This window comes from Nocardia sp. NPDC058480 (genome assembly GCF_042720495.1).
GTDB lineage: Bacteria > Actinomycetota > Actinomycetes > Mycobacteriales > Mycobacteriaceae > Nocardia.
In genome coordinates, this window is sequence record NZ_JBHXMN010000020.1 from 1 (window position 1) to 55,603 (window position 55,603).

Here is a 55,603-nt window from a genome sequence, read left to right on the forward strand (position 1 = left end):
CGCATCAGCGAAGTAGCCACCGCCCAAAACGCCGCCGTCACCGCAGACGTCGCGGACTGGACCGGCCAAACCGCCACCGCCTACAAATCCGCGGCCTCCAACACCACGAACCTGCTCACCGCGGCCAACACCGCAGCCACGGCCGCAGCCTCGGCAATCCGCATGGCAGGCGGGATCGTGGCCGCGGTCCGCGAAACCGTCCGAGACCTGGTAGCCCAAACCGTCGGCCGCCTCGCGGTCTGGGCCGCGGAACTGGTCTTCTCGGTCGGTCTGGCCACCCCGCTCGTCGCGGTCCAAGCCACCGCCTACATCGCCAAAACCGTCGCGACAATCTCGAAGTTGTTCTCGAAGCTGGCCAAGACGATGTCGAAGCTGAAACCGCTACTCAAGCAGCTGAAGTCAGCGTTCGGCGATATCGCGAAGGCATTCAAGAAGACCCCGTCCAAGTCGAAGAATGCCGACGACACCAGCACGAGCCCCACGAGTACGAAGCCCGCCGATACCTCGACAACGCCCTCGAGCACGAAACAGCCTGATACACCGACGAATCCGGCAACCACGCCCGACACGCCTGCGAAGACGGCCGACAATCCGGACACCCCGGGCACGAAACCGGCGAGCACTCCGAGCGATACGGGCAAGCTTCCCGACCAGTCTGGCTCCGATAAACCGAACCTCAACAAGACCACGACGCAAACCACTGAATGTGGTGACCCGGTCGACGTCGCGACCGGCGAGTTCCTGCTCCCCGAAACCGATGTCGAGCTCCCCGGTGTGCTGGCTTTGGTGTTGACTCGTCGGCACCGTTCTTCCTACCGGTTCGGTCGTTGGTTCGGGCCTTCCTGGGCCGCGTCGCTGGATATGCGGGTCGAAGTAGATCAAGTCGGGGTCCGGTTCGTCGGACCCGACGGTGAGCTGTGGCAGTTCCCTCACGCCGCCCCCGATGTTCCAGTCCGCCCGGTACACAAGGGCATCCGCGCGACCATGACCCGCACCGAAACGGGCGGATACTCAGTCCACGACCCAGACCGCGAACTCACTTGGAGCTTCCGGCCCAAACCTGTTACGTCCGGGCTGGAAACCCCACTCGGCAACTATCCGATCACCGAGATCACCGACCGCCACCACAACCGAATCACCTTCCACTACAGCGACACCGGCCATCCGGTAGAAGTCACCCACTCCGGCGGATACTGCGTCCGGATCGACACCACCGACGACCGTGTCACCGGCCTGACAGTGCTCGGCACCACCCCCGCCGGCGAACCGATTGAAACCACTGTTCGCGAATTCGGTTATACGGCAGATGATCTCACCTCGGTCACCAACGGTGTCGCTGCGACCACGACCTACAGCTACGACGATGCGCACCGCATGCTGTCATGGCGCGATTCCCGCGGCACAGCAATGCACAACACCTACGACCGGTCCGGAAGGGTCATCAAACAGGTCGGCACCGACGGCATCCTGTCGGCGACTTTCGCGTACGAACCGCTTCCCGAATTCGGGCGGTCGCGCACTCATCACACGAACTCTCTCGGCGCGACCACCGTCTTCGAGTTCGACGAAGACCTCTGCCTGCGCAACCTGATCGATCCACGCGGCGCGACGTCGATCACCGACTACAACGAGTACCGCCAACCGGTCCGCCACGTCGACGCCTATGCCAATACCACCGTCTATCTCTACAACCCCGACGGTGACCTGGTTCTGCTCCGACGCCCCGACCAGGCAATCATCACCATCAGCTACGCCGCGCCCCACTGCCCGGCCACGATCACCGATGTCGATGGCACGACTATCACACGCACCTACGACCGCCACGGCAACCTCACCAGCATCACCGATGCCGACGGTGTCACCACGGCCTACACCCATCATCGAGGTGGTGCGACGGCCTCGATCAGGCTATCGACAGGCGCCACCACCGGCATAGACGTCGACGCCGCCGGGCTACCGATCCGGATCGTCGAACCCAACAACGCGGTCACCCTCGTCGAGCGAGATACGTTCGGCCGACCCACGACCATCACCGACCCGCTCGGCAATATCAGCACCAACCAATACTCGGCCGAGGGAAAGCTGCTCTCCCACACCGACACCGACGGCACCACCCAGTCGTGGACATACGACGGCGAAGCCAACCTGCTCACCCATACCAACCAGATCGGTGCCATCACGCGCTACACCCACGGCGCCTTCGACTTGATCAGCACCCGCGAAGCCGCCGACGGCACCATCACCGCCTACACCCACAACACCGAGCGTCGTCTCACCTCGGTAACCAACCCGCTCGGGGACACCTGGACCTACGAATACGACCCGACCGGCAACGTCTGCACCGAAACCGACTACAACGGATCGGTCACCCACACCGAGCACGACCTGCTCAACCGGCCCGCTACCACCATGACGCCGACAGGTGTCCAACGCCGCCACACCTACGACATCCTCGGCCGATTCACCGGTGTCAGCACCGATACCGGTGAATGGATCACGAACACCTACATCCCGACTGGGCATCTCGCGACGGCTCGAAACGGCCTACACGACAAAACCATCCATTCGGTCACCTTCGCCCACACGCCTGCCGGCCGGGTCCTGACCCAGCACGTCGACGGACACGCAGTCACCTACGACTACGACGAGCACGGCCGCCGCACCGGGTACACGACCCCGAGCGGGGTGCAGACCAGCTACGAACACACCCTGACCGGCCAGGTAGCCGCTCTCACCACCAACGGGCACCGCTTCGACTTCACCCACGATCCGATCGCTCGCCAAAATAGCTGGCACAGCGCCGGAATCGGGCAACACAACACCCACAGCCCAACGGGCTACACTCTCAGCCGCGAACTCGTCCAGCTCGACCCGCACAGCAGCATGCCCACCCGGCTGCTCGAACGCGACGAATACACTTGGCGCCCAGATGGCTACATCACGAGCCACACCACTGCGACACCGACGACAAACCGCCGTCGTGATTACACCCTGGATGTGATCGGGCGCATCACCGACATCGCGACCCCCAACGTTGGTGTCACCGAGCAGTACACCTACGACGCTCTCTCGAACCTAACGACCGCCGATTTCGCGATATCAACGGCGCCATCCGATCCCATTGGGCCCGAGCATATCCCGCCCGAACCCGCAAGCGATCCTCGCTTCGAGTACCGCAACAACCTCCTTGTTCGCGCCGGCCGTACTCGCTACCACTACGACCCCGCCGGCCGCCTGATCCGCAAAGAGAAGACCCGGATCTCCCGCAAACCCGCCATCTGGCACTACCGCTACAACGCCTTCGACCAACTCATCGAAGTCACCATCCCCGACAACACCACCTGGTCCTACACCTACGACTCCTTCGGCCGTCGAACCAGCAAACACCACCAAGCCAGCAACACTTACACCGAATTCGCTTGGGACGGCGTTCATCTCACAGAACAGGCCACCACCGACCACGCAGGCACCGAAACCTACACCTGGACCAACCACCCAACTACCCACGTCCCCCTCGCCCAGTCCATCGACGACCAATTCTGGGCAATCGTCACCAACCTCGAAGGCAGCCCCACCCACCTCGCCGACCCCACCACCGGCGAAATAGCCTCGACCGCTACCGCGACGCTTTGGGGTGAAACTGTCTGGACCGGGCAGGACACGCCCCATCGATTTCAGGGTCAGCAATACGACTGTGAATCCGGCCTCCATTACAACAGGCATCGCTACTATGACCCCGAAACCGGCCGATACCTCACGCAAGATCCGTTGGGCCTTGACCCCGCGCCCAACCCGATGACATACCCTCACAACCCCGTCGTGTGGGCAGACCCGCTGGGCCTTGCGCCGAGTGCATGTCGCCAGGTCAGCTACACCGGCTCCCAGGGAACAGGAAAGGACCTAAAACGTAATGGTCAAGTAGGTACCGACCAGTGGCAATTCAACACGGGCCATGGATATGATCGGGCACACACGGGGCCGGGTGGCGTGCAGAATGATCTGCGCACAACAGGGATGACTGCCGATGAAATCGAACAGGGTATCGTTTCGGACGTCTACGATCATATAGACCGTGGCGGCGCGATACCTCAGGGTGGAACACCCGGATTCAGCGGCCCATTGCAACGAAACGCGGTTATTAATGGGCACAACGTCGGATACCGAATAATGCAGTCACCGGATGGCGTGTTTCGAATTGGAACGTATTGGCTCAATTGATTGGATAACAATATGACCAACCTTGGTAGGGCGGCTCGGGAACTGATCTCCAGCCTCGATGATTCATCTCGGGAGCAAGTTTCCGATGCGGCACGAGCATTTATTGAGTTGATAACATTCGCCGATGTCGATGACATCACTTCGATGTTGAGCGAAGAGCTGCAAAAAGACTGGATGGGCATGCCGGTGTGGGCGCGAAACCTCAGTTTTCGCCTAGCGTGCCTACAGGATCCAAATAACGCAGAACTTCTACACGAAGCGTCTGTCGACTTGTACAGTTTCGGACCAGATTGGGATGATCATGCCGAATCACTCGCCGAACGTTCGCGAACACTGAAGGAAAACGGGTGAATCCCTGTCGCCGTCGAACTCCGTTCAAGACATGACCCGGAAGACCACCCGCTATGCCGAGGCCGGAATCCCCTGGTAATGAGACGTCGATGCCGACGAGCAAGCCCTGCGCCAAGATAATTCTTACAACGAGGACACATCAAAACAAATGACGTCACCGGGCTGGACAACACGCGATATTCCCTCCGAAAATACGAGGGAATAGACACCCGGCACCGATCTTTTCAAGTGCATCGACTCGAGCATGCCGTTAACCTCGGTTCCATCACCCCGGTGCAGCGTCACCTGCTGTCCGATCTCAAAGTTTCCTGTGGCCCTGCCCACGACATACGGGTTGTCCATGAAGCTAACCGGGTAGATAGCCGTGACATGAAACTCACTCATTGAATTCCACCTCTATACGAAACAGGCTGCCGTAGCTACTGATCCGGTGTGGCCGGTCCGTCACCCCGTACGTATATCGCGTTGGCGCAGCTCGAGTAGCACGCGGGCGACAGTCGCGAAGTCGTCGTCAGTGTGCAGGACAGTCAGGTCGTGGTGGACAGCAGTAGCGCAGACGACCAGGTCGCCCACGCCTGCCGAGCGGTGCTGTCCCCGCTGAGTCAGCTTGTACTGAGCAGTGTCGACCCATCTCCAGGCGTTCTTGGGGACGCCCGCGGGTAGGCATACCGCATCGATATCGGCAGCAAGATCATCGCGGTCGGCTGAACTTGTCGCCGAGAACAAGAACTCTGCCCGCGTGACTTCACAGATCCGGAGCGCGCCGGCATCAATTTCGGGGCGCCATCTCGCGAACGTATCTTTCTCACGGAACAGGCGCCACAGCGCCGACGTATCCAGCAGGTACCCGATCACCGCGAGAAGGCTTGCCTGCGTGCCGCTTTCGCCGCCTCACTCGCCGCAGCGGCTTCATCGAAATCACCGCGCTGCCCGCGCTCGAACAACCGCTGTGCGGCCTCCACCCGTCGCACCCGCGCCACATAGTCCCGCAGGGCAGCGTTGACAGTGTCCTTCTTGGTGGTCGAGCCCATCAACCTCATTGCTTCTGCGAGAGCTTCGTCGTCCAGATCGATCTGAGTTACCGACATGACACACCACCTTGTATCCAATGTATGTACATTGAGTATGCCACCAACATTCGGCCTCTTCAAGGCCGAGAATCACCGCGGTCTGCCGACCTGGCGAGTCTCAGCTACTCGAGTGCGAACACTGCAACACCACCCACAGTCGATGCCCCGTCATGCACTCCGACGATCGAGCCGCGTGGCGACCACCGGGATGACGATCGCGGTGGCGACGAGGTGTGTGAGCATCAGGGTGAGGTTGGTGTCGGCCGACGCGGTCACGCTCGAGAGCCGGTAGGGCCATGTTTCCTGGAGACCTGGCGGGTCCCGCACGCTAGCCTTGCAGGGTGACCGCAGACCTCGGCAGCGCCGGTTCGCTCCCAGAAACCCTCACCTGGGAGGAATTCCTAGCACTGCCCGATGCCATCGCGCAGTGCGTGGAAGGACTCGACCATGGTCGCGTCATCTGGGCACGCACCGGGCCCCGCCGAAATCAGCGGGCCGCGGTACGCCTGCGCAACGCACTGGAGTCTGCCTGGTCGGCCGTACGTACAGAACACGACGAGTGCTTCGAAGCCGATGTCGAGCAGCCGATATTCTTCACCGCCAAGAACGACTTCCTCAAACCTGACTTCATCCTGTACCGGTGCCTGCCAGACCAGGAGCAGGACGTGCCCGCGTCCGCCGTTGTCATCGCGGGTGAAGTCCTGTCGCCGTCGAACTCCGTTCAAGACATGACCCGGAAGACCACCCGCTATGCCGAGGCCGGAATCCCCTGGTACTGGGAAGTCGATGCTGGTGAGCAAGCAGTAACCATTCGAATCAACGCGCTGTTACCCGCTCCGGAACACCGCCCAGCCGGTGTCACTCCCCTGCGGGCGTTCCACTACGAACCGGTCGCACAGTGGGTCGGCGTCGGCGATTTCACCTACCACCTGCCCTTCCCTTTCACGATCCCGTCAAAAAGCCTGGCCTACTAGCGACCTGAGTAGGTCAGATAGCTCCTAACGGAAGGTTTCGCAGATGCGTTCGACCATCGGGCTCACCGCTATCGTCGCGATTTCGCTACTCGGCACCGGAACAGCGTCGGCGGAGGTGCGCGAGGCGAAGATCCAGTGCCTCGGTTCGAACGCCAACTTCCACCTGTACCCGTTCTATCTGTCCCTCGTGGCGACCTCGTCGGACGACCGCCCCGGCACCATCTCGGTCCAGCCGCGCGGAGATTCGGCCTTCGGCCCCTTCAGCTACCACGCGACCGTCAACTGGACCAACCTCGACACCGGCGAATCCGGCGTCACCGCCCAGCACGGCACCGTCAGCGGCAACATGCCCAGCTTCGATATCCACCCCGGCTGGGGCACAGTGCGTCTGACCGGCTCGGTAGGCACCTCCGGCGTGTCCGCGGGCCAGACCATGCAGTGCTCCGGCACAGACCTATTCGTGCCGTAGCGCCGAGCGGCTCGCGATCGACGCGATGTTCTTGCCGATCAGTTCGCGGCTCCGAGCGATCTCATCGACAGCCGATTCCACCTCGACAGCGTCGACCGCTTCCTGAAGGGAATAGGCCAGCGATGTCACCAGTTCGACTACCCGATCCTCGACCAAGCCCGAAATCCGGGCGAGTTTGCGCCAGTGCGGCAGCCTTACTTCCGCTGCACGCCGCGCCCGCCGCTACCCATTGCCAGCTTCTGATCGAACTGCGCTGTCGCTGCCACGCGATAGCGCGATCGGCGTGGTGGGCGCGTTCTCGCTGTAGTCGAAACGAACGTGTCCGGATGGCCCGCGCGTGAACGTTCCCGCGTGGTGCCCCTCCAACCACGCATGGAGAACCTCTGTCATCGCAGGTCCATCGCGGGCAGGGCCGTGGGTTCGACACCTAACGCCCGCAACACTTTTCGCAGACCGATAAGATCACGTACCGATTCGGCCCGCTCGATGGCCACCACCAAGGCGCGATCCACCCCGGCGCGCTCGGCAAGGTCACTCCGCGCCAGCCCCTGGATTGCCCGTTCGTCGCGAACCACCCGTGCCAGTGTCGACGGATATCGCAAATACTCCTGACGAGGCCGGTGAAGCACCTCCCAGACCCGCGTCTTGTTCCCCGCGATCGCGTGCACAACCAGATTGGACCCGCCGTCCAACTGTGTCGGCGGGCGCCCGGCCCACCAATCGACCAATAGTTCGGCCGGATCATCCACCGTGCGCAACAGCCTCAGCCGCTCGGCCGTGCGGGCACGCACCTGGCCGGTCAATTCGCCCAATGATCTGGCGTGCAGTGCGCGCACAAGCGCGCGCTGCGATGCTTCCGACAACGGCCGCCGCGCCGCCCGCCGAACCGGATGAGGCGCATCCACCACCCAACGGCCACCCACTTTGCGAGCCGGCACCGCACCTGCCCGGGCCAGCGCGCGAACACGCCGAGGTGACACCCCAGCAAGCTCCGCATACTCGGCCACATTCATGACACAAGTATACCGATTCGGTCCTCACATAGACCGAACAGAAGACCGGGCAGTTCTACACCAGATGCTCGCGCCTCCTGGTCAGGTACGCGCGCTCCGCCGGGTTCTGCGTGGCGGCGTTGATCGCCGCCACGAGCTCGGCCGCACTCACGAAGACCACGCCGGGAGTAAGTCCGCCGGACCATACGCTGCGTCGAGTCCGGCACAGTCGATCCCGCTGCGCGAGACTGCGATCACCGGCACCGGATCTGGCGTGAGCGCGGCCCGGTGCCGAAGCAGGGCAGCGAGATCGTGCCGGTCGAATGGGGAGTTCTCCAGCCATTTGACCGAGCCGACGAACAACAACTCCTTGGCGATCGGCGCACGGTCAGCGCCGACGATATCGATCTCTACATCGTTGGTACGGGTCCAGTAGCCACCGATGGCAGGTGCAGCGGGGAGGTTTGCGTCGGGCAGCAGACGTGCCAGCGCCTCACGCACCAAAGGTTCAACCGCCCTGCCGCGCCAACTTGTCCAGCTCTCGCGGATGCGATTCAACGTCAGGTCACCCCGGCCGCGCTCGATCTCCGCCATCGCCGGACCCAGGAATTTCAACCAGAAACGGAGATAGGGATCCGCCACCCGATAGCGACGATCCTTCGACGGGCGCATGGACAGCGGCAGTTCTGCGGCGATAATACGTTTGTCGGCAAGGATCCCCAGCGACCGTTGCAACGGGCTCGCTCCCATCCCGCCCGCGGCGCGGGCAATGTTGGAGAACGTCCGCTCACCGCTACCGATCGCGGAAAGAACGGTGCGAGCCTGGACCTGTTGTGGAAACTCCGCGGCAAGCGAGCGCTCCGCCGACACCAGCAAAGCCGAGACCGGATCGCTGAGCGCAGCCTCCAAGAAATCCCATATTCCGGCACCGCGCATCCATTCCGCACAGATCAAAGGCAATCCACCGGTGATCAAGGCCGCATCGAAAGCCTCAGCAGGACCGAGGTCCAGCATCTGCCCCACCTCTGCGGGGTTGAGCGGCCCCAGCACCATCTCTCGCCCACGCTGGTGAAACGGGCGTCCATAACTGTTGAGCGCCTCCATCATCGACAGGTCAGAGCCGATGAGAACCAGCAGCACCGGCTTCGTCTCCAGCATTCGGTCCCAAGCCCGCTGCAACATCCCCTCGAAGGCGCCATCTGCATCCATCAAATAGGGCACCTCGTCCATGACAACCACGCTCGCCCGGTCCTGTGGCAACGCCGCCGCCAACACATCGAATGCGGCATCCCAACTCGCCGGACGGGCGGCAGACAGCAGATTTGCCAGCGGAAGGCTGGACGACTGCGCATCCCGGCTGAGCCGCTCGAGGTCCGCCCCGGGCGAAGCGCCCGTGGCTGCGTAGAAGAGGAACGGCGCACCAGACTTCTCAGCGAACCGCTCCACCAATCGTGACTTACCCACCCGGCGGCGTCCTCGAAGCATGATGCACCGCCCGGGCCGCTCCCCACCGACGCCAGCCGTCACCTTGCCCAGTTCACGATCTAACGTCTCGAGCTCATGTCGCCTACCCACGAATTCAGCCATACCGCCGCCCTCCAGAGGATACCGCATCTTACTAACATCAATGTTAGTAAGATGCATGTTAGCAACAGGCGAACCTCCCACTGGACCATGCAGTGCTCCGCACAGACCTCTACGTGCCGTAAGCGCTGCTCAATTGCCCGGATCGACCAGATGCTCGCGTCTTCTGGTCAGGTACGCGCGCTCCGCCGGGTTCTGCGTGGCGGCGATCGCGGCGTCGTAGGCGGACCTCGCCTCGGCGCCGCGTCCCAACCTGCGAAGCAGATCGGCGCGGGCGGCGTGCCAGGCATGGTAACCGTCGAGCGGCAGGGAATCTATTTGCGCCAGAGCTACATTGGGGCCGTCGAGTTCGGCGATGGCGACGGCTCGGTTGAGGGCGACTATCGCGGTGGGGGTTACGGCGTAGAGCTGGTCGTAGAGGGCGACGATCTGGTTCCAGTCGGTATCGCGGGAGTCCGCCGCGTCGGTGTGCACCGCGTTGATCGCCGCCATGAGCTGGTAGCGACCAGGTCGAGGCCCACCTGCCGCGACTCGACCTAGGCATTCGCGCACCAGCGCGTGCCCCTCGACGATGAGGGCGCGGTCCCAGCCGCCACGGTCCTGTTCGTCGAGCGTCAGCAGCTCCCCGCCCGCGAAACGGGCCGCACTGCGCGCATCGATGAGCAACATGAGCGCGAGCAACCCGGCGACCTCACCGTCATCGGGCAGCAGATCTCGCACGATGCGACCGAGCCGAATCGCCTCCGCCATCAGGTCGACCCGAATAGCTTGCGCGCCTGCCAGATACCCCTCGTTGAAGATGAGGTAGACGACGGCCAGCACTCCGCCGAGCCGATCGGTGACGTCATCGCGATCGGGCACGCGGAACGGGATGTGCGCGGCTTTGATCTTGGCTTTGGCGCGGGTGATACGTTGCGCCATAGTCGTTTCGGCTACCAGGAACGCACTTGCGATCTCGCCGACTGTGAGCCCGCCGAGCAGGCGTAAGGTCAGCGCGACTCGCGCCTCCGGCGCCAATGCCGGATGACAACTTGTGAATACGAGCCGGAGACGGTCGTCGTTGATCGGTCCGGTCGGTTCGTGCGGTTCGTGATCTTCGATGATCATGGCTGCCTGGTGCTTCGAGTCGCGCAGTGATTCCCGGCGGATCCGGTCGATCGCGCGGTTGCCCGCGGTCTTGGTCAGCCAGCCGCCCGGGTTGGGCGGAATGCCGTCGACCGGCCACCGTTCGATGGCCGTGAGCAGGGCCTCACCCGCCGCGTCCTCGGCGATGTCGAGATCGCCGAAGCGCCGGGCGAGCGAGGCGACCACCCGGCCGTACTCCTCGCGGTAGATCCGATCGATCCGCGCGCGAGTGTCGTCGCTCATGCGCCGTCGAACGTCCTGATCTCGATCTTCTGCTCGCAGACCTTCGACGCCCTTGCGGCGATCTTCAGAGCGGCATCGAGGTCAGGTGCCTGCACGACCCAGAATCCACCGAGGCATTCCTTGGTCTCGGCGTACGGCCCGTCGGTGACGACCACATCCGCGCCGGTGTTGTCGACCGTGGTCGCCTCATCGATCCGCCCGAGCCCACCCGCGAACACCCACACCCCTTCGGCCTTGAGCTCGTCGTTGAACTTCCCCGTCGCGTCGTACTGCGGCTGCGCCTCCTCCTGCGGAATGTCGTAGGCACTCGGGTCGACAACTACGGAAAGCAAGTACTGAGCCATCTCGAACTCCTTCGTCGGCGGCCGCCACCTCAGCAGCCTCTACCCTCTCCACGAACGACCGAACACGAATACGACAACTCTGACCATGATGCTCTCGAACCTCTGCTCCTGGAGCTGACCGGTCTCGAGAGGTGCTGCGATCGCCGCGGAATTCCGCAGGAAAACGTTCACAGTTCAAAGGTAGCTGTGAACGTTTTCCTACGGATGACGCGAAGGAACGCGCTATGACAGGCCCGCAAGACGTTGCATCAGATTTTGATGCAAATGGGGAAGGGGACGTCCGCATGGAAAAGTGTGATGTTCATGTTCAGCAGGCCGGTGCCGCCACAAGCGTGCACTGGTGTTGCCCAAGGCCTGGCTGACGTGACGCTTTCTACCGAACCAACGTTGACGCCAGAGCTCGCAGACTCTGCTGAAGCGACCCCGCTCGCGAAGGCGACCATCGGCGTGATCGCAGCTGCGGCGATCGCCGCGCGCATTGCAAACTTCTTCATGTCTTTCACCTTCCACTGGATCGGCGTTCGGAGCCGATACACCACATAGACCGAATTCGGTCCACTGGCCCAGTGTGCGGCTGGCCGCTGATCCACCACATCCGTGCCAGCACGGAACCCGCAGCTCACGGCTGTTTGCAGACGTGAGCGCGGCCCGGTGCCGAAGCACGGCAGCGAGATGCTGCTGGCGAATGGGGACTTCTCGAAGCGCGCGTGACCCCAGGTCCAGACGTCACGCGCGTCCCGCGTGAGAACTACGCGGCGTACTCCGCCATGCACTGACCCGAGGTAACGCTCTGGCCGGCCTCGTTGGACGTGCCGAAGACGAAGGCGATCCGGCCGGGCTCGGTCCACACTTCGGGAATCGACAGCAGCGTGCGGTGGCCCGCTACCCAGGTCTTCGCATCGCCGCTGCCGCTTCGGCCGGTGTCGATGTTCGCCCAGGTCGCGGTGAACGACTGGTCGTAACCGCCCTTGGAGTTGGCGTCGGTGATCAGAGTCAGCTCGAGCGAACCGTTGGAGTTGCGGTCGACCTTGACCTCACTGGAACCGTTGACTTCGGGGTTGTCAGGGGTCAGGTAAGTCATCGAGCACAGCGACTTGGCGGGCTGCGCCGCAGCCATGGGGGCGACGGCGACAACAGCGCCTGCCAGACAGGCCACTGCGACCGCGCCGATCGAACCGATACGCATACGTGAGATGTTCAAGTCTTCCTACCACCGATCATGTGCGAACTGGACAGGATGCCCGAGCGAAAGACTCGCCTGCAGAACAGTATTCGTCGCTCGGGTGATCTCGGAGGTGCAATCACCCCACGCTGAGGTGATCTTCGCAAAACTAACTTTCGTTACCGTTCAGGCAAATTGACTGGGCAAAGCATCAAAGATGCCTGCGTGCACGCAGAAGAACATGGTGTTCGCACCTCACCAGCTTCCGAATGACCCACTCCCCGAACCGATTCGGTCAGGAACTGATCGGGGCCTCCCGGTCGAGCACCGACCTTTCGCTTGAAAAGACAAGCGCTCTACACCCAGAGTGCCCGTTCAGGGCTCCACTCCTCGCCGGTTTCAACCTCGGGAAGCGAACCAAGGATTCGGTTGTAGCAACGACCTGCGACCGCGATGGCCGTTTCGAGGTCATGGTGGTCCGAAGCCAGCGGGCTCTTCTTCGCCTCGGACGTCCAGCCGCGATTCCAATCCGGGCCAGGACTAGTGAGCGTGACCGGCAGTGTGCCGATGCCGCGCGCGGCCCGCTCACGTTCGACCGCCGCGACCGCCAGTCGGAGGCTGATCGGCAGGAACATGCTGACGAGCAACAGGTCGACAAGATCGCGGTACCGGCCGGACGATTGAAGCGCACGCGTGCCGTAGATCTCGTACATCGCGCAGATTTTGTCTGCGATCTGGTCGACGAGCGGGTAGAGCTGGACGTCGGTTTCCGGCGGAAAGTCGTCGGTATCGATCAAGCGTGGGATCGACTTCCGCTCGACTGGTCCAACTAGTTCTCGCCGTGCGCCGACGATATCGATACTGAACGTATCGAACGTTGTGCCACCGAGTAGCGCGCCGACGGTGACCCGTGCACCTTTCCCGTTGCTCAGCGCCACTGGTTGGCCAACCTCGAAACGGAAGTGATCAATGCGGTGGTCGCGAACCACGCGACGTAGCTCAGCAACCGGGTCCGCAGCGTCTGACGCGACCATCAGGTCAATGTCACGGCTGTATCTGGCGTGCGGAAGACGCACCATCATCCCGACCCCGCCCTTGAGGATCCACCCCTGCGGGTCGGCGTCGAATACACGCGCGAGGAAGCGGGACATCACGAAACTCCGCTTCACTGTGTTGAATTGCTGGCCGTTCTCCTTAGCATGAGTCTTCAGCCGATGGGTGATGCTAGTTCTGACGGACTGCGGGGACCGCTCCACTTTGCTCACCTCTCTGAAGTAGGTCTCGCAGCGGCGCGCGCTGCGATCTCGGCCAGTGCCACGGTGTTTGCCGATACACCGGCCTGTTCGATCAGTGCTTCGAGGAATCCGTCACCGTCGAACGGGCGGTAGCCGTAGCGGAATGCGTGCGCCGCCAGCACTGTGACGACGTCCTCGGTAGCAACCAGGCTGCGGGTAAGCGCTTCGCGAACAACTGTTGCCAGATGACCGGCGTCCACGAAGGCAGCCGCCAGGTCATCAATCGTGCGGACCGGAGTTGTCACAGGTAGTCCGTCGACAACCTGCCAGTCGTCACGGACGAGCTCCCCGCGGTGTACTTCGATATCGGGTAGCGCGAGCCGGATCCGGCGGGCTGCGGTCAGCTCCACTACGTCGGCGTCGAGGTCACCCAGCTGGTGCATCTCTGCCGCGGTGCGATGGGATAGGACACCGGTCGGTACATCCTGGTCGAGGCGCTCCCAGACGACTCGCGCCGGATCGATCGCGATCCAAGCAACCCGTTTCTCCTGATGCTCGTCATAAGGAAATCGCGCGACCCGGTACAGGCCGTGGTGCAGTCGTTCCAGTACGCCGGAATCAGCCATCTGCTTGAGCTGCTGGGGTGTCACACCAGCTATCGAGCGTGCCTGCCTGCTGGTGATCAACCCCCGCTGCTCATTGGCGAGTCCCACCACCTCTGCGGCACGACTGGTTGTAGACATGGCACGATAATAGCTAATTCTGACCACTTTTGTGCCAGATATGGCTATTATCGTGCCATATCCAGTCCACAGGGAACGGGACATGGGCAGCACGCCGGGCGAACCCCGAGCGCTGGCTTCGTCAGTCGGCTGCGGTCTCCTGTTGCAATCCCAAGTAGCTCCAGTGCACGTCTTGCCGACCATGCGGGTCTGCACGCTCGCTGAGGTGCACAACGCTCAGACCATAGCCTCGGGCGAGCTCGATCGTCTCGTGTGCCGAAACGTGGAACATCCGCCGTCCGGCCGGGACGGGGCCGTGGCGCAGGGAGAAGATCACCCGCCCCTCGAAGGCAAGCAATTCGGCGATCCTCTTCATCGCTGACGACCGCTGTGGTTCATCCAGATGCATCCACACCGCCGTCAGAAGGATCACGTTGAAGCGTGCGCCGCGACTGCGAAGAATCCGCATTTCGGGCAGCGAGTCGTCGACCCATTCGATGGCCCGGCCGACATGGATCTGTTGACCAAGGGCTCGAAGTTCCGCGGTGGGCTCAGCGGCGACGACCACATGCCCCTGGCCTGCCAGTGCGGCGGCATCGCGGCCGCTGCCTGCGCCGATGTCGAGGATCGCGCTGGGCCGAGAGGGGAACAGGTGCAGTACGTCGCAGTGAACATCGGCGAAGGAGACGCTCTCGTACTGCTCGGCGAGCGCGTCGGCGGCTTCACCATAGCCAGCGGTACTGGACAGGGCCTTCGGATCGATCATTCGTCAACGCTAGCGATCCCAAATGCCCTCGGCATCGGCGAACTCGACCCATGCACCCCGCAATTCTGCCCGTCGTCGAGCACCGTGGCGGTCGAGCCATGCTACACGCGGGGGTACCCGCGGCACCGCAACTCAACGACGCAACAGGTCTACGACACCAGTGTTGGACTCGTGCCCGCCGCCCTCGGCGACCCGCCGCTCCATCAGTGCCATGAAAGGCGTGAGCAGCTCCGGACTGACGCCTTGTTCGGCGGCAGTGCGCAGCAACGTGCCGTTCGTCGTGACCATCATCGCCAGATTCGATTCGACACCCTCGGCGTAGTCGCCACTGGCCAGCTGGGCGGCGGTGCCGTACGCGTAGCCGGCCATCGCCTGCTGGTAGCCGACCATGAAGGGCGCGAAATCGACCGGTGAGATGTCCTCCGCACGGATCAAGGCGAAGCCGTGCGCGGCGCCGGCGAACATGCCCCACATCGCGCTGAGCAGGGCGATGTCGTACAGAGCCGCGAAACCGGCGTCCGTGCCTACGTATTCGACCCTGGCCAGCACGGCCAGCGCATCTGCGTTGGTCTCGTGCAGGTGCGCCGAACCGCTGTAGAAGACGTACGCGCCGGACTCGACCACACCGATCATCGACGGCACAGCCATGATCCCGCCGTCCAGAAAACGCCCGCCGCGCGAGGCAATCCAGTCGGATAGTTCGCGGGCCTCGGCGGGGGTGCTGGTGGTCAGGTTGACGATGTCGTGCCCGGTCAGGTCGATGCCGTCCAGGGTCGCGCGCACCGACGCGTCGTCGAGGAGACAAACGACGATCAGCGAGTTCGCGGAGATGGCTTCAGCCGCGGTCGCGGCGACGGTCGCCCCGTCTGGAGCCGGTCGGGCACTGCGATTCCAGACCGTGACGGCGTACCCGTCGGCGAGCCAGGAGCGCACCAGGGCCGAGCCCATATCGCCGAGGCCGAGGACGGTCAGTGACTTCTTCGAGTGATCGGACATGAGCAATACTCTTGGCGAGCCACCCGGGCCGAACAAGTACGCACAGCGAAGTGGGTACGTACTTCCGGGTAAGAGAACAGCAGGTGAAAGGGGCATTCGTGCCGATCACACGCAGGCCGGGCGCGTACACATGCGGACTCGACGCCACCCTGTCGGTCCTGAACGGCAAGTGGAAGATGATGATCCTGTGGCCGCTCAGCGAACGCCCCCACCGCTTCGGTGAATTGCGCCGCCAGGTACAGGGTGTGTCAGAGAAGGTCCTCACCACGCAACTGCGGGAGCTGGAAGCCGACGGAATCGTGCACCGCGAGGTGTTCGACGAGGTCGTCCCGCGCGTCGAGTACTCGCTGACACCACTGGGCGTGTTGCTCAACAACGCGCTGCTTCCGCTGGAAGCCTGGGGCCGTGAACATCTCATGGAGACACCGCGCGCCGAAGGTGCGGTCAGCGGGAACTGAATCAAGGCAGGGTGCAGGCGTAGGCGTGATCGAACGAGCCGGCGCTTCCGGTGCCGGTGGGGAGGTTGCGGATGGCGTCTGCGTGCGCCTCCCCTGGGGTCGCCCCTTTACCGAAGCCCAAGATCGGGAATCCTGCGACGATCGCGAGCGGACTCGTCGCGACCGCACCGCAGCCGTTCGCGAACGTCACCACCATCCGGCAGTCGATGATGCCTTGACCCTTGCACGCCCGGTCGGCGGCTCGAATGGCGTCGGCTTCCGTCGGGTGGTTGACCGAAAACGCGTAGACGTTGCCCCACACGCTGAGGGAAGCGGCGCCCCAGTTGACCGGGTCGGCGGCGGCGGGCGGGGCCGCGAGGACGGCAGCGGCGCTCACCGAGAGCGCGGCGACCGCAAAGGACTTGTTGAACATGTGGTGTGTGCTTCCTCTGCGCGCCGACTAGGGTGCGGCGATCGCATGGAAGATACCGCAGCGCATGAACGCGAGGTGGCCCCAAAGTTTTGGGGCAGCCGCCCTAGCAAAGTTGGGGGCGTTGCTCCCAGCGCTGACCTCGCCGAAAACAAAAGCGCCCGACCTGTTTGGCCTTTCCTAGGTCGGGCGCTTCTCGAGCCCCCTGTCAGGATTGAACTCACGGGTCAGTCCTGGCAGGGGGCCTTTTCATGTCCCGACCAGCGGAAACAATGTCAGTGGTGATCACCGGTAATCACCCGTGATCAGTAGAGATTGCGTCCAAAGTGAGGCCACCGGATACCCGTACTGACCTGCGCTGTACAGCACCTCACGAAGGCACGACGCCGACCCGTTGCGCCAGCTTCCCGAGATCACCCGTCGTCAGGTCGCGCCGCACCGTCCGCATCATGTGCCCGACCAGCTCGCGCACCGGTGACATGCTCCGGACATGCTGGGGGGCGGCGTGCTCTGCGCGCAACAGGGCATACAGCGAATCGCGGTAGTTCTTCTGCATGGCGTACGCGCGGCCCGTCTCCACGAAGTACTGAGCACGGCGGCCATCGTTGGGCAGATCGACCGGCGAGAGCGTCGGTGCCAGGGCGAGCACCTCACCGGGCTCACGCCGTTCCATCGCCGCCGACATCCGCCACAAGGCCACGTTCGCCGGGCCGAACGACTCATTGCGCGCCACCGACGTGCTCGGCATGGCATCAGCCAATCGCGCCGCCTGGTCGGCCGCTTCGGCTAGGTAGGGCTCGGGGTCACCGCCCATCGTGGCCGTGACGATCGAACTCTGTAGGTGGAGCATCCCCAGCGTCTCCACATCGCCCACGGTGCGCACATCGGCGGCGACCCGCTCGGCGGTCTCGGTCGTGGTCGCCAGGGCGGCAGGCAGCGCACCAGGGCGAGACAAAAGGATCTGGCCCTGAGCAAATGCGGCGGCGGCGATCGGCGCGGCCCCGTCCACATGGGCGGCAGCGCGCTCGGATTCCTGCGCGGCGTTCCAGGCAAGGGCGTGGTACCCGCGTGCTCGCAGCGCCGACGCGACGCCGTAGGTCACCGTGCTCAGAACATCCCACGCGCGCTCGGCGCTACCGGCGTCGGCGTCATGAACATGACGGTAGGCATCGGTCAGCATCGGGGCCAGCATCGGCCCGAGCGTCGCGTAGTCGCAATCGTGGCGCAGCTTGGTAGCCGTGCGGGTGAGCGCGGCCAGTTCGTCCAGAGAGCGCGGCAGCGCGGTGTCGGTGGTGTTGCCGCGCGACCACAACACTGTCTCCAGATCAGGAACAGCGGCATGGAATCCAGCCGTGGACGGGTCGAGCTTGTCTTGCTCGTGGTTGGTCAGATCACCGATGGTGACCCCGAGCGCCGCCGCCAGGGCGAGCAGCGTCCGGCGTGAATCGATCGGCCGTTCGCCGTTCTCATACTTCGCGATTGCCCCACGGCTCACCCCCGTGCGATCGGCCAGCACCTGTTGCGAGATACCGCGCCGCGCTCGGATGGCGCGCACCTGTTGCCCGATGAACCGGTCGGCGTCCATATCCGCTCCCGTCGAAGACACCCGGAAAACACACATGCTACGTGCGAAGTGTGTCCCGTACCGGGACAGTGCGCGACCTCCGCACTGGCACAGTCGATTCAGCCCCGCCGCCGGGTACCGAACCGGCCCGGTACCGGTTTCCCGGCTGCGGGCGCATTCGACACCCGACCCACCAGGGGGACCGATGAGCAAGGCGACGACGGACCGACTCACCCAGTTGAGAGAGCGCGCCGCGCGCCGCTCGCTGTCTATCCGCTACGCACCCGAGCCGCCGTGGGAATGGGAGCTGTCGAACCCCTGGCGCGTGGTTGTGTCCGGGTCGCTGGACGACATAGAGGCATGGCTCACCGCAGCCGAGAGTAACGGCCGATGATCACCATCGGGTTCGTCGTCGCGATCGGCCTTCCGTTGGCCGTCCTCGTCGGCGTAGTGCTCTGGCCCGAGCGGTGAGGTAGCACCGTGTCCTGGCTCGATGGATCTGGTCCACTACACGTCCCCGGACGTGCGGTGGACCAGGCTCAGCTCTTCCAGGTCGCGGTGCCCGACCCGGTCGTTCTTCAGGCATCGGGAGCAGCAGCGGCGCGCAATCCAGCGTATTGCGGGAATCTGACCTGCAGTGCGTCATCGAACGCGGTGATCCGTTGCGCGGAATCACGGTTGGGATAATTGCCCGCAGCGATATACCAATTCATCAGCGCCGCAGCCCGATCCGTTCGTCCGTTGAGTAGGCAGGCCACCACCGTTGGGCGCAACGCCCATGTGTTCCGCAACGGCGGTGATCGAACCACAGCGATCAGGCTGCCGAGAGTCTCGTCGACGGTGGTGAACCATGCCGCGACCTCCCGTTCGGCGAACGAGACGAACTCCTGTACGGATCGCTCGACCTCGGCCGGACTACCCAACCGGCTGGGCTCGCGATCACGGCCCAACACCGTCAGGTGGGTGCTGCGAAGCCACGTCGCCGACTCCCTGTCCAGCCACGCCTGAGCGGGCAACTCGCACAGCAGGTCATTGACCTGTTGCGCCATGACCCAGACACTGCCATCGATCACAGCGCCACCGTGTTGGTGGCGGGCGATGCTGACATGCAGATCTGGCGTCATCCCCGCCACAGCGATTCCGCGATTGACGAACCGGGCACTCACATAACACTGCTCGCGGACTTCCTCGACTGCGACCAAATCGAAGCCCGCCGCATCAAGGGCCTCAGTAAGGCGCGTGAACGCCAGATCCGGCAGATCCCGGTACTCCGGATGATCCAAGATCTCGAAGGCGCCCTCGGTCAACGAGCTACCGTATTCGTAGCCGACCAGGCTCGCGGTCAGGCCGATCACGGGGTCGAACTCCCACTCGTCCGGGTCGTCGGACTCGGTGATCGCGGCAAGGACGGCCTCAGCTTCCGGCGGCAGCTGGCCGATGATCTCCAGCTCTTCGTAGGCATCGATCAGCCACTGCCGCCGGCCGTCGTGCCATCCGGTTGCGCTGTTGCCGCCACCGTTATTCACGGCATGGGTGACAATCTCGCAACCGGCCGACAAAGACACCAGATCGACACCCTCGGCCCATTCCGCGTCGGCGCAGGCCTCGACCAGGAACCATCCACCAGGCAAGGTGGCCGCCGAATATGGCGCCGACGACGTCGACCGGGTTTTACCGGTACCGACTAGCCCCAACGCGGCACAGACGGCCTCCGACGACTTTCCGCGCACGGCAATCCATGACGTGTTGTATCCCACGATCCCTCCCCGGTCCCACTTCGATCAGCCGTTCGTGACGTTACAGCGCGCACCGGCACCCACGCAGCGCTGCCAGGAAGTACCTCAGTGCCGCCCCGTCCGCGCCGACATCGTGGGAGCTGAATCCAATCGCGTACGCGAGTTCCGACGCCGCGCTGAACGCTTCGGCTCGAACATGAGCATCGGAGAACCGCGACCGGAGCAGGATCTCCTCACGCGCTTCATGGCGTTGAGCCGGTCAACGGCGATCGGCCGAGGAAAGGCCCTCGACGGCGGCGCGTTCACGCGGTCGTCGAGGGCCTTTCACGTCGGAGCGATGCTCCGCTACCTGGCTGCGACCATCGACCAGCTGTAGTAATTGGCAATGCTGCGAGGCGCCACCGTCGCCACCGGCGCCCCGGTGCAGTCCGGGGTAGAGAACACCAGAAGTGTTCGGTCGCTTCGGTTCTCGTAGGTCACCTCGCGCGGGAAACCGCTGGCCCAGCATCGGTCCAGGTTCTCGATCATCAGCTTACCGTCGAGGATCGCCCATTGACCCTCCGACGACCCGGTCGGCAGCGGCATCGACGACCCGGTCGGCAGCGGAATAGGAAAGGCAGCGGCGGAGGGGGCACCAACCACCGCTGCGGCGAGGGCCAGCGCCCCGACGAAAGACATGCTTGCGCGCTTCATGAGCCGAATGCTACAAGCATTCACGAACACTGTCGTCCCCAAAAAAAGGCTAGGGGAGGCACGAAGCGATGACGCTGGATGTCTACGCCGACTTGGTCGATGACGATGTGGACGCCGTGGCCGAACGACGGGAACAGAGTGCGTCCACAGTGCGGCCAAACGCCGGTTCACCGAAGGCGGCTAGCGCGCAAAAAGGCCCTGACCTAGGTCAGAGCCTTTTTTGAGATGAGCCCCCTGTCAGGATTGAACTGACGACCTTCGCTTTACAAGAGCGGTGCTCTACCACTGAGCTAAGGAGGCGGGTGGTGCGCGACTATCTTAGCCGCGCACGCCAACCGCGTGACACCGGATTGGGGTGTCACGCGGAGGCGGAGGAGATCAGGACTGGGCGCGGGCTGCGTCGTCGGCGGCCATCGCGTCACGCAGGCTCTTCGGCCGCATGTCGGTCCAGTTCTTCTCGACGTACTCGACGCACGCTGCCCGGCTTTCTTCGCCGAACACGACACGCCAGCCCGCCGGGACCTCCGCGAACGCGGGCCACAGGGAGTGCTGCTCTTCATCGTTGACCAGAACGAAGAAGCGGCCGTCCTCGTCGTCGAAGGGGTTGGTGCTCATTTCACCTCACTGGATACTGGCGCTGTGTACAGGATCACTGCGCGGCCGCGAAGCCACGAGCGTTGTGTCGACCCTAGCAAGGCATACGTTACTGGTAGGGAGTTACCCGATGCTGCCTCGCCTCCCCGATCAGGCGGCGAAGAAGTCGAGCAGGATCTTGTTGACCGCCTCGGGACGCTCCAGGTAGCCGTAGTGACCCGTATCCGGAACCTCCTGGTAGCGGGCGCCGGGAATGGCCTCGGCCACCTCGCGCGACAGGTACGGCGGAATCATCCGATCATCGGCGAACCCAATTGCCAAGCAGGGCACCGTAATCGAACGGTAGGCGGCGACACGATCGAACTCGTGGTCCATTGCCCGCTGCGCCCGAACACCGGGTGAAAGAGCCCCGACGGTGAACTCGAACAGGTCGAGCCAGTCGCGCGCCGCATTGGTGTCGGCCATCGTCGCCGGCGACAGATTCATCACCGCGCTCAACGCCGCCTCGAACTTCGCGGGCAGCTTCACCGCCGAGGCATCGAGGTCCTGCTCACCGGCCGACAGCGTCTTCTGGAACTGATCCAGCCTGCCGTGACCGGCCATGAACACAGCCTTGCGGACCAGATCGGGCCGGGCCAGCGCCAGCTCCTGAGCCACCCGCGCACCCATCGACGTCCCCGCGATCAGCGCGGGCCCCTCGCCGAGGAACTCGATCAGCGCGGCGGTATCGGCCACCAGCTCCTCGATCCGCATTCCGCCCGCGGCCTCGAAAGACGGCGCGATCCCACGATTGTCGAACACGCAGACCCGATAACCCGCCGCGACCAGCGCGGGAACCTGGTGCAGCTCCCACACCCTGCCGGGCGACCCGGTCCCCATGATCAACACCACCAGCGGACCACCGCCCTTGACGTCGGTGCCCTTGGTACGGTCGCCCTTGACCTGATAATTCAGTGCGATGCCGTTCACCGTGGCCAGTGGCATGAAACAAACCTCTCTGCGGGGTCAATCGTGTACTACCCCCACGGTAACGGGACCGCCACGACACGGCACCGGGGCGGGGTGTTACGCGTCGCTACTTCATCGGCCGTGCGCCGGCGCCCGATAGTATTGATCACTCGCAGGTAGAGCGCAGGGAAACCCGGAGGACGAACCCATTATGGTCGCGAAGAGCACCGCCAACGACATCGCCGACGACGAGCTCGCGCCGCTTGCCGACGAAACCGCCCGCCAGGCACAGAAGGTCGTCGCGGCACACGCCGAAGACGCCGACGAGTGCCGCATGCTGCTGTCCATGCTCGGCATCGCTCCCGCCTGACACAGCGCACCCCTGCGACGCATAAGGATGCGTGAGTGGACCAAATGATCGATCAACCGTCCAACGACCGTCCGTCCGAAAGCAGCGAAACCCTCGCACCGACCGGTGCGGGTTCGGGATTTGTTGTCGTCGCCAACCGGCTGCCGGTCGACCTCGAGCGCCTGCCCGACGGCACCACCAGGTGGAAGCGCAGCCCCGGTGGGCTGGTAACCGCGCTGGAACCGGTGCTGCGCAGCAACAAGGGCGCCTGGGTCGGCTGGGCCGGTGTGCCCGATGTCGAGGTCGAACCGATCATCGAGGACGGGCTCGAGCTGTATCCGGTGCCGCTCACGGGTCAGGAAGTGCAGGACTACTACGAAGGGTTCTCCAACGGCACGCTGTGGCCGCTGTATCACGACGTGATCGTGCGCCCGGTGTACGACCGGGCCTGGTGGGCGGCTTATGTCGAGGTCAACCGGCGGTTCGCCGAGGAGACCGCGAAGGTGGCCGCCGAGGGCGCGACGGTCTGGGTGCAGGACTACCAGCTGCAGCTGGTGCCCAAGATGCTGCGCATGCTCCGCCCCGATCTGACCATCGGCTTCTTCCTGCACATCCCGTTCCCACCGGTCGAGCTGTTCATGCAGATGCCGTGGCGCACCGAGATCGTCGAAGGCCTGCTCGGCGCCGATCTGATCGGTTTCCACCTGCCCGGCGGCGCGCAGAACTTCCTCTACCTGGCCCGCAGACTGGCCGGTCAGCCCACCTCACGTGGCACCATCGGGGTTCGCTCGAAGCTGGGTGTCGTGCAGGTCGGTTTCCGCACGGTCCGCGTCGGCGCGTTCCCCATCTCGATCGATTCGGCCGAGCTCGACGAGTCGTCCCGTCGCCGTTCGGTGCGCGAGCGGGCCGCGAAAATCCGTGCCGAGCTGGGCAATCCCAAGAACATCATGCTCGGCGTCGACCGCCTCGACTACACCAAGGGCATCGACATCCGGCTCAACGCGCTGCAGGAACTCCTCGAAGAGGGCCGCGTCGACCCCACCGAGACGGTGATGGTCCAGCTGGCCACCCCCAGCCGCGAACGCGTGCAGAGCTACATCAAGATGCGCGGCGACATCGAACGCCAGGTGGGCCGGATCAACGGTGAATTCGCCCGCGTGGGCTACCCGGTCGTGCACTACCTGCACCGCCCGATCCCCCGCGACGAGCTGATCGCCTTCTTCATCGCCGCCGACGCCATGCTGGTCACGCCCCTGCGCGACGGCATGAACCTGGTCGCGAAGGAGTATGTGGCCTGCCACAGCGACCTCAACGGCGCCCTGGTGCTGAGCGAGTTCACCGGTGCCGCGGCCGAGCTGCGCCAGTCCTACCTGTGCAACCCGCACGACCTGGACAGCGTGAAGGACGCGATCATCGGCGCGCTCGACGACGATCGCGACACCAAGCGCCGCCGGATGCGGTCCCTGCGCCGTCAGGTGCTCACCCACGATGTCGAACGCTGGGCGCGCGCCTTCCTCGACGCGCTGTCGCACGGCAATATCGCCGGTTCGGCCCTGATGAGCGACGAGCAGACCTACCCCGCCGACCAGCGCTGAGCCACACAGCGACCTCACAGCGTCGGTCCAGCCACTTCCCAGCCCGGTGGTGGAGCATGGGGGCATGAACGGTCAGCGCCCGGCGCAGGCAGCTCGCGTAACCGCGCAGGGCGCCCGAGCATGCCGGATGAGCAGAGCATGAGTGCTGGTGGCGTGCCCGAAGCGCGGGTGCTTGTCGTCGACGATGAACCGATGATCGTCGAACTGCTGGCGGTGAGCTTGCGCTACCAGGGGTTCGAGGTGGCGACGGCGGCCGACGGCGCCGAGGCGCTGGACCGGGCGCGCACGTTCCGGCCGCAGGCGCTGATCGTCGACGTGATGATGCCCGGCATGGACGGCTTCGGCCTGCTGCGCCGGTTGCGCGCCGACGGGTTCGACGCGCCGGTACTGTTCCTGACCGCGCGCGACGACGTGGACGACAAGATCACCGGGCTCACCCTCGGCGCCGACGACTACGTCACCAAGCCGTTCAGCCTGGAGGAAGTGGTGGCGCGGCTGCGGGTGATCCTGCGTCGCGCAGGCCACGCCGAGCCGGCGAAGGCGAGCACCCGGTTGCGCTTCGCCGACATCGAACTCGACGACGACACCCACGAGGTGTGGAAGGCGGGCGAACCGGTCGCGTTGTCGCCCACCGAGTTCACGCTGCTGCGCTATTTCATGGTGAACGCGGGCAGCGTGCTGAGCAAACCTCGCATCCTCGATCACGTCTGGCGCTACGACTTCGGTGGCGAGGTGGGCGTGGTGGAGACCTACGTGTCGTATCTGCGCAAGAAGGTCGACACCGGCGAGCAGCGGTTGATCCACACGCTGCGTGGGGTCGGCTATGTGATGCGTGAGCCGACGCGGTGAGCAGACTCCCGCTGCGGGTGACCTTGGTGCTGATGCTGGTCGCGTTGGCCGGATTCGGGTTGGTCGCTTCGAGTTTCGTGGTGACCAAAGCGCTGGAGAACTCGCTGCAGAACCGCACCGATCAGCAGGTACAGGACGCGGCGATGGAATGGGAGCGCAGGGTCGGGCTACCCGCACCGAATCTGCCCCCGCCCTCCTCGGAGTCCGGCCAGCCACCCGGTCGCTACTTCGTGACGGCCCGGAGCACGGACGGCAGCCGAGAAGTGCTCCTCGACAACGTCTTCGGTACAGATGCCAAGCCAGACCTCCCCAACCCTCCCGCACTGCGACCGGTCACGGTCGGCTCGCTGGACGGCTCGGACGATCAATGGCGGGTGGTGACCGTCGATGGCCATCGTGCGACGGCGACGGTCGCGTGGCCGCTGGCCGAGAACATCGAGATAGTACGCAAGCTCGTTGTGCTGCAATTGGTTGTCGGCGCGATGGTGCTGCTCGCGTTGGCTATCGCGGCCTATTTCGTGGTGCGCGGCAGCCTGCGCCCGCTCCACCGGGTCGAAGCGACCGCGGCGGCGATCGCGGGCGGTGAGCTACATCATCGAATCCCGGTGCGCGGCAACGTCACCGAGGTCGACCGGCTATCCCGTTCACTGAACAGCATGCTGACCCAGATCCAGCAGGCGTTCGCCGCGACCGAGGCCTCCGAAACCGCCGCGCGCGAATCCGAGGCGAAGATGCGCCGTTTCGTCGCCGACGCCAGCCACGAACTACGCACACCCCTGACCACCATCCGCGGCTTCGCCGAGCTGTACCGCCAGGGCGCGACCACCGACCCCGCGATGTTCATGAACCGCATCGAACACGAGGCCCAACGCATGGGCCTGCTGGTGGAAGACCTGCTCATGCTGGCCCGCCTCGACGCTCAACGCCCCGTCGAACTCGGCCCGGTGGACATACTGGCGCTAGCGGGCGACGCTGTGCACAGCGCCCGCGCGGTCGAAGCCGCACAAGGACAACACCGCCCGATCACCCTCGACATCGCCGAAGGCACCGGCACCCTGGAAATCCTCGGCGACGAACATCGCCTACGCCAGGTCCTCACCAACCTCCTCGACAACGCCCGCACCCACACCCCGGACGGTACCTCGATCACCGTCCGCCTGACCCCCGCCACCGACGAGGTCCGCCTCGAGGTTGTCGACACCGGCCCCGGACTCACCACCGACGACGCGAACCACGTCTTCGAACGCTTCTACCGTGCGGATATCTCCCGTACCCGCCGCGGCACGAGCGGCAGCGGACTCGGCCTCTCGATCGTGGCGGCACTCGTGGCGGCCCACGGCGGCACCGTTCGGGTCGAGCCCACTCCGGGTGGCGGCGCGACCTTCGCCGTGCGACTGCCACGCGGCGACCAGGTCAGCTCAGCATGAGCCCGGCGCTTCGCTCCTGCCGGACAGCGCCGGGCCGCTCGCGACGTGCGTCGATCAGACCGGCGTGACCTGAGCGACCAGCCAGCGGTTGTCGGCCTTCTCCAGCGACACCCGTACCCGGCTGCCCGAGGTGGCGCCATCCGGCGAATCCTTGCTGGTGGTCAGCTGATTCAGGTATAGCAGCACGACTGCCTTCTCCGGATCCGCCGACACCACGCCCTCGGCCTGGGTGGTGGCCTTGACGGTGAGCTGCTTCTCCTTGGCGCCCGGCGCGATGGCCTGCTCGATCAGCTTCAGGTACTCGGCGCGGAACTGTTCGGTGAGATTGTCGGCGGCCCTGGGCAATTCGGTGTCGACAGTGGCGGGTTCATAGGTGAACATCGCGCTCACCGTCCGGCTCGCGGTACTCATCGCATCGGTGCGCGCCTGGTCGGTCTTGTCCTGCTGCCACAGCTGGTACCCGCTGACGCCAAGGACAATGGCCGCGATCAAACCGGTGGCCGCGAGGGCGCCGAAGACGATCTTGATTCGGTTGCTCATCCCACGAACTCCACTTTCGACACGGTCATCTCGGTATCGCCCTTCGCCACCGTGATCCGGAATCGGTATTGCCGCTGCTGCGGTTCGGCCGAACCGGTATTACTCACCGTCTGCTTGGCGGCGACCAGCACCTTCGCCGAATTCTCGTCGACGGACTCGATCCCCGACTCGACGACCTCGCCGGTGGAGACCACCTTCGCCTGCTTCACCACATCCATGAACGGATCGACGCGACCGTCGAACTCGGACTTGAACTCCCCCGAGGCCACCGACAGGATCCGTTCGATGTCCTCCTTGGCGGAGTCCGCGCGAATGGTGGTCAGGTTGATGACCGCCTGACGCGCGGTCTGGGTGTACTGCGCGCGCAGATCCTCGTCCTGACTCCCCGACCGTGCCGCGAGTGCGGTGAACGTGGCACCGACGACCAGCCCCAGCACCAGCACCGCAGCGGCGGCGAGCCCGATGATCTGTCCGAGCTTCGTCAGCTTCGCGTCTTCTTCGTCGAGTTCGGCCGAATCATCGTCGGCGTCCTCGTCCACTACCTCGTCCACCACCGCGGACTTCGTCAGCTCGACGACCACCGTGGCATCCGCGTCCGAAGCCACCTCGGCATCGACCACCTCGGCCGATTCAACCGCATCCCCGTCGACAGTCACGTCGACGACCTGCACATCTTCCACCGGCGGACCCGCCGACCTGCCTGCCCGCCGACGCGGACGGCCGTTGTTGCTCTCACTCATCTCTGCTGCTCCTCCAACATCGCCTGCCAGCTGGCCGGGACGGTGCCCGAACCATCGGAGTCGATATTGCCTTGGCGGTACATGCGTCCGTCTGGGCCAAGATAGCTGCCCGTGGACGGATCATAGGAGCGCGCGACGGCAGGGGTGACCCCGTCGGTCGACGCGCCGGTCGGTGCCGAAGCCGGAGCGACCGGCTGCGGCGCACCGAACGCTGGGTTGGTGCCTTCCGGCACGTACCCGGTTCGGCACAGTTCGGGAGTAGGCGCCCGGACGCCGGGATACTCCATGCACGGCGAGTTGCGGATACCGCGCACTTCGATCGGAGAATCCTGAGCCACCTTGCAGTACAGCCCCGGGGGGGTGTCGATCGGGGTGAAGTCGCTCGGCGAACGCCGCTGGTCGGGGGGCAGGAAGCCTGTGGTGCACGCGGGCGGGTCGTTGAGCACGGTCATGAAGTTGACCATCGCGCCGTACCTGGTGGGTCCGCGCAAGATGGTCCTGAAGGCCGCGATCATCGGCGGGAAAACAACCAGAAGCTGTTCGATACCAGCGTGATACGTCACCCCGACCTGGCCGAGACCCACCAGATTGCTCGCCAGCAGCGGCAGCGTGGGACGCAGACTCTGGAACTGCTCGTTCACCTTCTGCATCGCGGAAGGACTGTTGTTCAACAGGTTTCGCAACGACGGATCGTGTTCGCGGAGCTGATCGGTGACGGTCGCGAGATCTGCTGTCCAGGACCGGATATTGGCATCGGACTCGATCTGGGTGTCCAGCAGCGGACCGATCTGATCGAGCAGTTTCTTGGTCGGTTCCACATCGGTCTCGGCCTGCTGCACCAGCAGCGACGCCGAGTCGATGAACCGCTGCAGATCAGGGCCTGCGCCGTTGAAGGCCAGGAACGCCTCGTCGATCACCTGGCGCAGGCGAGTGTCGGCGACCGTCGCCAGCAGTTTGTCGGCCTGGTCGAGCATCGAACCGACATCCTGGGGCAGCTTGGTGCGCTCCACCGGGATCACCGAGCCGTCGTGCAGATCGCCGGAGCCTGCGTCGACCTCGGGCACCAGGTCGACGTACTGCTCACCGATCGCCGAAACACTGCGGACCCAGGCGATCAAGTCCGAGGGCACCTTGTAATCGCTGTCGATCGACAGATCGGCCTCGACTCCGGCCGCGGTGAGGCGGACCGCCTCCACCTTGCCGATGTTGGTGCCGCGGTAGGAGACATTCGCGGTCGGATACAGCCCGCCGGTGGCGGCGAGCTGGACCGTCACACCGTAGCGGCCGATACCGAACATCGCGGGTATCTGGATGTACGTCCCGCCCATCACGACGAGACCGATCACGGTGAGGACTGCGAAGATCGCGAGCTGAATGTGGACGAACCTGGTGAGCTTCATCGACCCGCTCCTTCCTGGCCGGGCAGCGGCACGGTGATTCCGGGAATGGCCGGCAGGCCGGGGATCGACGGTAGTCCGGGCAGAGTCGGCGTCGGTACCGCACTGGGCGCGGGCGCCTCCGGGACCTTGGTCGGGTCGCCGGCGTCGGTCGCGGAAGAAGGCGCGAACGTACCGAGCACCCCCTCGACACCACCGAAGCGACCCCCGAGCGGAGTGCCGGTGAGCCAGTTGGTGTCCAGTCGCCTACCGGTCAGGTCGAAGGTGATGAAGAGGTTGAGGTAGTCGCCCTTGATCGCTTTGCCGATGTTGCGCATCGGGAACGGGAACGTCGGCAGCATGCCCAACGACGCGATGAGGTTGGTGCCGGTGTTCGCCAGGGTTTCCAGCACCGGGCCGAGGCTGGCCAGGTTCGCCTTCAGGTCGTCGCCGCTGGTCTGGATGATCCGCTCGGTGACATCGCTGAGCTCGCCCAGCGCGGTGACCGCCCTGGTGATGTTGGCGGTGCGGTCGGCGAGCGCCGTCAGTGCCGGGTGGATCTCATCGATCGCACGGGCCAGCACGTCCTTCTGGTCGGCGAGGTTGCCCGCGAGCCGGTCGAGGCCCTCCATCGCGGCGATGATGCTGCCGGTCTGCTTGTCCAGGCCGGTGACGAGCTGGTCGAGCTGCGGCAGCAGATCGGCGATCTCGGCCTCGCGGCCGTTGAGGGCCGCGTTCATCTCCCTGGTGATGGTCTCGAGCTGTGCGATGCCGCCGCCGTTGAGCACGACCGACAGCGAGGACAGCACCTGCTCGGTGGTCGGGTAAGCGCCGGCCCGCTCCAGCGGGATCACGTCGTTGTTTCTCAGCTGACCCTCGGCGGGTGTGTTGGTAGGCGCGGACAGCTCGACGTGATTGCTGCCGAGGAGACTGGTCTGGCCGATCTTGGCGATCGCGTTGGCGGGGAGTTTCACCTCGGGATTCAGCGACACCGTGACCAGCGCGTGCCAGCCCTCGACATCGATTCCGGTGACATTGCCGACCTCGACATCGTCCACCCGCACCGGCGAATTCCGGGTCAGCGTGGTGACATTGGGCATCTGGATCCGCACGGTGTACGAGCCGGGGGCGGTGCCCTCGGAGCCGGGCATGGGTAGGGAGTTCAGTCCGTCCCACTGACAGCCGGTCACGCCGAGTGTCACCGCGACGCCCACCGCCAGCCCGGCGAACATTCGTTGGGGCCTCATCGTTGTCCTCCTGGAACCGCAAGTCCGGCGAGACCGTTCGGCACAGCGATCGGAGCCGTCGCCTCGGGCACCAGACTGCGATCCACCTGCGCCTCCACACTCGGCGGGCTGTACGTCAGCTGCCCTGGCAGGGCAGTCGTGCCGGTGACCGGGTTGAGCATGATCGGCGCGTAGTTCATCGCCAGCGAGCTGATCACCGGGGCCAGGAATTCCGCGCACAGATCCGCCGACCGGTCCGAGTCGCTGTCCTCGATCGCCCGGATCGAACCGCAGAGGAAACTCAACGGGTCCGCCGTATTATTCAGTGTCACAGCGCCGCTGAGCGCGCCCTGGGCCGGCTGGTAGATCTGGTAGAAGTTCACCAGCGCGGTCGGCGCGGAATGCAGCAGCCGTTCGATCTCCGGCCGCTTGTCGACCAGCGTCTGGGTGACATCGGCGAGCCGCTCGACACCGTCGGTGAGCTCGGCACCACTGCCCTCGAGGAAGCGCTTCACGTCGGCGAGCGCCACATCCAGGCTGTCCAGGCCCGCACCGAGTTCCTCCGACGCACCGGCGAGTACCGAGGCCACCGAGGCCAGGCGGCCGCCGAACTGCACGATCTGCTCGTTGCTCGCCGAGAGCACCTCGACGAACTTCTGCAGGTTGCGGATGGTGCCGAAAAGGTCGGTTCGCCCGTCGGACAAGGTATTCAGCGTCGCCGACAGTTCACGCAGGGTGTCACGGAACTTCTGGCCGTTGCCGTCGAGGTTGTTCGCGGCGGTGTCGACGAAGCGCCCGAAGGAACCCTGCTCGTCGTCCCCGACCGGCCCGAGAGCCGTTGCGAGATTGGTCAATTCGGCCTTGATGTCGTCCCACTCCACGGGCACCGCGGTGCGCTCGATCGGAATCTGCGCACCGTCGGCCAGCTTCGGGCCACCGTCGTAGGCGGGCGCCAGCTGGATGAACCGGGCCGACACCAGCGAGGGCGCGATCAGCACGGCGCGTGCGTCCGCGGGCAGGTCGATGCCGCGGTCGACGGACATCCGCACCTGTACCCGGCCTTCGCCGGGCTCGATCGCGTCGATCTTGCCGATCGTCACCCCCAGCATCCGCACCTCGTCACCCTCGTACAGGCCGGTGGTCGACACGAAGGCGGCGTTGATCTTGGTCTTCCCGATGCCGAGGCTGAAGTAGACCCCGACCGCGACCAGCGCGACGATCACCACCACAGCGACCGCGAGCGTCCAACGTGGCACGCCACGAACTTTCGATGCGATGCTCATCGCGGCGGATCCTCCTCGGACGGGATGATGGCCGGCAGATCCGGTTTGGTGAAGATGTCGATCACGTCCTGCGGCAGATGCTCAGGCCAGACCAGCGCGTCGACCAGCGGGCGCAGCCCGGTACTCGTCGCGTTCACCACGTAGGCGTTGAACCACGGACCGCTGCCGACCTGCTCGCCCAGCGCCGAGGCGTAGGGGCCGATGTTCTCGAGCGCTTGCGTCAGGTTCTGCTTGTTGCGCTGCAACAGGCCGAGTACCGAATTGAGCCGGTCCAGTGTCGGTTTCATCTGCGCCTCGTTGTCGGCGACCAGCCCGGAGAGCTGCTTGGCGACCGAGTCGACGTAGACGATGAGCTGGTTGATGGCGGCGCGACGGTTGTCGAGTTCGCCGAGCAGGTTGTTGCCGTCGAGCAGCAGCGCGTTGAGCTGCGAACTACGGTCGGCCAGGATCTTGGTGACGTTCTGCGCCCGGCCGAGCAGATCGGTGAGCGCCTGGTCGCGCGTATTGATGCTGCGCGAGAGTGCGGTGACGCCGTCGAGGGCGTTGCGCAGCGGGCCCGGTGTGTCCGCGAAGGCGGTCGAGAGCGTGTCGAGGGTTTTGTCGACCTGATCCAGATCGAGATCGCGGACGGTCGCGCCGAGATCGCTGAGCGCCTCGTTGAGCGAGTACGGCGACGTGGTCCGGTCGAGTGGGATGGTGTCGGAGGTACGCAGCGCGCCCTGTCCGGTCGGCACCACATCCAGGGACTTGCGACCGAGCACCGTGTTGGTCTTGATCGCGGCGGATGTCTTCTGGCCGAGCACAATCGACTCGTCGAGGGTGAACTTCACCAGCACCTTGGGACCATCGAGCGACACCTCGCCGACTTCACCGGAACGCACGCCGGCCACATGCACCGGGTCGCCCGGCACCAACCCGCCCGCGTCGACGAAGAATGCCGTGTAGGTCGCGCCGGAGCGGATGAACGGCAACTTGGTGAATTGCAGCGTGGCGAGCGAGATCGTCACCACCAGCACAATGCCGACGATGCCGATGGTGACCGCCGATGACTTCTTCTCACTCATTGGGCGCACACCTTCCGGTCGCCTGTCGAGCCGGCAACTTCACTTCCATAGTCTGACCGTCCGGGCCGTCGACCAGCATGGTGGTGCCGCAGATGTACAGCTGCAGGAACGAGCCGTAAGAGCCGACGCGGATGAGTTGTTTGTAGGTCTCCGGCAGCTTCTCGAGCACCCATTGGAGGTCGTCGGAGCCGTTGTCGAGGTTGGTGGCCAGCCGGCCGGTCTGCTCGATGGTGTTGCGCAGGTCGGGGCGGGCGGTGGTCAGCAGGTCGTTGAGTTCCTTTGTCGCACCGGCGATTCGGGGCAATGCGGCGCCGATCGGGTCGCGTTCGGCGGCCAATCCGCTGACCATGCGCTGCAATTCTTCGATCGTGGTGGCGAACTGTTCGTCGCGATCGTCGATGGTGCCGAGCACGGTGTTCAGGTTGTCGATCACGCTGCCGATCAGGGCATCGCGGTCGGCGAGGGTCTTGGTGAAGCTGCCACCGCTGTTGAGCAGCGAGACCAGCGTGCCGCCCTGGCCCTGGAAGATCTGCAGCAGCGCCGAGGTCAGGTCGTTGACCTGACCTGGGTCCAGGCCACGCAGCAGCGGCTTGAACCCGCCGAGCAGCAGGTCCAGGTCCAGCGCGGGCGTGGTCTGCTCCTTGCCGATGGTGGCGCCGTCGGGCAGCTCGCGGGCAGAGCCCGGACCTTCCTTCAGCTCCAGATACCGGTCACCGACCAGGTTCTCGTACTTGATCGCCAGGCGGGTGCTCGACAGCACGGAGTACTTGGTGTCCACGTCGAACTCGACGTGTGCGAGATCGTCGTCACCGACCTTCACCGAGGTCACCGATCCCACCGGCACGCCCGCGATGCGCACCTTCGACCCGGGCAGCATGCCCGAGGAGCTGGTGAACACCGCCTTGTAGCCGTTCTCGCTGGAGAATCGTGCCTGACTGAGCACGATCGCCAGACCGGCGAACACCAGCGTCATCACCACGGTGAAGATCGCGAGCTTGATCATCGTCGCAGTGTTTTTCACCGTGTCACTCCCGGCAGTCCCTCCAGCAAGAGCTGGAAAACCTTTGGCGCGCTGTTCAATTCGGGCGGCGCGGTACGCGGCGTGAACGGCGCACCCTGGCTGGTATCGGTCACCACATAGTTCGAGTGGCTGTCCGGCACCCGGTCCACCACGCCCTCACAGTGCGGTCCACCGGTGGCGTTCACCTTGGGCAGATCCTCGGGGTAGCTGTAGGGCTTTTGGCCAGGCATGAACGAGGCATGCATGCCGACACCCGGTACCACGCCGCCGAATACTTCATCGGCCAACGGCATGAGTGGGCCGATTCCATCGATGATGCAGCTCAACGCCGGCGCGTATTCGAACAGCAGGCTGGTCGTCGGCCGCAGCAGGTCGAGCGCGGTGACAAGGTTGGCTTCGTTCTCCCGCAACACCGAACCCGTGGTGTCGGAAAGGCCGATCACGTTCACCAGCACATCGTCGAGCTGCGCTTGCATCTCCGACAGCGTCTTCGCGGTGACCGTGGCGTTGTCCACGGTGCGCAACAGCGCGCCGGAAGCATCGGCATAGATGTCGGACACCTGGGCCGTCTTGTCCAGATCCTGTTGCAGCGTGGGCAGATACGGATTGAGCTCACGCAGGTAGCGGTCCGAGCTCACCAGCAGTTCACCCAGCTTGTCGCCGCGGCCCTGCAGTGCGGTGCCGAGCGCGGCGAGGGTGGCATTGAGCTTCTCCGGTTCCACCTGGGCGAGCACATCGGACAGGTGCTGAAACAGCGTGTTGAACTCGACCGTCACCGCACTGGCTGCGACTGTGGCGCCCGGCTTCAGCGAGTTCGACGCAGGCTGTTCGGGGACAACGAAATTCACATACTTGGCGCCGAACACCGTGGTCGAACGAATGTCGACACCCGCGTTCGACGGCACCAGCTTCAACTGATCGGGGTCGACCTCGAGCAGTATCTGTGCGCCGTCGTCGCGCATGTCGATCTCGGCGACCCGACCGATCTCGACGCCGCGTACCTTCACCTTGGCATCGGGGTCGAGCACGAGGCCGACGCGGGGCGTGTCGACCAGCACCTGCACGGTGTTGGTGAACGCGCCTTGAAACAGGGCGAACGCGAAAGCCACGAGCCCTACGAGCAAGCCGACCATCGTGAGCGCGGCGAGCTTGCGCCCGAGCCCGCCCTGCAATGCGGCAACGAATCGTGAAGTGTCCATCACGCTATCCCGAGAGGTGGAAGTTGCCGGAGGTGCCGTAGATGGCTAGTGAGATCAGCAGCGTCACTGTGACGACCGCGATCAGCGACGAGCGCACCGCGTTACCGACCGCGATGCCGACCCCGACCGGACCACCCGAGGCATGGAACCCGTAGTAGGTGTGGATCAGCATCACGGCAATTGCCATCACGATCGCCTGTCCGAACGACCACAGGATGTCGCTCGGGATGAGGAAGGTCGAGAAGTAGTGGTCGTAGACACCGGCCGACTGTCCGAAGATCACGACGGTCGTGAGCCGGCTGGCGATGAACGAGGCGATCACTGCGAGTGCGTAGAGCGGCACGATCGCGATCATGCCCGCCAACACTCTGGTGCCGACCAGGAACGGTATCGGCCGGATCGCCATCGATTCCAGGGCGTCGATCTCCTCGGCCACGCGCATCGCACCCAACTGCGCGGTCGCGCCGGCGCCGATAGTGGCGGCCAGGCCGATACCGGAGATCACCGGTGCCGCGATGCGCACATTGATAAGGGCGGCGAAGAAGCCGGTCAGGGCCTCGATACCGATATCGCCGAGCGAGTTGAAGCCCTGCACCGCGATGACGCTGCCTGACATGAAGGTCAGGAAGCCGACGATCACCACAGTCCCGCCCAACACGGCCAAGGCGCCACTGCCCATGCTGATCTCGGCGATGAGCCGGATGGTTTCGGTGCGGTAGTGCACCAGCGCACGCGGCACCGAGCCGAGCGCCTTGATGAAGAAGATGGCCTGATCGCCCAGGGAATCCATCGATTTCGACATCCGGTCGAAACGGCGGACCGTGCGCGGAAACTTGCTGCGAACTATGAATGCCATCGTGGTCACCGCACCGTGAATTTCAGGCCGATCGCGGTGACAACGACATTCACCACGAACAGCGCCATGAATGCGAAAACCACGGTTTGGTTCACCGCGTCACCGACGCTCTTGGGTCCGCCTTTGACCTGGAGCCCGAGATAACAGGCGACCATTCCGGCGATCAGGCCGAACAACCCTGCCTTGATCTCGGAGAGGATCAGCTCGGGAAAATTTGTCAGCAGCGGAATGCCGTTGACGAACGCGCCGGGGTTCACTCCTTGGAGGAAGACCGAGAACACGAAACCGCCGGCGATGCCGATGGTGCACACCAGGCTGTTGAGCATCAGCGCCACGAACATCGAGGCGAACACGCGCGGCACGACCAGTCGGCTGATCGGGTCGATGCCGAGCACCTTCATCGCGTCGATCTCTTCGCGAATCGTGCGTGCGCCCAGGTCGGCACAGATCGCGGTGGCGCCCGCGCCCGCCACGATCAGCACCGTGACGATCGGCCCGACCTGGGTGACGGCGCCGAACGCGGCGGCCGCACCACTGAGGTCGGCGGCGCCGATCTCGCGCAACAGGATGTTGAGAGTGAAGACCACCAGCACCGTGAACGGGATGGCGACCAGCACGGTCGGCACGATCGAGACGCGAGCCACGAACCAGGCCTGGTCGATGAATTCGCGCCATTGGAACGGCTTGCGGACGGTGGCACGTGCCACCTCCGCGCCGAGTTCGAAGAAGCCGCCGACCGCCCGCAAGGGGACAGCAAGGAGGTTGTTCATACCGATTCCTCCTCAATCGACGGGCGGACCGCAATGTCCGCGTACCCGTACTGCACTGCCACCCCGATCTGAAGACTGCCCAAAGACTAGAACATGTTCCTGTTCATGTCTTCCATTTTCATAGACTCGGAACAGGACTTTTCTCGTAAATCGCCGTCAAAACTGAAACGGATTCTTATTCAAATAGGCTGACCTGCTGTGAGGCGTCACACACCCCGACGGTCATGTCTACCAAGTCCTGGACTGGTGATCAACACGACAGGCAAGACAAAACCGGCGGAGTGCGCGGCGGGCCAACATCAGGCAAACCGCAGACGGGCCTTCTCAGCCCAGATCGCGGAGGTCACGCGCCGAGAAGGTGTGGTCGGCGGGGCGGTCTGCGAAGTAGCCACCGAGGGTGGCGGCGAGGTCGGCCTCGGACCATTCGGCGCCGGCGGCGTCGAAGCGCTGTTCGACGGTCGGTGCCGCCATCAGCGCCACCATCGGGCCGTAGACGACGAATACCTGACCGTTCACCGCGTCGGCCGCGGGCGAGGCAAGGTAGGCGACGAGCTTGGCCACGTGCTCAGGCGCCAGCGGGTCGACGGTGCCGTCTGGCGCGTCCGCGAAGACCGCTTCGGTCATCGCGGTCCTGGCCCGAGGGCAGATGGCGTTGGCGCGCACGCCGTACCTGGACAGCACGCGCGACGCGGTCAGCGTGAGGGCGGTGATGCCCGCCTTGGCCGCACCGTAGTTCGCCTGACCCTCCGGTCCGAGCAGGCCGGCCTCCGAGGAGGTGTTGACCAGTCGGCCGTAGACCGGGGCGCCCGCCGCCTTGGACGCCGCGCGCCAGTAGGCGGCCGCGTTGCGGGTGAGCAGGAAGTGTCCGCGCAGGTGCACCGCGAGCACCGCGTCCCAGTCCTCGTCGGACATGTTGAACAGCATGCGGTCGCGGGTGATGCCCGCGTTGTTGACGACGATGTCGAGGCCGCCGAGGGATTCCTGCGCGGTGGTGATGAGCGCGTCGGCGGTGGCGCGTTCGGCGATGGAGCCGCCGACGAATTCCGCCTTGCCGCCGAGCTCGCGGATCGCGGCGATGGTCTCAGCCGCCGCGTCCTCGGTGAGGTCGTTGACGACCACCGCCGCACCGGCCGCCGCCAGCGCGAGAGCTTCAGCCCTGCCGAGCCCGGCGCCCGCGCCGGTCACGATGGCGACCCGGCCCTCCAATGAAATCTGCGTCACACTCATTGCGCCGACTCTAGAACGTGTTCCACCATCCGACAAGAGCGGATCACGCCAGCCTCAGCGCGGCCTTGGGGCACTGCGACACGGATTCCTCGGCGTCAGCGAGGCGATCGGGGGCGACATCACCCTCGATGACGGTCAACTGATCGTCGTCATCGAGTTCGAACATGTCAGGGGCGATTCCGACACAGACGCCGTTCGCTTCGCACCGGTCGAAATCGACGATGATCTTCATGAGAACTTCCTTCCAGATGGTCATGGCGACACTAACCCGAACAGCCTGGTCCGCGGCGCCGAATCACCCTCAATACTGGAACATGTTCCAGTTAATGTGCAATGATCGGTTTCGGCGGGGCTCATTCCCTGCGCCCCGCCACCCGCCCTTTCAGCTCGACATCGAGGTAGAAGCATGCGCGTCGCGTACACGCCGGAGCAAGAAGAATTGCGCGCCGAGCTGCGCGAATATTTCGCGAAGCTGATGACTCCGGAACGTCGCGCGGCGCTGAGCATGACCACTGGCGAATACGGCTCGGGCAATGTCTACCGCGAGGTCGTGCGCGAGATGGGCCGCGACGGCTGGCTCACCCTGAGCTGGCCCAAGGAGTACGGCGGCCAGGACCGCACCACGATGGATCAGCTGATCTTCGTCGAAGAGGCCGCCATCGCGGGCGCGCCCGTCCCGTTCCTCACGCTCAACTCGGTCGCGCCGACCATCATGCAGTACGGCACCGAGGAGCAGAAGAAGTTCTTCCTACCCAAGATCGCCGCCGGTGAACTCCACTTCGCCATCGGCTACTCCGAGCCGGGCGCCGGTACCGACCTGGCCGCGCTGCGGACCGCCGCGGTGCGCGACGGTGACGACTTCGTCATCAACGGCCAGAAGATGTGGACCAGCCTCATCGCCTACGCCGACTACATCTGGTTGGCCGTACGTACCGATCCGACGGCCAAGAAGCACAAGGGCATCACAATGCTGATCGTGCCGACCGACGCCGAAGGGTTCTCCTGGACGCCGGTGCACACGATGGCCGGGCCCGACACCAGCGCCACCTACTACCAGGACGTGCGGGTGCCCGCCTCGTCGATGGTCGGTCCCGAGAACGGCGGCTGGTCGCTGATCACCAACCAGCTCAATCACGAGCGCGTCGCCCTCACCTCGGCGGGTCCACTGAGTCTCGCGGTCGCGCAAACTATCGAGTGGGCCAAGGAAACCACCCTGCCCGGCGGCATGCGGGTGATCGACCAGGAATGGGTGCGGCTCAACTTGGCTCGCGTGTACGCCAAGGTCGAATATCTCCAGCTGCTGAACTGGGAGATCGCCAGTCGCGCCGATCTCGGCGGCGAAGCGGCGCCGAAGCCGTGGGACGCGTCCGCGTGCAAGGTCTACGGCACCGAACTCGCCACCGAGACCTACCGCCTGCTGATGGAAGTCGTCGGCCCGCACGCCTACCTGCGCCAGGACTCCCCCGGCGCGCACATGCTCGGCCGGCTCGAGCGGATGCACCGTGCCGCGCTCATCCTCACCTTCGGCGGCGGCACCAACGAGGTGCAGCGCGACATCATCGCCATGACCGCCCTGCGCCAGCCCGCTTCCGCCCGCTGATCCCGAAAGCCGGTATCTCCCCATGGATTTCACTCCCACCGAAGCCCAGACCGATCTCGCCCGGCTGACCGGCGAGATCTGCGCCAAGCTCGTCACCGCCGATCGACTGCGTGAGCTCGACACCGCTGCCCGCTTCGACGAGCAGCTCTGGCGCTCGCTCGCCGAGACCGGCGTGCTGGCCGCCGCGCTGCCGGAAGCCCTGGGCGGCAGCGATTTCGGCATGCTCGAGCAGACCGCGATCCTGCGTGAACTCGGCCGCGTGGTCGCCGCGGTGCCCTACCTGTGGTCGATCGTCCTCGGCGCGGGCGCGCTGGCGAAGTTCGGCGATGCCGACCAGCAGCAGCTGGCCGCGCGGGCAGGCACGGGCGAGATACTGCTGACCGCCGCACTCGCCGAGGAACTGCGCGCCACCACCGGCGCACCCGGCATCGTCGCCGAGGCCGCCGGTGCCGCATGGGCGCTGACCGGCACCGCGACCACCGTCGCCTACGCCGACCGGGCCGAACGAATCCTGGTGCCCGCCATCACCTCCACCGGTGTCGGCGTCTTCGTGATCGATCCGGAGCACGCTTCGGTCACCCGTACCGCCCAGCAGGTCGTCGACCTGAGCCCCGAGTTCGTCGTCGAGCTCGCGGCCACTCCGGCCGAGCTGCTCGGCACCATCGAGGCCGGTGCCGACATCCTCACCTGGCTGCGCGAACATGCCTGGCTCGGCCTGTCGGCCCTGCAGCTGGGCACCTTGGAGCGCGCGCTCGAGCTGACCGCCGAGCACACCCGCACCCGCGAACAGTTCGGCAAGCCGATCGGCTCGTTCCAGTCGGTCGCCCAGCGCCTGTCCGACGCCTACATCGACATCGGCGGCCTGCGCCTCACCGTCACCCAGGGCGCCTGGCGCCTCTCGGAGGACCTGCCCGCCGCCGAGGCCATCCACATCGCCAAGTTCTGGGCAGCCGAGGCAGGCCACAAGGTCGCCCACACCGTCGTCCACGTCCACGGCGGCCTCGGCATCGACCGCGACCACATCACCCACAACTACTTCACCGCCGCCAAGCACCACGAATTCGCCCTCGGCGGAGCAACCCCCCACCTCCTCGCCCTCGGCGCGGAACTCGCTAACTAGAACTTCCACCAGTTGGGCCCGTACGGACAATCCGTACGGGCCCAACTGCGTTGGTACGGTGCCGCTATGACCGCTGCGGTGTCAGACGTGAACAGCGAACAGCCCACCGATTCAACTCCTCGCTCAGGCCGAGGCCGCCTCGTCGAATGCCGACTCCGAGGTCAGATAGCGCTGGAGCGTGGGGGCGATATCCCGAACGATCTGATCCGGGGTCAGCGCGACTACCGGGGGCAGCCGCAAGACGTAGCGGCACAGGGCCAAACCCAGGAGTTGGGTGACGATGAGCGCGGCGCGGCGGGGGGCGTCGGCGGGGGTGCCGAAGCGGAGGACGGCGGGTAGGACCTGGTCGGCGAAGATCTCGCGGAAGCGGGCCGCGACCGACTCATCGGTGATCGAGGAGCGGAGCAGGATCAGCAGGGCGGTGTTGTCACTGCCCTCCCAGATCTCGAGGAAGCGGCGGATCAGCAACTCGCCCATGGTGTTCGGGTCCGCGGTACGCAGGTCGGGGAGGTCCAGGTCGATCTGGGCGGCGGCGGCGAAGAGGCCGTCCTTGCTACCGAAGTAGCGCATCACCATCGAGGGGTCGATCTCGGCGTCGGCGGCGATCGCGCGGATGGTGGCCTTGGCGTAGCCGTCGGCGGCGAAACGGGCGCGGGCGGCATCGAGGATGGCGGCCTTCGTCGCGTCGGAGCGGCGAGCGGGATTCTCCTGGTCAGGCATGTCAACAATTGTAGGCCAACAACTGTTGACTTCCCATGACGGGCAGGCTTATCGTTATGCCTACAAGCGTTGGCAAACAAGCGTTGACCAGGAGTCGAAATGACCGCCACCTCACTGCCAGAAGCCACCTCCGTCGTCATCGTCGGCGCGGGTCCCGCCGGGCTCACCGCCGCGATCGTGCTCGCCGAAGCCGGCGTCGACCATGTCCTCATCGATCGACTCGGCGAGGGCGCCAACACTTCTCGGGCCGCGGTGGTGCATGCCAGGACGCTCGAAGTGCTCGACGGGCTCGGTATCGCGAGCGAACTCGTCGAACGTGGGATCAAGGTCCCGACGTTCAAGCTCCACGACGGTGCGAAGACGTTGGCCACCATCGAGTTCGGCGATCTGCCCACCGCGTTCCCGTACACGCTGATGGTGCCGCAGGACGTCACCGAGCAGGTGCTGCTCGATCGGCTGCACAAGCTGGGCGGCACGGTGCATCGGCCACTCACCGTCACCCGTGTCACCGACGAAAATGGCAGCGTCACTGTCGAATACGCGGACGAGAACGATCAGCGCGGCACGATCGACGCCGACTATGTCATCGGCGCCGACGGGATGCACAGCATCGTGCGTGAGCAGGCGGGCATCGGATTCAGCGGCGACACCTACCCCGCGTCGTTCATCCTCGCCGACGTTCGCATGAACTGGCCGACCCCGCGCACCGAGGTCTCGCTACACCTCTCCCCCGAAGGCGTCACCGTGGTCGCGCCCCTCCCGGACGAGGCGAACAACCGCTACCGCGTCGTCGCCACCGTGGACGAAGCCCCGGAAAACCCCACCCTCGACGACATCGGGACCCTGCTGAACGCCCGCGGCCCGGCGGGCGAGATCCGCGTGGACGAGGTCCTGTGGAGCTCCCGATTCCGGGTGCACCACCGCGTGGCCGACCACTACCGCGCAGGCCGCGCCTTCCTCGCGGGCGACGCCGCCCACGTACACAGCCCGGCAGGCGGCCAGGGCATGAACACCGGCATCCAGGACGCGGCGCTACTCGGTGCCCTTCTCGTGAAAGTAACCGCAGGCGAACCGGATTCGATCCTCGATACTTACGAAACCATCCGCAGGCCGATCGCCCTCGACGTCGTCGCCTTCACCGACCGCATGACCAAGATGGCCACCCTCCAGTCCGCCCCGGTCCGCACCGCACGCAACACCGCCTTGCGCCTACTCACCCGAATCCCCGCGATCCGAGGCAAGCTGGCCTACCAACTGTCAGAACTCGGCAACCGCTAACCCGGATTCGGTTCCCCGCAACCGATCCCGAGCACGACGAAAGCCCGCCCGGCGACGCTGCCGGGCGGGCTTTTCGGATCGGGTCGGTACTACGCCGAGCCTGCCTGCGCATGCTCATCCGCAGGCCGCTCGTCGGTCTGCGACTTGGCCCAGCGGTAGTCCGGCTTGCCCGCGGGCGAGCGCTTGATCTCGTCGACGAACCACAGGCTGCGTGGCTGCTTGTAGGACGCGATCTCCTTGCCGAGCACCGGCTTCAGATCGGCCAGGGTGGGGCGGTTTTCGCTACGGCACTGCACGACCGCGCAGACCCGCTGTCCCCAGCGTTCGTCCTCGACGCCGACTACCAGCGCGTCGAAGATCTCAGGGTGGGCCTTGAGCGCGGCCTCGACCTCTTCAGGGAAGATCTTCTCCCCGCCGCTGTTGATGCTCACCGAACCGCGGCCGAGCATGGTGACCGAGCCGTCCTCCTCGACGCGCGCGTAATCGCCGGGAATCGCGAAACGAACCCCGTTGAACTCCTTGAACGTCGCGGCCGACTTGACCTCGTCCTTGTAGTAGCCCAGCGGGATGTGTCCGCTGCGCGCCAGCAGGCCGACGACACCGGAACCCGCTTGGACCGGATTGCCTTCCTCGTCGAGCACCTGGGTGGCCGCGTCGATCTTCACCCGGGGGCCACCGGTGTGGGTGGCACCCTTGGCGACCAGGGAGAGTCCGCCGAACCCGGTCTCCGAGGAGCCGATGGAGTCCGAGATCATCCGGTTGGGCAGCACTTCGAGGAACTCGTCCTTGAGCGCGGGCGAGAACAGCGCCGCACTGCTGGCCAGCACATACAAGGTCGAAAGGTCGTAGGGCGCACCGGTTTCCGGGTTCCCCTCGGCGAGGGCGTCGAGCATGGGCCGCGCCATCGCGTCACCGGTGATGAAGATCAGGTTGATGCCGTGCTTGTCGACGGCCTGCCACACACCGTGCGCGCTGAACTCTGGAATCATCACGGCCTTGCCACCGCCGAACAGGCTGTGGAAGGTGGCCCACTGCGCGCCGCCGTGGATCATCGGCGGGATCGGGTAGCGCACCATCGGCGGGTTGGCCGCGCCGATCTTGGCCAGCTCCCATTCGTCCTTGGTGTACTCACCGGTGACGAAGTTGATGCCGGCGCCGAGGACTCGCCAGATGTCCTCGTGCCGCCACATAACGCCCTTGGGCAGGCCGGTGGTGCCGCCGGTGTAGAGCATGTAGATGTCGTCGGCCGAGCGTTCCTCGAAGTCCCGCTCGCCCGACGAGCCTGCCAGCGCGGCTTCGTATTCCACGCTGTCGGCGCCGATGGGGTCCTCGGTGCCGTCCTCGACGACGATCACCGTCTTCAGGCCGGGCACCTTATCCCGCACCGCCGCCACCTTGTCGGTGTAGCGACGCTCGTGGATCAGCGCCACCATGTCGGAGTTGTCGAAGATGTGCAGCAGCTCGTTCTCGACATAGCGGAAATTGACATTGATCATCACCGCCCGCGCCTTGAAGACGGCCACCATCGCTTCGACGGCCTCGACGGTGTTCCTGGAATAGATTCCGACTTTGTCGCCGGGACGCACACCCTGTTCCTGCAGGTAGTGGGCCAGCTTGTTGGCCCGCTCCTCCAGTTCGGCGTAGGTCGACTCACGATGCTCGCCGACCAGCACGATCCGGTCGGGCATCAAGTCGACAGCATGTTCGACGAGATCGGCTATGTTGTAGCTCACAAGGACAAAAATAGAACGTGTTACTGTTTCTGGCAAGACTAGATCGTCAGGAGATATCGAAATGGCCCACTGCCTGGTCGAGAAGCGCGACCATGTCCTCATCGTCACTATGAATCGGCCCGAGGCGCGCAACGCCCTGTCCGGCGAGATGATGGCGATCATGCGCGACGCCTGGGACCAGGCGGACAGCGATCCCGACATCCGCGTGGCGATCCTGACCGGCGCGGGCGGGGCCTTCTGCGCGGGGATGGACCTGAAGGCGATGAGCTCGCAGCATCCAGGGGACACCGCCTCCAGCGGCGGCTGGGACCCGGCCTACCTCCCCGCGCTGCTGAAGGGGCGGCGGCTGAGCAAGCCGCTGATCGCGGCGGTAGAGGGCCCGGCCATCGCCGGTGGCACCGAGATCCTGCAGGGCACCGACCTGCGCGTAGCCGGGGAAAGCGCCAAGTTCGGCGTCTCCGAGGCCCGCTGGGGCCTGTTCCCGCTGGGTGGTTCCGCGGTGCGGCTGGCCCGGCAGATCCCGTACACGGTGGCCGCTGATCTGCTGCTGACCGGTCGGCACATCACCGCCGCCGAGGCCAAGGAGATCGGCCTGATCGGACACGTGGTCCCCGACGGCACCGCCCTCGACAAGGCCATGGCGCTGGCCGGCCAGATCGCCGACAACGGCCCGCTCGCCGTCCAGGCGATGCTGCGCACCCTGCGCGAAACCGAGGCGATGCCGGAGAACGAGGCGTTCCCCATCGAGGCCAAGATCGGCATCGAGGTGTTCAGATCAGCCGATGCCAAGGAAGGTCCGCGAGCCTTCGCCGAGAAGCGCAAGCCGAACTTCACCGGCTCCTGACACGCCTCAGGGCGCCGGGCTCTGCGCCGGGCGCCCTGTTGGCACAGGGGATTACGCCCCCGGGTAGTCCATGAAGAACGGCTCCCACTGGTGCCCGTCCGGGTCGATGAAGGTGCGGCCGTGCATGCCGACCTGGGCCTCCTGGGCCTTCTTGTCGTCGTTGGTCTCTTCGGTGCCGCCCGCTGCCACCGCCGCGGCGGTGAGCACGTCGACCTCCGCCGCACTGCCCAGCGACAACGCGTAAGCAGCGCCGATGGCACCACTCGTATCAGCGATCGGACGCTTGCTGAACGTGGTGAAGAAGTCCTTGGTCAGCAGCATCAGGCAGATGTTGTCGTCGACGACGATGCAGGCCGCGTTCTGATCGGTGAAATCATCGTTGACCTTCCAGCCGAGCGCCTCGTAGAAACCCTTGGACCGGTCGAGGTCGGCGACGGGGAGGTTGATGAAGATCATCTTGTTGCTCATGGGATCAGCCTTTCGGGGCGTCGTTGCGGTCTCGAACATGTAGACGTGGCGGTCGGCGCGGATTCATCGCATCCACGCAAAGTTCGCGAAATCCCGATAGTTCGTTTTCGCCCCTGTCGGCTGTCGGACCCCTGTGGCATCGTGAAACTATGAGCGACGCCACAACCGCCACCACCGGCCCCGATCCCGCTGTACTCGCCGAATTCGAGACGCATCGGCGCGAGTTGTGCGCGTATGCCTACCGCATGCTCGGCTCCTCGTTCGAGGCCGAGGACGCGGTGCAGGAAACCTTCACCCGCGCCTGGCGCTCCTACGATTCCTTCGAGGGCCGCGCGAGTCTGCGCTCGTGGCTCTACAAGATCGCCACCAATATCTGTCTCGACATGCTGGATCGTCCGCAGAGCCGGGCCAGACCGATGGATCTCAACGGGCCGGGCCGCCCGGATTCACCGCTGCCCATGCCACAGCCCGATTACGTGTGGATCGAGCCGATCCCGAACGCGCTCGCCTTCGGCGCCGATCCGGCCGACCACGCCTCCACCAGAGACACGCTGCGCCTTGCCTTCGTCGCGGCCTGCCAGCACCTGCCCGCCACCCAGCGCGCGATCCTGATCATGCGCGAGGTGCTGCGCTTCTCCGCGGGTGAGACCGCGGAGGCGCTGATGATGTCGCCCGCGTCGGTGAACAGCGCGCTACAGCGGGCCAGGGCCACCATGTCGAAGGTGCAGCCCACCGTGGCCGACAGTTTCGACGAGACCGATCCCGATCAACGCAAACTGATCGACGATTTCGTGAAGGCGTTCGAGGCCTACGATATGGACGCGCTCACCACCCTGCTCAAAGCCGATGTGGCGCTGTCGATGCCGCCGTTCGATCTCTGGATCTCGGGCCCGGAGAACGTGGCCGCGTTCATGCTCAGCACGGGCAGCGCGTGCCGCAATTCGCGGATGATTCCGCTGGTCGGCGCCAACGGTTCGCCCGCCTTCGGCCATTACAAGCCGAGCGAGGAGCCCGGCGTCTGGGTGCCGTGGTCGATCACGGTGCTCGAACTCGAGGGCGACACCATCGCCGGCCTCAACTTCTTCCTCGACACCGGGCGCCTGTTCCCGCTCTTCGGGCTCGAGCCGGAGTGGCGCGAGCCCGTCTGAGCGGGAACGGTTCTCACAGCAGGCGGCGCTTGTACAGCTTTCCGTTGGGATCGCGGGGCAGCTCCGCACGGTATTCCACCGTGCGGGGCAGCTTGTACTTGGCGAGCTGACCGGCGGCGAATTCCAGGATGTCGGCGGTGAGTGCGTCGTCGCCCTCGGTGTCGGCCACCGGCTGCACGAACGCCTTCACCTGCTGGCCCCAATCCGGGTCCGGCACACCGAGAACCGCCACATCGGCGACTTTGGGGTGGCTCATCAGCACGCCCTCGATCTCGGCCGGGTAGATGTTCACGCCACCGGACAGGATCAGGTCGGAGCGCCGGTCGCAGAGGAACAGGTAGCCGTCTTCGTCGAGGTAGCCGATGTCGCCGACGGTGAACAGGTCACCGACGCGCGACTCGTCGGTCTTCTCCTTGGCATGGTGGTACTCGAAGCTCGATGTGCCCATCCGCATGTAGACCATGCCCTCTTTGCCCGCGGGCAGTTCGGAGCCGTCGGTCTCGTCGAGCACCTTGATCACCGACCACGGCCAGGCCTTGCCCACTGAGCCTGGCTTGGCCAGCCACTCGGTTCCGTTGATCACGGCGCCGCCGCCCTCGGTGGCCGCATAGTACTCGGTGACGACCGGCCCCCACCACTCGAGCATCTGCCGTTTGGTCTGCGGCGGGCACGGTGCCGCACCGTGCACCATGCTGCGCAGCGAGGAGACGTCGTAGCGGGCGCGCACGTCGTCGGGCAGGGCCAGCAGGCGATGGAACTGAGTGGGCACCATGTGGCTGTGCGTCACCTTGTGCCGCTCGATCAGCGCGAGCATGTCCTGCGCGTCCCATCGATCCATCAGAACTAGCTTGTGCCCCAGCTGGATCGAGATGGTCGAGAAGTTCAGCACGGCCGTGTGATAGAGCGGCGAGCCGCAGATGTGCACGTGGTCGTCGTAGGGCCCCAGCTCGAACAGGCTGAAGAACGCCCTGTTCGGCGCGGGAACGGTATCCGGATCAGCACCGGTGAGCGGACGGCGAACGCCCTTGGGCCGCCCCGTGGTTCCCGAGGTATAGAGCATCGGCGCACCGAGCGAACGCTCCGACGGCCTGCCGGTGTCGGCGGCGCCGAGCCACGACACCGGCCGGAAGCCGGGCACTGTCCCCACGGCGAACCGGGCGTCCTCCGGCAGTTCGGCAAGGTCGGCGGCCTCGGCGGCGGTAGCCGCGAACCGTTCGCTGGCCAGGAAGGCCGCGGCATCACTGTCACCGAGGATGTAGGCGATCTCGGGCGCGGTCAGATGCCAGTTCACCGCGACGATGTACAGACCCGCTTGGTAGGCGGCGAAATACGCGGCGATCGCCTCGACGCCGTTGTGCAGCATGCTGACCACGACGTCGCCGGTGCGCAATCCGATGCCGCGTAGTCCGTTGGCGTAGCGGTTGGCCAGAGTCGCCAATTCTCGATAGGTGATCTCCCTGCCGTCCGGATCGACGACGGCGATCCGCTCGGGATCTGTCGCGGCGATATTCCACAGTCCGAGGACTTGCGTTGTCTGCTGGCTGTTCACCCTTCGAATTTAGAACGCGTTCTACAAAGCAACAAGGGGTTGGAGAAGACTCATTTGTTCGACATTCGATACCGAGATCAGCATCATCGTCACGCCCGCGTCTTCCCACTCCTTCAACCGGGATCGCACATGCGCTTCGTCGCCGAAGATCGCGGTATCGGTGATCAACTCGTCGGGCACCGCCGCGGCGGCCTCTGCCTTGCGCCCGGCCCGGAACAGCGCGGAGATCTCGTCCACCTCCGCGCCATAGCCCATCCGCTTGTACACCTGGGCATGGAAGTTCAACTCGGGCGCGCCCATACCGCCGATGTAGAGCGCGCTCACCCAGCGCATCCGCTCGATCTCCGCCGCAGGATCCTCGGTGATCACCACCTGCGCGCTCGCGGCGATCTCGAAGTCCGCGCGCGAACGACGGGCACCGGGTCGGGCGAAGCCCTCGTCGAGCCACTCGTTGTACATGCCCGCCAGCCGGGGCGCGTAGTAGATCGCGAGCCAGCCGTCGGCGATCTCGGCGGTCTGCGCGATGTTCTTCGGACCCTCCGCACCCAGCCAGATCGGCAGATCAGCGCGCAGCGGATGCACGATCGGCTTGAGCGGTTTGCCGAGTCCGGTCGCGCCGGGACCGCCGTAGGGCAGCCCGTAGTGCGCGCTGTCCGAGGTCACCGGCGCCTCGCGCGCGAGCACCTTGCGCACGATGTCGACGTACTCGCGGGTGCGCCGCAACGGCTGGGCGAACGGCTGCCCGTACCAACCCTCGACCACCTGCGGGCCCGAGACGCCGAGACCGAGAATGGCCCGTCCGCCGCTGAGATGGTCCAGCGTGAGCGCGTGCATCGCGGTGGCGGCCGGCGTGCGCGCCGACATCTGCGCGACCGAAGTACCCAGCCGCACCCGTGACGTCGACGAGCCCCACCAGGCCAGCGGCGCGAAGGCATCCGACCCCCAGGACTCGGCCGCGAACACCGCGTCGAAGCCGGCTTCCTCGGCCGCGATCACCAGCTCACCGGCGCCGGCGGGGGGCTGCGCGCCCCAGTATCCGAGTTGCAATCCGAATTTCATGATCGGCGCCCTTTCCGCGAATCCTTGCGAGCAGAATAAGAACCTGTTCTACTCGATATCGTGACCCAGGGGAATACCGCAGTGGAAGTATTGAGTGCACCCCTCAGGGTGCGATTCGACTACACCAGGTCCGTCGGACCCATCATCGGTGCGTTTCTGACCGGACTGCGCGAGGGCCGAATACTCGGCGCTCGCGGCAGTGACGGCCGTGTGCTCGTGCCGCCACCAGAATACGATCCGCTCACCAGCGAGGCGCTGGACGAGCTCGTCGAGGTCGCCGCGACCGGCACCGTCAAGTCCTGGACCTGGGTGTCGGAGCCGCTACCCGGCCAGCCGTTCGATCGCCCGTTCGCCTGGGCGCTGATCCAGCTCGACGGTGCCGACACCGCCCTGCTGCACGCGCTCGACGTGACCGAACCCGGCCGACTCAGCACCGGAATGCGGGTCAGTGCCCGCTGGGCAGACGAGCGCACCGGCCGCATCCAGGACATCGCCTGCTTCGAACCCGGCGAGAACACCAGCACCGCGAACCCTTCCGAAGAAGAACCGGTCACCATGCTGACCACACCCGTCGAGCTCGACTACAAGCACACCGCCTCCCCCCAGGAGAGCGTCTACCTGCGCGGGCTGGCCGAGGGCAAGCTCATCGGCGGCCGTTCCGAAGCAGGCGGGCGAGTGTACTTCCCGCCGCGCGGCGCCAACCCGACCGACGGCAGACCCACCGACGACCTGGTCGAGCTGCCCGCCAAGGGCACGGTGACCACCTTCTGCATCGTCAACGTGCCGTTCCTCGGCCAGCGGATCAAGCCGCCGTATGTGGCCGCCTACATCCTGCTCGACGGCGCCGACATCCCGTTCCTGCACCTGATCCTCGGCTGCGCGGCCGACGAGGTGCGCATGGGCATGCAGGTCGAGGCGGTGTGGAAGCCCCGCGAGGAGTGGGGCCACACCATGGCCAATATCGACCACTTCCAGCCCACCGGGGAGCCAGACGCTCCCTACGAGTCCTACCAGCACCACCTCTAGAGAGGCGACGTTGACCACATCAGCATCCTCCGGCAGCGACGCGAGCCTGCCCGAGATCGCGGTGGTGGGCTTCGCCCACGCACCACACGTACCCGAAACCCACGGCACCACCAACGGCGTCGAGATGCTCGTGCCGTGCTTCCAGCAGCTCTACGCCGAGCTCGGCATCACCAAGTCCGATATCGACTTCTGGTGCTCGGGGTCCTCCGATTTCCTGGCCGGACGCGCGTTCTCGTTCATCTCGGCGATCGATGCGATCGGCGCCGTCCCACCGATCAACGAATCGCACGTGGAGATGGACGCCGCATGGGCCCTCTACGAAGCGTGGGTGAAGCTGCGTTCCGGACAGGCGCAGACCGCACTCGTGTACGGCTTCGGCAAGTCGTCGGCAGGCACGCTGCGTCAGGTGCTGACCATGCAGCTCGACCCCTATCTGGTCGGGCCGCTGTGGCCCGACGCGGTCTCGATCGCGGGTTTGCAGGCGCGTGCCGGTCTGGATTCCGGCCGGTGGACCGAGCAGGACATGGCGGCGGTCGCGGGCGGTGACCTCGGCGCACCCTATGTGGCCGACCCACTGCGCGCCCACGACATCGCGCCGATCACCGACGGTGCGGCCGCGATCGTGCTCGCGGTCGGCGATCGCGCGCGGGAGCTCTGCGAGCGACCCGCGTGGATCACCGGAATCGCGCACAACATCGACGCCCAGGCACTGGGCAGTCGCGACCTGACGCGCTCCCCCTCCACCACCAAGGCGGCCGCGGTGGCGACCGGCGGCAATACCAGCTTCGACGTCGCCGAGCTGCACGCGCCGTTCAGTCACCAGCAGTTGATCCTCGCGGAAGCGATCGGGCTGTCCGCGGACACCCGCATCAACCCCTCCGGTGGCGCCCTGGCCGCCAACCCGATGTTCGCGGCGGGTCTCGAACGAATCGGCAGCGCCGCCCAAGCCATCATGTCCGGCACCGCGAACCGGACCCTCGCTCATGCGACCAGCGGCCCTGCGCTGCAACAGAATCTGGTCGCCGTCATGGAGGTCAAGTGAGCTTCCCCGCAGCGGTGCTCGGCACCGGCCAAACCCATCACGTGACAAAACGTACAGACGTGTCCATGGCGGGCATGTGCCGTGAGGCCATCGATCGCGCACTCGATGACGCGGGTCTGACCATCGCCGACATCGACGCTGTCGTCGTCGGCAAGGCCCCCGACTACTTCGAGGGCGTCATGATGCCCGAGCTGTACATGGCCGAGGCGCTCGGCGCGGCGGGCAAGCCGTTGATCCGCGTGCACACCGCGGGCTCGGTCGGCGGCTCGACCGGCGTCGTCGCCGCCAACCTGGTGCAGGGCGGGGTGCACAAGCGTGTCCTGGCCGTCGCCTGGGAGAAGCAGTCGGAGTCGAATGCCATGTGGGCGTTGTCGATTCCGGTGCCGTTCACCATGCCGGTCGGCGCGGGCGCGGGCGGCTATTTCGCTCCACACGTGCGCTCCTACATCCGTCGCTCGAACGCGCCACTGCACATCGGCGCGATGGTGGCGGTGAAGGATCGGCGCAACGGCGCGAAGAACCCGCTCGCGCACCTGCATCAGCCCGACATCACCATCGAGTCGGTGCTGGCCTCCCAGATGCTGTGGGACCCGATCCGTTTCGACGAGACCTGCCCGTCGTCGGACGGCGCGTGCGCTGTGGTGATCGGCGATGCCGAGGCCGCCGCGGTGGTCGAAGCCGAGGGCAAGAAGGTGGCCTGGGTACACGGCACCGCGATGCGCACCGAGCCGACCACCTTCTCCGGTCGCGACCAGGTGAATCCGCAGGCGGGCCGGGTCGCGGCCGCGGCCCTGTGGGAGTCGGCCGGGATCACCGACCCTCTGGACGAGATCGACGTCGCCGAGATCTATGTGCCGTTCTCCTGGTTCGAGCCGATGTGGCTGGAGAATCTCGGCTTCGCGGCCGAAGGCGATGGCTGGAAACTCACCGACAAGGGTGAGACGGAAATCGGCGGGCGCATCCCGGTGAACCCATCGGGTGGCGTTCTCTCGTCCAACCCGATCGGCGCCTCAGGCCTGATCCGCTTCGCTGAAGCCGCCAAGCAGGTGATGGGCCGGGCGGGCGCCTACCAGGTGCCGAACGCGCGCAAGGCGCTCGGTCACGCGTACGGCGGCGGGTCCCAATACTTTTCGATGTGGGTAGTAGGAAGCGAGCGTCCGGCATGAAATTCACTCTCGGTATCGCATTGAGCCCACTGGAACAGCTCACCGAGCTGGCCAAGACGGCCGAAGAATGCGGGTTCACCTCCATCGGGCTGCCAGACTCGCTGTTCTACATGAAGTCGCAGGCCGCCGACTACCCCTACACCCCCGACGGGAGCCGCTTCTGGGGTCCGGAAACGCCGTGGGTCGACCCGCTGATCGCCGCCGCGACGATGGCCGCGGTGACCACGAAGCTGCGGTTCTACACCAACGTCCTCAAGCTCGGCTCGCGCAATCCGCTGCTGCTGGCCCGCCAGGTCGGCTCGATCGCCAATATGTCGGGCAACCGGTTCGGCCTGGGCCTCGGCATCGGCTGGGCACCTGAGGAATTCGAATGGTGCGGGGTTCCCTACGCCCGCCGTGGCGCACGGGTCGATGAGATGATCGAGGTCATCCGGCTCGTCCTCGACGGCGGCATGGTCGAATTCCACGGCGACTTCTTCGATTTCGACCAGCTGCAGATGAGTCCGGCGCCGAGCGAGCGGGTGCCGTTCTACATCGGTGGGCACACCGGGCCGGCGTTGCGCCGGGCCGCCCGCATCGGTGACGGCTGGACCTCGGCGATGATGAAGTTCGACGACCTCGTCACCACCATCGGTACGCTGCGCGACCTCCGCGCGGAATACGGCCGGTCCGAGGAGCCGTTCGAGATCCAGACCGTCTGCATCGACAAGTTCGGTCGCGACGGCTATCAGGATCTGGCCGACGCGGGCGCCACCGACACCATCGTGGTGCCCTGGCTGGCCGACGGTATCGGGTTCGACGGCGAGCTGGCGGCCAAGCAGGACTCCCTGCGCCGCTTCGCCGAGAAGTACATCACCGACCCCATCATCGCGAAGGTAGCGCCATGACCGACATCGCAGTCGAGAACTCCGCCCGCGCCGCGGGCCTGGCATCCCAGGCCGCGGTCCGGGCCAAGGACCGCGCCGCCTGGGTGGCCCTGTTTGCCGAGGACGGCATCGTCGAAGATCCCGTCGGCCCTTCGGGTTTCGATCCCGAAGGCGTGGGCCACCGCGGCCACGAGGCCATCGGCGGCTTCTGGGACAAGGCCATCGCACTCACCGAATCGATCGAATTCCGCTTCGAGGACTCCTTCGCCTGCGGCAATGAAATCGCCTTCACCGGCCTGATCCGCACCACCATGGCCGGCCACATCATCGACGCCGAGGGTGTGTTCACCTACAAGGTCGACGCCGAGGGAAAGATCGCCGCCTTGCGCGCCTTCTGGGAAGTGGACCGCGCGGTCTCTACCACGCGCCCCGTATAGCGGTAAACGCGAGAACAGCCCGGGACCATTCGGTCCCGGGCTGTTCTCGTTGTCAGCGACTCAGTGCGCGACAGGGCAACCGGCGGTCTGGTAATCGACCGGCAGCTCCTTGATCCCATTGAGCCAACCCGAGCGCAGGCGCTTGGCATCACCGATTCGCGTGATATCGGGCAGATGGTCGGCGATCGCGTTGAAGATCAGATCGATCTCGAGCCGAGCCAGATTGGCCCCGACACAGAAGTGGGCGCCGGTGCCACCGAAGGACAGGTGCTGATTGTCCTTGCGGGTGATGTCGAACTTGTCCGCCTGCTCGAAAACCTCTTCATCGAAGTTCGCCGAAGCGTACAGCATCACCAGCCGCTGCCCCTTCTTGATCTGCACCCCAGCCAGCTCGGTGTCCTCGAGCGCGGTGCGCTGGAAGGAGGTGATCGGGCTCGCCCAGCGGATAATCTCGTCCACTGCGGTGGCCGGACGCTCCTTCTTGTACAGCTCCCACTGGTCGGGGTTCTCCATGAACGCCATCATCCCGTGGCTGATCGCGTTGCGGGTGGTCTCGTTGCCCGCGACCGCGAGCAGGATGACGAAGAAGCCGAATTCCTCGGGGGTCAGCGACTCACCGTCGACGTCGGCCTCGACCAGTGTGGTTACCAGATCATCGGCCGGACACGCCTTTCTGGCCTCCGCCATCTGGTAGGAGTAGCCGAGCAACCCCACCGACGCGGCCACCGGATCGATATCGACGTTGTCGGGATCGTCGTAGCCGGTCATGCTGTTGGACCATTCGAAGACCTTCATCCGGTCTTCCTGCGGCACGCCGATCAGTTCGGCGATCGCCTGCAGCGGCAGCTCGACGGCCACCTGGGTGACGAAGTCCCCGGAGCCGGACTCGGCCGCCCGTCGCACGATGTCGGCAGCACGGGCCGACAGCTCAGCCCGCAGGCCGTTGACCGCGCGGGGTGTGAAGCCCTTGGAGATGAGCTTGCGCAGCTTCGTGTGCTCGGGCGCGTCCTTGTTCAGCAGGACGAAGCGCTGCAGTTCGATCTGCTCGCGCTGGATGTCGTCGTTGAACCGCGGGATAGCGGTGTTTTCGAAGGTGGAGAACACATCGCTGCGGCGCGACACCTCTTTGACGTCGGCGTGCTTGCTCACCACCCAGAAGCCGTCGTCGTGGAACCCGCCAGTCTCGGGCGGCTGCTCGTTCCACCAGATCGGGGCCGACCGCCGCAATTCGGCGAACTCCTCCACCGGAACACGCTCGGCGTAGATGTCGGGGTCGGTAACGTCGAACCCGTCCGGAAGGTTCAGCCGGGCACCCGTCACGGGGCCGGCGTGTTCGGTGCTCGGATTTACCACCAGATGTCTCCTTCGACAA

General features: G+C 65.3%; 59 protein-coding genes and 1 tRNA gene. 20 read left to right on the plus strand and 40 right to left on the minus strand.

Annotated elements, in window-relative coordinates; genetic code table 11:
• The coding region (locus ACFWO8_RS29830; protein WP_378970220.1) for a DUF6531 domain-containing protein at positions 1-4,218 on the plus strand (4,218 nt) is incomplete at its 5' end.
• A 12-nt stretch (positions 4,219-4,230) separates the two neighbouring features.
• The gene (locus ACFWO8_RS29835; protein ID WP_378970225.1) at positions 4,231-4,569 is read left to right on the plus strand and encodes a hypothetical protein; all 339 of its coding nucleotides are present in this window, start codon (positions 4,231-4,233) and stop codon (positions 4,567-4,569) included.
• 123 nt (positions 4,570-4,692) lie between these two features.
• On the opposite strand, the gene ACFWO8_RS29840 is transcribed toward ACFWO8_RS29835, so the two are convergent.
• From ACFWO8_RS29840 to ACFWO8_RS29855, 4 genes are all read right to left on the minus strand, one after another.
• Positions 4,693-4,953 carry a hypothetical protein gene (locus ACFWO8_RS29840; RefSeq protein ID WP_378970230.1) on the minus strand — a complete coding sequence of 87 codons (261 nt, stop codon included), beginning with the start codon at positions 4,951-4,953 and terminating at the stop codon, positions 4,693-4,695.
• 60 nt (positions 4,954-5,013) lie between these two features.
• Positions 5,014-5,424 carry a PIN domain-containing protein gene (locus ACFWO8_RS29845; RefSeq protein ID WP_378970240.1) on the minus strand — a complete coding sequence of 137 codons (411 nt, stop codon included), beginning with the start codon at positions 5,422-5,424 and terminating at the stop codon, positions 5,014-5,016.
• Positions 5,421-5,657, minus strand: coding sequence for a type II toxin-antitoxin system VapB family antitoxin (locus tag ACFWO8_RS29850; protein WP_378970249.1), 237 nt, complete (start codon positions 5,655-5,657; stop codon positions 5,421-5,423). The genes ACFWO8_RS29845 and ACFWO8_RS29850 overlap by 4 nt, the downstream gene beginning before the upstream one ends.
• 150 nt (positions 5,658-5,807) lie before the next feature.
• Complete coding sequence (locus ACFWO8_RS29855; protein WP_378970255.1) at positions 5,808-5,915, minus strand: DUF6069 family protein; 108 nt, start codon at positions 5,913-5,915, stop codon at positions 5,808-5,810.
• 65 nt (positions 5,916-5,980) lie between these two features.
• On the opposite strand from ACFWO8_RS29855, the gene ACFWO8_RS29860 reads away from it, so the two are divergent.
• Positions 5,981-6,613, plus strand: coding sequence for a Uma2 family endonuclease (locus ACFWO8_RS29860; RefSeq protein WP_378970260.1), 633 nt, complete (start codon positions 5,981-5,983; stop codon positions 6,611-6,613).
• A 43-nt stretch (positions 6,614-6,656) separates the two neighbouring features.
• Entirely contained in the window at positions 6,657-7,082 is a 426-nt protein-coding gene (locus tag ACFWO8_RS29865; protein ID WP_378970264.1) for a hypothetical protein, read from the plus strand.
• Here ACFWO8_RS29865 and ACFWO8_RS29870 read toward each other — a convergent pair.
• From ACFWO8_RS29870 to ACFWO8_RS29920, 11 genes are all read right to left on the minus strand, one after another.
• Positions 7,068-7,238 (minus strand): hypothetical protein, encoded by a 171-nt coding sequence (locus tag ACFWO8_RS29870; RefSeq protein WP_378970267.1) that lies wholly within the window; start codon positions 7,236-7,238, stop codon positions 7,068-7,070. The two genes, ACFWO8_RS29865 and ACFWO8_RS29870, sit on opposite strands and share 15 nt — an antisense overlap.
• Positions 7,239-7,468: 230 nt before the next feature.
• Entirely contained in the window at positions 7,469-8,095 is a 627-nt protein-coding gene (locus tag ACFWO8_RS29875) for a helix-turn-helix domain-containing protein (protein WP_378970272.1), read from the minus strand.
• A 147-nt stretch (positions 8,096-8,242) separates the two neighbouring features.
• Positions 8,243-9,661, minus strand: coding sequence for an ATP-binding protein (locus ACFWO8_RS29880; protein ID WP_378970277.1), 1,419 nt, complete (start codon positions 9,659-9,661; stop codon positions 8,243-8,245).
• A gap of 129 nt (positions 9,662-9,790) precedes the next feature.
• Complete coding sequence (locus tag ACFWO8_RS29885; RefSeq protein ID WP_378970282.1) at positions 9,791-11,026, minus strand: RNA polymerase sigma factor; 1,236 nt, start codon at positions 11,024-11,026, stop codon at positions 9,791-9,793.
• Positions 11,023-11,370, minus strand: a complete 348-nt coding sequence (locus ACFWO8_RS29890; RefSeq protein WP_378970285.1) for a YciI family protein — start codon at positions 11,368-11,370, stop codon at positions 11,023-11,025. The genes ACFWO8_RS29885 and ACFWO8_RS29890 overlap by 4 nt, the downstream gene beginning before the upstream one ends.
• Positions 11,371-11,618: 248 nt before the next feature.
• Positions 11,619-11,864, minus strand: coding sequence for a hypothetical protein (locus ACFWO8_RS29895; protein WP_378970290.1), 246 nt, complete (start codon positions 11,862-11,864; stop codon positions 11,619-11,621).
• A gap of 254 nt (positions 11,865-12,118) precedes the next feature.
• The gene (locus tag ACFWO8_RS29900) at positions 12,119-12,556 is read right to left on the minus strand and encodes a hypothetical protein (protein WP_378970295.1); all 438 of its coding nucleotides are present in this window, start codon (positions 12,554-12,556) and stop codon (positions 12,119-12,121) included.
• 332 nt (positions 12,557-12,888) lie between these two features.
• Complete coding sequence (locus tag ACFWO8_RS29905; protein WP_378970300.1) at positions 12,889-13,683, minus strand: nucleotidyl transferase AbiEii/AbiGii toxin family protein; 795 nt, start codon at positions 13,681-13,683, stop codon at positions 12,889-12,891.
• A 110-nt stretch (positions 13,684-13,793) separates the two neighbouring features.
• Positions 13,794-14,510, minus strand: coding sequence for a type IV toxin-antitoxin system AbiEi family antitoxin domain-containing protein (locus ACFWO8_RS29910; RefSeq protein ID WP_378970305.1), 717 nt, complete (start codon positions 14,508-14,510; stop codon positions 13,794-13,796).
• A 121-nt stretch (positions 14,511-14,631) separates the two neighbouring features.
• Positions 14,632-15,255 carry a class I SAM-dependent methyltransferase gene (locus ACFWO8_RS29915; RefSeq protein WP_378970311.1) on the minus strand — a complete coding sequence of 208 codons (624 nt, stop codon included), beginning with the start codon at positions 15,253-15,255 and terminating at the stop codon, positions 14,632-14,634.
• 132 nt (positions 15,256-15,387) lie between these two features.
• Entirely contained in the window at positions 15,388-16,251 is an 864-nt protein-coding gene (locus tag ACFWO8_RS29920; protein WP_378970319.1) for an NAD(P)-dependent oxidoreductase, read from the minus strand.
• Positions 16,252-16,349: 98 nt separating this feature from the next.
• On the opposite strand from ACFWO8_RS29920, the gene ACFWO8_RS29925 reads away from it, so the two are divergent.
• Positions 16,350-16,709: a winged helix-turn-helix transcriptional regulator gene (locus tag ACFWO8_RS29925; protein WP_378970324.1), complete on the plus strand. Its 360-nt coding sequence runs from the start codon at positions 16,350-16,352 to the stop codon at positions 16,707-16,709.
• Between the two features lies 1 nt (position 16,710).
• Here ACFWO8_RS29925 and ACFWO8_RS29930 read toward each other — a convergent pair whose 3' ends face one another.
• Together ACFWO8_RS29930 and ACFWO8_RS29935 are read right to left on the minus strand one after the other, a co-directional pair.
• On the minus strand, positions 16,711-17,121 hold the full coding sequence (locus tag ACFWO8_RS29930) for a DUF4189 domain-containing protein (RefSeq protein WP_378970329.1): 411 nt from the start codon (positions 17,119-17,121) through the stop codon (positions 16,711-16,713).
• A 367-nt stretch (positions 17,122-17,488) separates the two neighbouring features.
• Complete coding sequence (locus ACFWO8_RS29935) at positions 17,489-18,724, minus strand: helix-turn-helix domain-containing protein (RefSeq protein ID WP_378970336.1); 1,236 nt, start codon at positions 18,722-18,724, stop codon at positions 17,489-17,491.
• A gap of 163 nt (positions 18,725-18,887) precedes the next feature.
• Between ACFWO8_RS29935 and ACFWO8_RS29940 the strand changes: the two genes are divergently transcribed.
• A complete protein-coding gene (locus ACFWO8_RS29940) occupies positions 18,888-19,076 on the plus strand; it encodes a hypothetical protein (RefSeq protein ID WP_378970347.1) in 189 nt (62 codons plus the stop codon).
• Positions 19,077-19,260: 184 nt separating this feature from the next.
• Here ACFWO8_RS29940 and ACFWO8_RS29945 read toward each other — a convergent pair whose 3' ends face one another.
• From ACFWO8_RS29945 to ACFWO8_RS29965, 5 genes are all read right to left on the minus strand, one after another.
• A complete protein-coding gene (locus tag ACFWO8_RS29945; protein WP_378970352.1) occupies positions 19,261-20,439 on the minus strand; it encodes a hypothetical protein in 1,179 nt (392 codons plus the stop codon).
• A gap of 324 nt (positions 20,440-20,763) precedes the next feature.
• Complete coding sequence (locus tag ACFWO8_RS29950; protein WP_378970355.1) at positions 20,764-21,111, minus strand: hypothetical protein; 348 nt, start codon at positions 21,109-21,111, stop codon at positions 20,764-20,766.
• A gap of 228 nt (positions 21,112-21,339) precedes the next feature.
• Positions 21,340-21,411: transfer RNA gene (locus ACFWO8_RS29955), tRNA-Thr, on the minus strand.
• Positions 21,412-21,489: 78 nt separating this feature from the next.
• Positions 21,490-21,726, minus strand: coding sequence for an MbtH family protein (locus ACFWO8_RS29960; protein WP_022565839.1), 237 nt, complete (start codon positions 21,724-21,726; stop codon positions 21,490-21,492).
• 129 nt (positions 21,727-21,855) lie between these two features.
• Positions 21,856-22,689: an alpha/beta fold hydrolase gene (locus ACFWO8_RS29965; RefSeq protein WP_378970360.1), complete on the minus strand. Its 834-nt coding sequence runs from the start codon at positions 22,687-22,689 to the stop codon at positions 21,856-21,858.
• Positions 22,690-22,864: 175 nt separating this feature from the next.
• Here ACFWO8_RS29965 and ACFWO8_RS29970 point away from each other — a divergent pair, with 175 nt between their 5' ends.
• From ACFWO8_RS29970 to ACFWO8_RS29985, 4 genes are all read left to right on the plus strand, one after another.
• A complete protein-coding gene (locus ACFWO8_RS29970) occupies positions 22,865-23,023 on the plus strand; it encodes a hypothetical protein (RefSeq protein ID WP_378970365.1) in 159 nt (52 codons plus the stop codon).
• Positions 23,024-23,067: 44 nt separating this feature from the next.
• Positions 23,068-24,597 (plus strand): trehalose-6-phosphate synthase, encoded by a 1,530-nt coding sequence (locus ACFWO8_RS29975; protein ID WP_378970942.1) that lies wholly within the window; start codon positions 23,068-23,070, stop codon positions 24,595-24,597.
• A 138-nt stretch (positions 24,598-24,735) separates the two neighbouring features.
• Positions 24,736-25,446 carry a response regulator transcription factor gene (locus ACFWO8_RS29980; RefSeq protein ID WP_378970374.1) on the plus strand — a complete coding sequence of 237 codons (711 nt, stop codon included), beginning with the start codon at positions 24,736-24,738 and terminating at the stop codon, positions 25,444-25,446.
• A complete protein-coding gene (locus ACFWO8_RS29985; protein WP_378970384.1) occupies positions 25,443-26,873 on the plus strand; it encodes a sensor histidine kinase in 1,431 nt (476 codons plus the stop codon). Before ACFWO8_RS29980 ends, ACFWO8_RS29985 begins: the two co-directional genes overlap by 4 nt.
• A 54-nt stretch (positions 26,874-26,927) precedes the next feature.
• On the opposite strand, the gene ACFWO8_RS29990 is transcribed toward ACFWO8_RS29985, so the two are convergent.
• The 12 genes from ACFWO8_RS29990 to ACFWO8_RS30045 form a co-directional block, all read right to left on the minus strand.
• Positions 26,928-27,413: a h domain protein gene (locus ACFWO8_RS29990; protein ID WP_378970389.1), complete on the minus strand. Its 486-nt coding sequence runs from the start codon at positions 27,411-27,413 to the stop codon at positions 26,928-26,930.
• On the minus strand, positions 27,410-28,153 hold the full coding sequence (locus tag ACFWO8_RS29995; protein WP_378970395.1) for a hypothetical protein: 744 nt from the start codon (positions 28,151-28,153) through the stop codon (positions 27,410-27,412). The genes ACFWO8_RS29990 and ACFWO8_RS29995 overlap by 4 nt, the downstream gene beginning before the upstream one ends.
• Positions 28,150-29,553, minus strand: coding sequence for an MCE family protein (locus ACFWO8_RS30000; protein WP_378970400.1), 1,404 nt, complete (start codon positions 29,551-29,553; stop codon positions 28,150-28,152). Before ACFWO8_RS30000 ends, ACFWO8_RS29995 begins: the two co-directional genes overlap by 4 nt.
• Positions 29,550-30,776: an MCE family protein gene (locus ACFWO8_RS30005; RefSeq protein WP_378970404.1), complete on the minus strand. Its 1,227-nt coding sequence runs from the start codon at positions 30,774-30,776 to the stop codon at positions 29,550-29,552. The genes ACFWO8_RS30000 and ACFWO8_RS30005 overlap by 4 nt, the downstream gene beginning before the upstream one ends.
• The gene (locus ACFWO8_RS30010; protein ID WP_378970409.1) at positions 30,773-32,038 is read right to left on the minus strand and encodes an MCE family protein; all 1,266 of its coding nucleotides are present in this window, start codon (positions 32,036-32,038) and stop codon (positions 30,773-30,775) included. Before ACFWO8_RS30010 ends, ACFWO8_RS30005 begins: the two co-directional genes overlap by 4 nt.
• Positions 32,035-33,102, minus strand: a complete 1,068-nt coding sequence (locus tag ACFWO8_RS30015) for an MCE family protein (RefSeq protein ID WP_378970414.1) — start codon at positions 33,100-33,102, stop codon at positions 32,035-32,037. The genes ACFWO8_RS30010 and ACFWO8_RS30015 overlap by 4 nt, the downstream gene beginning before the upstream one ends.
• A complete protein-coding gene (locus ACFWO8_RS30020; protein WP_378970417.1) occupies positions 33,095-34,105 on the minus strand; it encodes an MCE family protein in 1,011 nt (336 codons plus the stop codon). Before ACFWO8_RS30020 ends, ACFWO8_RS30015 begins: the two co-directional genes overlap by 8 nt.
• Positions 34,106-34,119: 14 nt before the next feature.
• The gene (locus ACFWO8_RS30025; protein WP_378970420.1) at positions 34,120-35,322 is read right to left on the minus strand and encodes an MCE family protein; all 1,203 of its coding nucleotides are present in this window, start codon (positions 35,320-35,322) and stop codon (positions 34,120-34,122) included.
• Positions 35,323-35,326: 4 nt separating this feature from the next.
• Positions 35,327-36,178 (minus strand): MlaE family ABC transporter permease, encoded by an 852-nt coding sequence (locus tag ACFWO8_RS30030; protein WP_378970424.1) that lies wholly within the window; start codon positions 36,176-36,178, stop codon positions 35,327-35,329.
• A gap of 5 nt (positions 36,179-36,183) precedes the next feature.
• A complete protein-coding gene (locus ACFWO8_RS30035; RefSeq protein WP_378970434.1) occupies positions 36,184-36,948 on the minus strand; it encodes an MlaE family ABC transporter permease in 765 nt (254 codons plus the stop codon).
• 324 nt (positions 36,949-37,272) lie between these two features.
• Entirely contained in the window at positions 37,273-38,175 is a 903-nt protein-coding gene (locus ACFWO8_RS30040) for a 3-oxoacyl-ACP reductase (protein WP_378970441.1), read from the minus strand.
• Between the two features lie 43 nt (positions 38,176-38,218).
• Positions 38,219-38,407: a ferredoxin gene (locus ACFWO8_RS30045; RefSeq protein ID WP_378970945.1), complete on the minus strand. Its 189-nt coding sequence runs from the start codon at positions 38,405-38,407 to the stop codon at positions 38,219-38,221.
• Between the two features lie 174 nt (positions 38,408-38,581).
• On the opposite strand from ACFWO8_RS30045, the gene ACFWO8_RS30050 reads away from it, so the two are divergent.
• On the plus strand, positions 38,582-39,775 hold the full coding sequence (locus ACFWO8_RS30050) for an acyl-CoA dehydrogenase family protein (RefSeq protein ID WP_378970449.1): 1,194 nt from the start codon (positions 38,582-38,584) through the stop codon (positions 39,773-39,775).
• Between the two features lie 22 nt (positions 39,776-39,797).
• Positions 39,798-40,895 carry an acyl-CoA dehydrogenase family protein gene (locus tag ACFWO8_RS30055; protein WP_378970453.1) on the plus strand — a complete coding sequence of 366 codons (1,098 nt, stop codon included), beginning with the start codon at positions 39,798-39,800 and terminating at the stop codon, positions 40,893-40,895.
• A gap of 123 nt (positions 40,896-41,018) precedes the next feature.
• Here the strand turns inward: ACFWO8_RS30055 and ACFWO8_RS30060 are convergent, their stop codons facing one another.
• A complete protein-coding gene (locus tag ACFWO8_RS30060; RefSeq protein WP_378970458.1) occupies positions 41,019-41,615 on the minus strand; it encodes a TetR family transcriptional regulator in 597 nt (198 codons plus the stop codon).
• A 99-nt stretch (positions 41,616-41,714) separates the two neighbouring features.
• Between ACFWO8_RS30060 and ACFWO8_RS30065 the strand changes: the two genes are divergently transcribed.
• Positions 41,715-42,893, plus strand: coding sequence for an FAD-dependent oxidoreductase (locus ACFWO8_RS30065; RefSeq protein WP_378970463.1), 1,179 nt, complete (start codon positions 41,715-41,717; stop codon positions 42,891-42,893).
• Positions 42,894-42,982: 89 nt separating this feature from the next.
• Here ACFWO8_RS30065 and ACFWO8_RS30070 read toward each other — a convergent pair whose 3' ends face one another.
• Positions 42,983-44,626 (minus strand): acyl-CoA synthetase, encoded by a 1,644-nt coding sequence (locus tag ACFWO8_RS30070; protein WP_378970468.1) that lies wholly within the window; start codon positions 44,624-44,626, stop codon positions 42,983-42,985.
• A 61-nt stretch (positions 44,627-44,687) separates the two neighbouring features.
• Between ACFWO8_RS30070 and ACFWO8_RS30075 the strand changes: the two genes are divergently transcribed.
• A complete protein-coding gene (locus ACFWO8_RS30075) occupies positions 44,688-45,470 on the plus strand; it encodes a crotonase/enoyl-CoA hydratase family protein (protein ID WP_378970471.1) in 783 nt (260 codons plus the stop codon).
• Between the two features lie 51 nt (positions 45,471-45,521).
• Here ACFWO8_RS30075 and ACFWO8_RS30080 read toward each other — a convergent pair whose 3' ends face one another.
• Entirely contained in the window at positions 45,522-45,938 is a 417-nt protein-coding gene (locus ACFWO8_RS30080) for a VOC family protein (RefSeq protein ID WP_378970476.1), read from the minus strand.
• A gap of 149 nt (positions 45,939-46,087) precedes the next feature.
• On the opposite strand from ACFWO8_RS30080, the gene ACFWO8_RS30085 reads away from it, so the two are divergent.
• On the plus strand, positions 46,088-47,086 hold the full coding sequence (locus ACFWO8_RS30085) for a sigma-70 family RNA polymerase sigma factor (RefSeq protein WP_378970482.1): 999 nt from the start codon (positions 46,088-46,090) through the stop codon (positions 47,084-47,086).
• 13 nt (positions 47,087-47,099) lie between these two features.
• Here the strand turns inward: ACFWO8_RS30085 and ACFWO8_RS30090 are convergent, their stop codons facing one another.
• On the minus strand, positions 47,100-48,635 hold the full coding sequence (locus ACFWO8_RS30090) for an acyl-CoA synthetase (protein ID WP_378970485.1): 1,536 nt from the start codon (positions 48,633-48,635) through the stop codon (positions 47,100-47,102).
• Positions 48,636-48,656: 21 nt separating this feature from the next.
• Positions 48,657-49,694 carry an LLM class F420-dependent oxidoreductase gene (locus tag ACFWO8_RS30095; RefSeq protein WP_378970491.1) on the minus strand — a complete coding sequence of 346 codons (1,038 nt, stop codon included), beginning with the start codon at positions 49,692-49,694 and terminating at the stop codon, positions 48,657-48,659.
• Between the two features lie 60 nt (positions 49,695-49,754).
• Between ACFWO8_RS30095 and ACFWO8_RS30100 the strand changes: the two genes are divergently transcribed.
• Genes ACFWO8_RS30100 through ACFWO8_RS30120 form a run of 5 tightly spaced genes read left to right on the plus strand, consistent with a single transcriptional unit; the run spans position 49,755 to position 54,231 of the window.
• A complete protein-coding gene (locus tag ACFWO8_RS30100) occupies positions 49,755-50,720 on the plus strand; it encodes a Zn-ribbon domain-containing OB-fold protein (protein WP_378970496.1) in 966 nt (321 codons plus the stop codon).
• Between the two features lie 46 nt (positions 50,721-50,766).
• Positions 50,767-51,762 (plus strand): thiolase domain-containing protein, encoded by a 996-nt coding sequence (locus ACFWO8_RS30105; protein WP_378970949.1) that lies wholly within the window; start codon positions 50,767-50,769, stop codon positions 51,760-51,762.
• On the plus strand, positions 51,759-52,928 hold the full coding sequence (locus ACFWO8_RS30110) for a thiolase domain-containing protein (RefSeq protein ID WP_378970501.1): 1,170 nt from the start codon (positions 51,759-51,761) through the stop codon (positions 52,926-52,928). Before ACFWO8_RS30105 ends, ACFWO8_RS30110 begins: the two co-directional genes overlap by 4 nt.
• Positions 52,925-53,815 carry a TIGR03619 family F420-dependent LLM class oxidoreductase gene (locus tag ACFWO8_RS30115; RefSeq protein WP_378970507.1) on the plus strand — a complete coding sequence of 297 codons (891 nt, stop codon included), beginning with the start codon at positions 52,925-52,927 and terminating at the stop codon, positions 53,813-53,815. Before ACFWO8_RS30110 ends, ACFWO8_RS30115 begins: the two co-directional genes overlap by 4 nt.
• Positions 53,812-54,231: a nuclear transport factor 2 family protein gene (locus ACFWO8_RS30120; protein WP_378970510.1), complete on the plus strand. Its 420-nt coding sequence runs from the start codon at positions 53,812-53,814 to the stop codon at positions 54,229-54,231. The genes ACFWO8_RS30115 and ACFWO8_RS30120 overlap by 4 nt, the downstream gene beginning before the upstream one ends.
• Before the next feature lie 60 nt (positions 54,232-54,291).
• Here the strand turns inward: ACFWO8_RS30120 and ACFWO8_RS30125 are convergent, their stop codons facing one another.
• Positions 54,292-55,551, minus strand: coding sequence for a cytochrome P450 (locus ACFWO8_RS30125; RefSeq protein WP_378970961.1), 1,260 nt, complete (start codon positions 55,549-55,551; stop codon positions 54,292-54,294).
• Positions 55,552-55,603 lie beyond the last annotated feature (52 nt).

Bases quoted from the DNA above. Each gene is read 5' to 3' on its own strand.
- ACFWO8_RS29835 (WP_378970225.1), top strand. From the start codon at position 4,231: ATGACCAACCTTGGTAGGGCGGCTCGGGAACTGATCTCCAGCCTCGAT.
- ACFWO8_RS29840 (WP_378970230.1), bottom strand. From the start codon at position 4,953: ATGAGTGAGTTTCATGTCACGGCTATCTACCCGGTTAGCTTCATGGAC.
- ACFWO8_RS29850 (WP_378970249.1), bottom strand. From the start codon at position 5,657: ATGTCGGTAACTCAGATCGATCTGGACGACGAAGCTCTCGCAGAAGCA.
- ACFWO8_RS29865 (WP_378970264.1), top strand. From the start codon at position 6,657: ATGCGTTCGACCATCGGGCTCACCGCTATCGTCGCGATTTCGCTACTC.
- ACFWO8_RS29875 (WP_378970272.1), bottom strand. From the start codon at position 8,095: ATGAATGTGGCCGAGTATGCGGAGCTTGCTGGGGTGTCACCTCGGCGT.
- ACFWO8_RS29880 (WP_378970277.1), bottom strand. From the start codon at position 9,661: ATGGCTGAATTCGTGGGTAGGCGACATGAGCTCGAGACGTTAGATCGT.
- ACFWO8_RS29885 (WP_378970282.1), bottom strand. From the start codon at position 11,026: ATGAGCGACGACACTCGCGCGCGGATCGATCGGATCTACCGCGAGGAG.
- ACFWO8_RS29890 (WP_378970285.1), bottom strand. From the start codon at position 11,370: ATGGCTCAGTACTTGCTTTCCGTAGTTGTCGACCCGAGTGCCTACGAC.
- ACFWO8_RS29895 (WP_378970290.1), bottom strand. From the start codon at position 11,864: ATGAAGAAGTTTGCAATGCGCGCGGCGATCGCCGCAGCTGCGATCACG.
- ACFWO8_RS29900 (WP_378970295.1), bottom strand. From the start codon at position 12,556: ATGCGTATCGGTTCGATCGGCGCGGTCGCAGTGGCCTGTCTGGCAGGC.
- ACFWO8_RS29905 (WP_378970300.1), bottom strand. From the start codon at position 13,683: ATGTCCCGCTTCCTCGCGCGTGTATTCGACGCCGACCCGCAGGGGTGG.
- ACFWO8_RS29910 (WP_378970305.1), bottom strand. From the start codon at position 14,510: ATGTCTACAACCAGTCGTGCCGCAGAGGTGGTGGGACTCGCCAATGAG.
- ACFWO8_RS29915 (WP_378970311.1), bottom strand. From the start codon at position 15,255: ATGATCGATCCGAAGGCCCTGTCCAGTACCGCTGGCTATGGTGAAGCC.
- ACFWO8_RS29920 (WP_378970319.1), bottom strand. From the start codon at position 16,251: ATGTCCGATCACTCGAAGAAGTCACTGACCGTCCTCGGCCTCGGCGAT.
- ACFWO8_RS29930 (WP_378970329.1), bottom strand. From the start codon at position 17,121: ATGTTCAACAAGTCCTTTGCGGTCGCCGCGCTCTCGGTGAGCGCCGCT.
- ACFWO8_RS29940 (WP_378970347.1), top strand. From the start codon at position 18,888: ATGAGCAAGGCGACGACGGACCGACTCACCCAGTTGAGAGAGCGCGCC.
- ACFWO8_RS29950 (WP_378970355.1), bottom strand. From the start codon at position 21,111: ATGAAGCGCGCAAGCATGTCTTTCGTCGGGGCGCTGGCCCTCGCCGCA.
- ACFWO8_RS29960 (WP_022565839.1), bottom strand. From the start codon at position 21,726: ATGAGCACCAACCCCTTCGACGACGAGGACGGCCGCTTCTTCGTTCTG.
- ACFWO8_RS29965 (WP_378970360.1), bottom strand. From the start codon at position 22,689: ATGCCACTGGCCACGGTGAACGGCATCGCACTGAATTATCAGGTCAAG.
- ACFWO8_RS29970 (WP_378970365.1), top strand. From the start codon at position 22,865: ATGGTCGCGAAGAGCACCGCCAACGACATCGCCGACGACGAGCTCGCG.
- ACFWO8_RS29975 (WP_378970942.1), top strand. From the start codon at position 23,068: ATGATCGATCAACCGTCCAACGACCGTCCGTCCGAAAGCAGCGAAACC.
- ACFWO8_RS29980 (WP_378970374.1), top strand. From the start codon at position 24,736: ATGAGTGCTGGTGGCGTGCCCGAAGCGCGGGTGCTTGTCGTCGACGAT.
- ACFWO8_RS29990 (WP_378970389.1), bottom strand. From the start codon at position 27,413: ATGAGCAACCGAATCAAGATCGTCTTCGGCGCCCTCGCGGCCACCGGT.
- ACFWO8_RS29995 (WP_378970395.1), bottom strand. From the start codon at position 28,153: ATGAGTGAGAGCAACAACGGCCGTCCGCGTCGGCGGGCAGGCAGGTCG.
- ACFWO8_RS30000 (WP_378970400.1), bottom strand. From the start codon at position 29,553: ATGAAGCTCACCAGGTTCGTCCACATTCAGCTCGCGATCTTCGCAGTC.
- ACFWO8_RS30005 (WP_378970404.1), bottom strand. From the start codon at position 30,776: ATGAGGCCCCAACGAATGTTCGCCGGGCTGGCGGTGGGCGTCGCGGTG.
- ACFWO8_RS30010 (WP_378970409.1), bottom strand. From the start codon at position 32,038: ATGAGCATCGCATCGAAAGTTCGTGGCGTGCCACGTTGGACGCTCGCG.
- ACFWO8_RS30015 (WP_378970414.1), bottom strand. From the start codon at position 33,102: ATGAGTGAGAAGAAGTCATCGGCGGTCACCATCGGCATCGTCGGCATT.
- ACFWO8_RS30020 (WP_378970417.1), bottom strand. From the start codon at position 34,105: ATGATCAAGCTCGCGATCTTCACCGTGGTGATGACGCTGGTGTTCGCC.
- ACFWO8_RS30025 (WP_378970420.1), bottom strand. From the start codon at position 35,322: ATGGACACTTCACGATTCGTTGCCGCATTGCAGGGCGGGCTCGGGCGC.
- ACFWO8_RS30030 (WP_378970424.1), bottom strand. From the start codon at position 36,178: ATGGCATTCATAGTTCGCAGCAAGTTTCCGCGCACGGTCCGCCGTTTC.
- ACFWO8_RS30035 (WP_378970434.1), bottom strand. From the start codon at position 36,948: ATGAACAACCTCCTTGCTGTCCCCTTGCGGGCGGTCGGCGGCTTCTTC.
- ACFWO8_RS30040 (WP_378970441.1), bottom strand. From the start codon at position 38,175: ATGAGTGTGACGCAGATTTCATTGGAGGGCCGGGTCGCCATCGTGACC.
- ACFWO8_RS30045 (WP_378970945.1), bottom strand. From the start codon at position 38,407: ATGAAGATCATCGTCGATTTCGACCGGTGCGAAGCGAACGGCGTCTGT.
- ACFWO8_RS30050 (WP_378970449.1), top strand. From the start codon at position 38,582: ATGCGCGTCGCGTACACGCCGGAGCAAGAAGAATTGCGCGCCGAGCTG.
- ACFWO8_RS30055 (WP_378970453.1), top strand. From the start codon at position 39,798: ATGGATTTCACTCCCACCGAAGCCCAGACCGATCTCGCCCGGCTGACC.
- ACFWO8_RS30060 (WP_378970458.1), bottom strand. From the start codon at position 41,615: ATGCCTGACCAGGAGAATCCCGCTCGCCGCTCCGACGCGACGAAGGCC.
- ACFWO8_RS30065 (WP_378970463.1), top strand. From the start codon at position 41,715: ATGACCGCCACCTCACTGCCAGAAGCCACCTCCGTCGTCATCGTCGGC.
- ACFWO8_RS30075 (WP_378970471.1), top strand. From the start codon at position 44,688: ATGGCCCACTGCCTGGTCGAGAAGCGCGACCATGTCCTCATCGTCACT.
- ACFWO8_RS30080 (WP_378970476.1), bottom strand. From the start codon at position 45,938: ATGAGCAACAAGATGATCTTCATCAACCTCCCCGTCGCCGACCTCGAC.
- ACFWO8_RS30085 (WP_378970482.1), top strand. From the start codon at position 46,088: ATGAGCGACGCCACAACCGCCACCACCGGCCCCGATCCCGCTGTACTC.
- ACFWO8_RS30095 (WP_378970491.1), bottom strand. From the start codon at position 49,694: ATGAAATTCGGATTGCAACTCGGATACTGGGGCGCGCAGCCCCCCGCC.
- ACFWO8_RS30115 (WP_378970507.1), top strand. From the start codon at position 52,925: ATGAAATTCACTCTCGGTATCGCATTGAGCCCACTGGAACAGCTCACC.
- ACFWO8_RS30120 (WP_378970510.1), top strand. From the start codon at position 53,812: ATGACCGACATCGCAGTCGAGAACTCCGCCCGCGCCGCGGGCCTGGCA.